Source organism: Fundidesulfovibrio sp. (genome assembly GCF_058402725.1).
In genome coordinates this window covers 1-55314 of the sequence record NZ_JBZVFJ010000002.1, presented here as the reverse complement: position 1 = coordinate 55314, position 55314 = coordinate 1, and the positions used below count along the sequence as shown (strand labels likewise).

Genomic DNA, 55314 nt, shown 5'->3' with positions numbered 1-55314 from the left:
TCCGCGCGCGTGGAAGGGGCCGCGCGGACCGGGCAGGCTGCACCCGGTCAGCCGGGCCGCGCTTCAGGCTCAGACCACGGGGTAGCGCACAATGGTGCGCTGGCGCTCCGGCGGGGTGCGCAGGGGGTCGCTCAGGTAGATTTCGTGACGGCGGCCCGAGGGGGCGAAGCCCTCGCGCGCGATGAAGGCCGCCAGGGCCTCCTGAACGGCCCGCGTCTCGTGGCGCGGCCCCACGTGGAGGGCCTGGGCGCAGCGCCCTTCCCCGAAGCCGATGAGCTTCACCCGGCGCGTCAGGGGCGGTTTGCCCTTGGCCAGGAGCGCCTCCTTGAGGGGCCAGAGGATGTTGTCGCCCACGAAGTCCGGGGCGCGCAGGCAGAGGGTCCACTGCCAGGCCTGGGAGGGTGCGGCGTCGAAGTCGCCGTAGCCGGGCTCCAGGCTGTAGAGCCCCTCCAGACGGGGCAGGACGAAGGGCCGCCCCTCCGCCTTGGCCTGGGCGCGCAGGGCCCTGGCCACGGTGTACAGGGCCGCCAGGCCCTCCCGGAAGCGGGGCTCGCCCGGCCTGCCGATGCCGTCAACGGAAAGGAACCATGCGTCCTCCACCGTGACGAAGCGGGGTTCGGGTCCGGCGGCGAATTCCGCCCGGCAGCGGGCGAAGAGGTCGAGGGGGGCGGCGGTCATGGGCTGCTCCTTGGTGTTGGTGGGGGTCTTTCTTACCCATGGGCGGGCGTTCTGAAAAGAGGGAGGGGACCGGTGAATATGTCAATTGAGAAGTTTGTCACAATAGCTTGACAAAATGGTGCAGCGAACGGAAGAGGAGGCGTTCAGCATACGTAGGGGAAGGGGGCATCCTCATGGTTCGGTGGGTGTGGTTGCTGTTCGGGGTGCTGACGGTAGGTTTTTCTGGCGTGGTCCTGGCGGCGGGGGAGCCTGCCTATGTGGGGTCCAAGGCCTGCGCCCAGTGCCATGAGAAGGAATTCACAAATTTCAAGCAGTATTCCAAGAAGGCCCACTCCTGGGACTCCGTGGCCATCATGCGCCCCAAGCTCAAGGAGCGCGAACTGCGCCAGTGCTACGAATGCCACACCACCGGCTACGGCCGAGCGGGCGGCTTCACCAGCCTGGAGGCCACGCCGGACCTGGCCGAGGTGGGCTGCGAGACCTGCCACGGCCCCGGAGGCGCGCACGCCGCCTCGGGCGAACGCAAGGACATCACGCGACGCCCCGACACCCAGAGCTGCACCGCCTGCCACAACAAGGAGCGCGTGGAAGACTTCCGCTTCAAGCCCCTGATCTACTCGGGCGCGCACTAGGAGGGCCGGCATGCACCTGATCGCACGCTCCATCAACGCCAAGCTCTCCCTGGTGATCGCGGCCATCTCCCTCGCGGCCGTGGCCGTGATCATGGCCTTCGAGGCCGCCGGAACACGCGACCTGGTCACCGACCAGATCCGACACGCCGCCGAGACCGAGGCCGACCTGGCCTACATGGGCATCGAGAAGCCCATGATCGTGGGCGACAACAAGGGCACCATCGCGGAGTTCCAGGCCATCCGCAGCAAGTTCAAGGACCTTTCGGCCCACATGACCTCCTACACGGGCAACGTCACCTACAGCACCGACGGAGCCGCCGTGCGCAAGGATTTCGCCCAGGTGTTCTCCAGCCCCGAGCTGGAAGGCCTGCACCGGCGCGGCCTCAAGGAGGCGGTGCGCGAGTCGGTGTTCGTGGACAAGGGCGACAAGAAGTTCCTGGCCCGGGTGATCTCCGTGCCCAACCAGCGCAAGTGCCACCACTGCCACGGCGATTCCGAGCCCATCCTGGGCCAGATGGTGCTCTTCTCCGACGTGACGGCCCCCATGGACGCCATGCGCGCCCAGATCGTGCGTTCGGCGGGGGTGGGCCTGGCCGGGCTGGTCTGCCTGATCGGCGTGACCGTGTGGGCCGTGGGCGTGCTCTTCATCCGGCGCATCAAGTCCCTGGCCGGACAGACCGAGCAGGTGGCCCAGGGCGACTACTCCCCACGCTTCGAGGACCCGCGCAGCGACGAACTGGCCGTACTGGCCGGGGACATCCGCTCCATGGTGGGCCAGCTCAAGGACAAGCTGGGCTTCTCCGAGGGCGTGCTGGCGGGCATTCCCACGCCCTGCGTCATCGTGGGGCCGGACAGGGGCATCGTCTGGGTGAACCGCCAGATGTGCGAGCTGCTCGAAAAGCCCTTCGACCTCAAGCTCTACCAGGGCATGCGCACGGGCGTCTTCTTCTGGAACGACGTGAACCGAAAGACCGTCTCCGAGCTGGCCATCGAGACCCAGACGGCCCAGCACGGCGAGCGCCAGGTGCAGACGGCCTCGGGCAAGGGCCTCTCGATCACCGTGTCCTCCACGCCGTTTTTCGACATGGACGGCAGGCTCATGGGCTCCATCACCTTCTGGAACGACATCACGCCCATCCGCGAGCAGCAGCGGCGCATCGAGGCCCAGAACCAGGTGATCGCCCAGGCCGGTCAGCGCGCGGAGGCCGTGGCCCAGCACCTGGCCGGGACCTCCGGGCATCTGCTCGACCGCATCGACGAGGCCAGCAAGGGCACCGAGCACCAGCGCCATCGCATCCAGGAGGCCGCCACGGCCGTGGAGCAGATGAACGCCTCGGTGCTCGAAGTGGCGCGCAACGCCTCCAATGCGGCCCGGAGCGCCGAGCAGGCCCGCGAAAACGCCCAGCGCGGCAGCGCCGTGGCCGAGGAATCCATCCGGGCCATCATGGACGTGCGCGACCAGACCCGGGCCATGGCCGAAAGCCTCCATCTGCTGGGCGGCAAGGCCCAGGACGTGGGGGCCATCATGAACCTCATCACCGACATCGCCGACCAGACCAACCTCCTGGCCCTCAACGCCGCCATCGAGGCCGCCCGCGCGGGCGAGGCCGGAAGGGGCTTCGCGGTGGTGGCCGACGAGGTGCGCAAGCTCGCCGAAAAGACCATGGCCGCCACCAAGGACGTGCACGCCGCCGTGAGCGGCATCCAGGAGGGCGCGCGGCGCAACATCGACCTCATGGACGAGGCCGGGGCGCGCGTGGAGAAGGGCGCGGACCTGGTGAAGGGCGCCGGCGAGTCGCTCATGGGCATCGTCCAGGTGGCTGCGGGCACCGCCGACATGGTGCGCGCCATCGCCACCGCCGCCGAGCAACAGTCCGCCGCCTCGGAGGAGATCAACCAGACCGTGGTGGATGTGAACGCCATCGCGGGCCAGACCGCCGCCACCATGAGCGAGCTGGCGGGCATGTCGCGCGAGGTGGCCCAGGTGGCTTCCGAATTGCGCGAGGTGATCGGCTCCATGAGCCTGGAGGGCGGCGACGCGCCCAAGGCCCTGGGCTGAGCCGCTTCGGGGACTCCAGCAGGAATCGACGGCCGGGCGCGCTGCCCGGCCGTTCGTTTTGCGGCTACTCCCCGCCCTTGCCCCTTGCCCAGGCCTCGGCGCTGCGGGCGATCTTCTTGCGGATGCCCGCCCAGGTGTCCGTGGTCAGGTAGGAGTCGCGCCAGCGCTCCACGAATTGGTCGAAGAGGGCCTTGGGCACGGTGACGGTCAGTTCGTCGGTGGCCAGGAATTTGCGCTCCGAGGGGTCCAGCCCGCCCAGCACGGCCTTGAGCCTCCCCTGCGCGAGATAGTGCAGGGGCCAGGTGGTCATGCAGGCGCAGCCCGCGCCGAAGGGGCTCATGAGGGCCTCGAAGTCGCCGGTGACGAAGCTCGACAGGAAGCCCAGGCCGCAGAGCTGCTCCGGACGCACGAAGAAGGTGATGGTCTCCGGGGTTTCGCCGGGCTCGAAGGCGCTGAGGGGCTTGAACACGCAGAAGCGGGCCGGGGCCTTGCGCGGCGGGATCTCCTCGAAGAGGCGGCGCGCCGTGGCGGGGTCCGGCAGGTAGCGCTCGCCGTGCACGGGCGTCCCCGGAACGCCCGTGCTCACGTAGCAGGTGATGAAATCCAGCTGCGGGGCGTGGAAGCCCAAGTAGAAGGAACCCCCGGGACAGCCGTACCGGGCGGCCTCGAAATACGCCGGGAGGTTCTTGCGCCGGGCCAGCCAGAGGTTGCCCAGCACGCAGGAGAAGTTGCCCCACACGGCCTGCCAGTCGATGGCTCCGGCCTGCTCCAGCTCCCGCGAGACGGGCGGTCCGGCCTTGGGCGCGTGGCCCGAGGCGGGTTCCGCGTCGGTGTAATGCATGCCGTAGGGCTCGCCGCCCAGGTCCAGGACCTCCAGGAACGCCTTGGTCTCGTCGGTCATGAAGCGCCTCCTCGCGGTTGGCGGGCTGTTGGTTGCGGAGGCGGGCCGCCCCTCAGGAGAGCACGTCGCCCACGCGCACCTGGGCCTCCACCACCAGCCCGAGCTTGTCCATCTTGGCCAGCAGGGTGGGGCGCGAGAGTCCCAAAAGCCTTGCGGCGTGGGTGCGGTTGCCCCCCGAGACGCGCAGAGCCTCGGCCACCACCAGGGCCGAGACGCGGTCCACCGCGCGGTTGTGGAGGTCCGGCCCTCCGGCGGCCACCACGGCGCGCACCCAGGCGTCCATCGAGCCCTCCGCGTCGGCGGCGAGGCCGTGGGATTCCGCAGGCGTGCGCCCGGCGATGGCCGCGCGCACGTCGTCGGCGGAGATGGCCAGGCCCCGGCTGAAGATGAGGGTCTTGTTGAGCACGTTGGAGAGTTCGCGCACGTTGCCGGGCCAGGCGTGGTCTTCCAGGGCTGCCAGCCCGCCGGGGGTGATGCCGGGGTCGCGGGCGTTCATGGCCCGGGCGTGAAGCCCCAGGAAGTGGGCGGCCAGCTGGGCGAGGTCTTCCTTGCGTTCGCGCAGGGGCGGCAGGACGATGCGCACCACCTGGAGGCGGTAGTAGAGGTCTTCCCGGAAGCGGCCTTCGGCCATGGCGGCCTCGAGGTCGCGGTTGGTGGCGGCGATGATGCGCACGTCCACGGGCACGGGACCCTTGCCGCCCAGGCGCTCGATCTGCTTCTCCTGGAGCAGGCGCAGGAGCTTGGCCTGCACGGGCAGGGGCATGTCTCCGATCTCGTCCAGGAACACGGTGCCGCCCTGGGCCTGCTCGATCTTGCCCGCGCGGCGCTGGGAGGCCCCGGTGAACGCGCCCTTCTCGTGGCCGAAGAGTTCGCTTTCCAGCAGCGATTCCGGGATGGCCACGCAGTTCACCACCACGAACGGCCGGTTCTTGCGGGGCGAGTAGCTCCACACGGCCCGGGCGGCCAGCTCCTTGCCCGTGCCGGACTCGCCCTGGATGAGCACCGTGGCCTCGGTGGCGGCCACGCGGCCCAGCTGCTTGTAGACCTCGCGCATGGCGCGGCTCTGGCCCACGAGGCTCACGCTGGGGGCCTCCCCGGCGTCCTTGGCTTTGGAGCCCCGGGCCTGGCTGGAGGCGTCCAGGGCCTGCTGGATGAGCCCAAGCATCTCGGGGATGTCGAAGGGCTTGAGGATGTAGTCGAACGCGCCCTTGTTCACGGCCTCGATGGCCGTGCCGGTGTCGCCGTAGGCGGTCATGATGATCACGGGGGTGCCCGGGTCTGCGGCCTTCATGCGCGCCAGGGCCTCCAGGCCGGAGATGCCGGGCATGCGCACGTCCATGACCACCAGGTCGGGCTTCTTGTCGGCAAGCGAGGCGACGCCTTCCTCGCCGGAAGCGGCGGTGAGGGCCTGGTGGCCCTCCTGCTCGATGAGCCGGGCGAAGCTCTGGCGCAGGCCGGGTTCGTCGTCCACCACGAGGATCACGCTCACGGGCGTGCCTCCCCGCGGCCCTCGGCGCGCGCTAGTTCCATCTGGCCCTCCCCTGGGATTCGGAGTCGAAGGGCAGGGTGATGGTGAACTTGGCCCCGCCGCCCTTGGCCTGGGTGAGCGAGAGGCTGCCGCCGTGCTCGGTGACGATGCGCCGGGCGATGGGCAGGCCCAGTCCCGTGCCTTCCTCCTTGGTGGTGTGGAAGGGCTCGAAGACGCGTTCGCGCTCCTCCTCGGGCACGCCGGGGCCGGAATCGGAGACGCTCAGCACGGCCACGCGGCCCATGGGCTCCATGAAGCCTTCGGACTCGTCCACGGTGATGGTCCCGGGTCCCTGCATGGCGTCCATGGCGTTGGCGAAGAGGTTCACGAGCACCTCCTTGAGCTGCTCGGGGTCGATGAGGATGGGGCGGATGGGCTCCTCGCGCTCCACGTGCACGGTGATGCGCTGGGCGTCCAGGCGCGGGCGGAGGAGCTGCACGGCGGCGGCCGTCACGTCGGAGGGCGAGGAGCGCGCCAGCGTGAGCTTGGGGGGGCGGGCGTATTCCAGGAAGTTCTGGATGATCAGGTCCAGGTGCTTGATCTCCTGGGAGATCACTTCGAAGTCCTCGCGCTGGTTCTCGCTGAGGTCCAGGGAACGCTGGAGCGAGAAGAGGCGCATCTTCACGGAGGTGAGCGGGTTGCGGATGGAGTGGGCCACGCCTGCGGCCATCTTGCCCACGGTGGCCATGCGCTCGGCGGCCTTGAGGGTGGCCTGGCTCTTTTCGAGCTTGGAGCGGGCCTGCACGGCGCGCTCCAGCAGGCCGTGCATGCGCGTCTCCAGGGCGGCCACCTCGTCGGGGCCTGCGGGCTGGTCCTCGCCCACGGCGAGGCGGCGGATGGGCTCCAGGATCTGGCGCGAGAGCACCAGGGCCAGCACGAGGCCCAGAAGGAGCGTGAAGGGCACGAAGGCCGTGGCCAGGTTGTTGGCCAGTTCCATGCGGCCGATGCCCTCGGCGCGGTCGCGGCTTAAGCCCGAGCGCAGGGAATCGAGGAAGAGCTCGCACTGGGTGATCAGCGCATCGAAGCGCTTGCGGGCCGCTGCGTGGATGAGGCTCGCGCCCTGGCGGTTGCCCGCGTCGAGCAGCTCCACCACCCGCTCGCGCTCCAGGGTGAGGCGCAGAAAGCCGGACTCGATGTCGTTGATGATGCGTCGGGCGTCCTCGTCGTTGACGAAGGAGCGCACCTTGGAGAGTTCGCGCTCGAAGGCGGCCTGCTGCTCGTTCAGGCGGTCCAGCCAGGATCTGTCGAAGTCCAGAGAGTAGTAGGTGATGAAGCCGCGCTGGGCGGCCAGGGAGCTTTCCAGGCGCATGGCCGCGTCGAGGGCGTGGACCTGGCGGTCGAAGACGCCGGAGAGGAACGTCTGGATGCGGGTGCCGTACCAGAGCATGAAGGCCCCGCCGCCCACGGTGACGGTGAGCAGAAGGCCCAGGACCAGGTAGATGCGCAGGCGCAGGGACACGTGGAGACGCATGGGGGGATATTGCGGGCGCGGGCCGGGAAGTCAAGGCCGGGAAATCGGGGCAGGGAGCTTCTGGCCGGAAGGGGGGCGGCGATCGTGTTGCGTCCCTCGCTGGATGGGAGTAACGGGGCAGGAATGGAAAACCTTGCGCGTCCCAGGCGCGCCCTCAAGGAGAACAACCCCATGCACCATCGCGCGAAGGCCGTGTCCGGCGTCCTGGCTGTCCTCGCCCTGTCGCTCTGCGTCTGCCTGCCCGTCCAGGCCAAGGAGAAGAAGAAACCTCAGGCCCCCGACGTGGACGCCAGGGCCGTCTCGCTCCTGGAAAAGAGCTGCCAGGCCCTCGCCGCGCTCGGGGAGTACTCCTTCGAAGCGGACATCACCCTGGACAAGGTCTACGGCGACGGCTCCAAAGTGCAGACCGGCAGGCGCATGGAGGTGCGTGTGCGGCGGCCCGGGGCCTTCCGCATCGTCACCGACGGCGACGACATCCAGGTGCTTTCCGTGTTCGACGGCAAGGCCTTCAGCCTCCTCCTGCCCGACCGCAAGGCCTACGCCCAGCTCCCGGCGGCCATGGACGCCGACGCCCTCATGGACATGTTGTCCGCCACCTACGGCATCGAGTCCACCCTGGGCGACCTGATCTCCAACAAGCCCTGCGAGAGGCTCAAGCCCGAGTCCAGCTACTACGTGGGCAAGGCGAAGGTGGGGGGGGCGGTCTGCGACCAGCTCTTCTTCCTGGGCAAGGACGTGGACTGGCAGATATGGGTAGAAGACTCCGCCACGCCCTATCCCCGCAAGATCGTCATCACCGAGAAGCGCCAGGCGGGCGCGCCCCAGTTCTCGGCCGTGCTCTCGAACTGGAAGGGCGGCCCGCAGCCCGCCGGCTCCTTCGAGTTCGAGCCTCCGGCCGGTGCCGTGCGCGACGACGCCATCATCACCGGCAAGCAGCCGGGCAAACAGTAGGAGGACGCCATGAACATCCCCGACGGATGGAACGTGCGCGTCGAGGCGTCCACCGGAGTCGCACCCGGCCCCGCTTCGGGCCCGGCCTGCGGAGCCGTGTCCGGGCCTGCGCCAGGAGCCGCCCCCGGCGCGGTGTGGTGCGCGGCGCTCTTCACCGTGCTCTTCGTTGCGGCCCAGTGGCTGGTCGTGGCGGACTTCGCCATGGCCCAGCGCCGGGGTGGCGGCCCCAGGGGCGGCTACACGGCAGCGCGCGGCAGCGTGGCCACAGGGCCGCGAGGCGGGGTGGCGGTGCAGGGCCCCAGGGGCGGGGTGGCCGCCAGGGGGCCCCACGGCGGAGAGGCCGTGCGTGGGCCCCGGGGCAACGCGGCGGCGCGTGGCCCGGGCGGCGCGGCGGCGGCGCGCGGCCCTTACGGGGCGGCCGCGCGCGGTCCCAACGGCAACGTGGTGGCCGCCCCGCGCGGCTGGGTGGCCCCTCCGGCGGCCGTTCCCGTGCCCGTTCCCGTGGCCCCGGGCTACTACGGCGGATACGGCTATGCGCCGGGCTCCGGCGTGGCGGCCGGTATGGCCCTGGGGGCCATGCTCACGGCGCTTCCGGCCACGGCCGTGGCCATCTCCAACTCGTCCAGGGAGAAGGTCTACGTAGTGGAGAACAGGTGCTACCGCGAGGTGGTCCGCAACGGCCGGAAGGTCTACGAACAGATCTCCTGCCCGTAAGGCGCGCAGAGGATGCCGGGAAGGCCGTCCCTGGAGGGGGAGGCCGGGTTCAGCCCACGCGGTCGAGCAGTTCGTCCAGGCGCTTGGCCACCTCGTCGGGGGTGAGCCTCCGGGGCGGCAGGGGGAGGTGGGCGTTGCGCAGCGCCAGGGGCACGCCCACGTGGCGCGCGGCGCGGGCCAGGGCCTCCTCCACGGCGTGGAGGCGCTCGTGCAGGTTGCCCAGCTCCCGGGCCGTGGCCAGGGCGGCGAAGCGGTCGGAGCCCGTGCGCCCCACCACCGCGCCGGGCAGGGCGTCGCGCAGGGCGTCGGCCGCGCTCAGGAGCAGGGCGTCGGCCTTGTCGTGCCCGAAGCGCGCGTTCACATCCCGCAGCCGCGCCAGGTTCCACACCGTCATTACCGCGGGCTGTTTCTCCCTGGCCCAGGCGTGCAGGCGCTCCTCGGCCAGGCCCAGGAAGCCGTGCCGGTTGTTGAGCCCGGTGAGCGGGTCCAGCCCGGCCATGGCCCGCTCGCGGTCCCAGAGGTTCAGGAGCTGCACGATGAGCAGCAGGAACGACAGGTACGACAGGCTGTGGGAGACGAAGCTGTAGGCGTGGAAGGCCCACTGGTCGTAGCGCCGTCCGGCCAGCCAGTCGGTGAACTCCACCGAAAGGGCGCAGGCGAAGGCCGTGGCCACGCCCACCCGCCAGCCCCCGGCCACCGTGAGCATGATCAGCGGCGTCACGTAGACCACCGTGAGGTTGATCTCGTAGCCCGTGGCGTAGTCCATCCAGGCGATGGCCAGCAGGTAGGCCACGCCCTGCAGGGCCGTGCGCAGCTTGTCGCGGCGCATGGCCTTGATGCGGTCGGACCACCAGGAGTGCAGGGGGGGCATGGGCATGGGGGCTCCTGTGTGCAGGCGTTGGGCGCTCCCGGCAGGATAGCGCGCGCAGGGGGGCGGAATCCAGGGGAAAGTGGGGACGGCGGAAAACGCGGGCGAGTGTTGCCAATCCGGCGGATTCGGGGCATCACGGGGCAAACGCCAACCAAAGGCCGCGCCATGCCGCTCACGCCCGAACTGCCGGACAAGATCTACAAACGCTCGCTCATCTCCTGGGTGTTCACCAGCAACATGAAGCTCCAGGGCATCCTGCTGGCGGTCATCGTGGTCACGGTGGCCATCCGCGTGCTGCCGCTGGAGATGCAGAAGAAGATCATCAACGAGGCCATCGGGCAGCAGAAGGTGCATCTGCTCATCATGTACTGCGGCTACTACCTCGCCGCCGTGGTGAGCGCCTCGGCCCTGAAGTTCGCCATCAACGCCCTGCAGACCTACATCGGCCAGGAAGCCCTGGCCGACATGCGCAAGAAGCTCTACGCCCACATCCTCACGCTGCCCATCGGCTTCTTCCGCAAGGCCAGCCCGGGCATGATCGTCTCCTCGCTGGTCACCGAGGTGGCCAACGCGGGCGACTTCATCGGCCAGGCCATCGCCGTGCCCGTCACCAACATCCTCACGCTTCTGGCATTCGCCGGGTATCTTTTCTACCTCAATCCCCTGCTGGCCGGGCTTTCCATGGTGCTCTACCCCCTGGCGCTCATCTTCGTGCCCATGATGCAGAAGCGCTCCAACGCCGCCAACCGTGAACGCGTGGACACCGGGCGCAAGATGTCCACCATGATCGGCGAAACGGTCCAGGGCATCCACGAAATCCACGGCAACGCCTCCTTCCGCCACGAGAACGCCCGCTTCGGGGCCATCACCGACAAGCAGTTCAAGGTGCGCCTGCGCTGGAACCTCTGGAAGTTCGGCATCAAGAACTCCAACAACTTCTTCCAGTCCCTGGGCCCCTTCGTGCTCTTCCTTGTGGGCGGCTGGCTGGCCATCAACGGCCGCTTCGACCTGGGCGCGCTGGTGGCCTTCCTCTCGGCCAACGACAAGCTCTACGACCCCTGGAAGGAGCTCATGGACTTCTACCAGACCTACCAGGACGCCACCGTCAGCTACAACCGCGTGATGGAATACTTCGCGGAAGACTGCGAGTTCGCCCTGGAGCCCGCCGAGGAGCGCGCGCCCCTGGCGCTGCCCGGCAAGGTGGAGGTGAAGGACCTGGTCATGGAAGCCCCGGGCGGCATCCGCCTGCTCAAGGGCGTGAGCGTGGACGTGGAGCCCGGACAGCATCTGGCCCTGGTGGGCTTCTCGGGCTCGGGCAAATCCACCCTGGCGTTGTGCATCGCCCAGATCTACAAGTATTCCTCCGGATCCTGCCAGGTGGGCGGCCAGGAGGTGGCCGCCATGGCCAAGTCCGACCTGGCCGAGAACATGGGCTTCGTGCCCCAGCACCCCTTCATCTTCGAGGGCTCCATCAAGGAGAACCTGCTCTATTCCGTGAACGCGCGCTTCGTCTCCAAGGGGCTCGACCCCGTCGGCAACGAACCCAGCCTGGACCGGCTCATCGAGGTCACCCAGCAGGTGGGCCTGTTCCTGGACGTGCTGCGCTTCGGCCTGAACACCGTGTTCAAGAAGGGCCGCAAGGAACACCTGGTGGCCAAGATCATCGCCATCCGCGAGGCCTACTACGCCGACCAGGGCGAGGAGCTGCGCGGCCTGGTGGAGTTCTTCGACGAGGGCCGCTACCTGCACCACTCCTCGGTGGCCGCCAACATCCTCTTCGGCAACCCCAACGAGGAGGCCTGGCTCCCCGAGAATCTGGCCGGCAATCCCGACTTCCTGCGCTTCCTGGACGAGGCCAACCTGACGCTGCTCCTGCTGGAACTGGGGCGCGACCTTGCCGTCCAGACCGTGGACATCCTCAAGAACGTCCCGGACGCCGACGCCACCTTCTTCGAGCAGACCCCCGTGCTCCCCGAGGAGTTCGAGGCCTACGCCCAGCTGGCCGAGCGCCTGGAGCGCGCCAAGGTGATGGACCAGGACGAACAGGGCAAGGCCATGCTCCTGCGCCTGGCCCTGCGCTTCGCACCGGGCCGCCACGGCATCGTGCGCCTGCCCGACATGGCCGAGCGCATGCTCCTGGGCGGGCGCGCCCTCTTCATGGAGCGCATCGCCGCGGATGACCCGGAGTGCGTCAGCTTCTACCGCCGCGACAACTACATCCACACCCAGACCATCCTGGACAACATCCTCTTCGGCAAGCTCAAGAGCGAAAGCTCCAAGGTGGTGGACCGGGTGAACAAGTCCATCATCAGCCTGCTCATCCAGGAGGACATGCTGGAGCGCATCGTGGAACTGGGCCTGGACTTCCAGGTGGGCACCGCAGGCGACCGCCTCTCGGGCGGGCAGCGCCAGAAGGTGGCCCTGGCCAGGGCCTTCCTCAAGGAACCGCCGCTCCTGCTCCTGGACGAGGCCACCTCCGCCCTGGACAACGCCGCTCAGGCGCGCATCCAGAACCTGCTCGACTCCAAATGGAAGGGCCGCTCCACGGTGATCGCCGTGGTGCACCGTCTGGACACCATCAAGGGATACGACAAGATCGCGGTGATGAAGGCCGGGCAGCTCGTGGAAACGGGCTCCTACCTGGAACTCATGGCCAAGAAGGGGATGCTCTATGAGCTCGTCAACGGAAACAAAGCCGGACACTAGCTCCTGCGCCTACGCTGACTACCTGGAAGTCCTGCGGGAGCTGCCCCTCTTCGGCGGCGTGCCCCTGGACGTGTGCAAGGTGCTGGCCTACCTCAGCGCCGCTGAGACCCATCAGCCGGGCGACTACCTGATCCGGCAGGGTGAAACCGCCGACGCCTTCCACTACCTGAGTTGCGGCCGCGTGGAGGTGCTGCGCCAGACGGAGGGCGAGAGCGTCGTCCTGAAAACCCTGGGACAGGGAGACAGCCTGGGCGGGCTGGCCCTGATCCTGGGCGGGCGGGCCAACTTTTCCGTGCGCGCCCTGGAAGAAACCGTGACCATGGCCCTCACGCGCGACAAGTTTCTCAAGACCGTCAGGCGCTTCCCGGAACTGGAGCCCGCGCTGCTCCAGGCCCTGGCCGCCCATGTGCTGGACTGGGAGGAGCGCTTCATGACGCGCCGCCCCGACGCCGTGCAGGCCATGGGGGGAGACCTGGGGCTCACCCTGTTCTAGAGGCCCAGGCACCGCGGAACCCCTGGAGTTCCTTGTTTGACATGCCCCTGCAAGACGGATAGAGCGCGCAAAACGTCCCGGGAGCCCTCGATGAAAGACCCCCACGTCCTCTTTGCCGACTACGCGGCCCAGGAAGGGCTTAAAATGACGCCCCAGCGCCGTCACATCCTGGACGTGTTCCTGCTCCAGGAGGGTCACGTCACCTCCGAGGAACTCTACGAGAAGGTCAAGAAGTCCTACAAGACCATCGGACAGGCCACGGTCTACCGCACGCTCAAGCTGCTCTCGGGCTCGGGCGTGGCCAAGGAGGTGGACTTCGGCGACGGCGTGACCCGCTACGAGCGCCACCTGGACGAGGGCCACCACGACCACCTGATCTGCGAGCGCTGCGGCGCCAACGTGGAAGTGCTCGACGAGACCATCGAGAAACTCCAGGAAGAGGTGGCCGCCCGCCACGGCTTCACCCTGACCCGCCACAAAATGTATCTCTACGGCGTCTGCCCCGCCTGTCGGGGCGGCCGCTGACGCGAGCCCGCCCATGTTCGAAGACGCCCCCGCCCGGCCCTCCCAGTTCGACCAGGTGGCCAGCACCTGGGACGACAACCCCGCCCGCGTGGAACTGGCCCGCGTGGTGGGCGCGGCCATGGCCGAATCCCTCGGCCTGGACGGCACGCGCACCGTGCTGGATTACGGCGCGGGAACGGGCCTGGTCTCCCTGTGGCTGGCCCCGCGCGCGGCCCGCGTGGTGGCCGCCGACACCTCCGAGGCCATGCTGGAGGTGCTGCGGGAAAAGGCCCGGGCGGCCGGGCTGGACACCCTGGTCCCTCTGCTCTGGAGTTTCGAGCAGGCCTGGCCCCGGGAGCTGTCCCGGCCCGAGGCCCTGACCGCCTCCATGGTCCTGCACCACGTGCAGGACGTACGGGCGGCGGTGCGCGCCTTCCACGCCCTGCTGCCCGAGGGAGGCCGCGCGGCCGTGGCCGACCTGGCCCTGGAGGACGGCAGCTTCCACGGAAATGGCATGCACGCCTTCCACAAGGGCTTCGAGCCCGAGGCCCTTGCCTCGCTCTTCGTCGACGCCGGGTTCGGGCGCGTGCGCACCCGCGAGGTGCACCGCCTGGTGAAGCCCGGACCGGACGGCCAGTCCCGAAGCTATCCCGTCTTCCTGCTCAGCGCCCGGCGCTGAGGACCGTCCGGCTTGCGCGCCGCGCCGTCACCCTGGCCTGGCGCGAGAGGCGCAATCAGAGCGCTGCCGGTCTGCAGGGGCCTGGCCGCCTGAGAGGGCGACGCAGCCGACGCGCCAGGCGGACCCCGGCTTTGCCGTGCGCTCTGTCGACCTGCAGGGCAATCCGTCGTGTCGGAAACAACCAACATCGCAAGAGGTGTTCATGTTCAGAGCAATGGATTCTGTCGTTATGCATGGCAAGGGCTGTTGCACAACGAATTGATTTCCCGGCAAGAGCTCTTGCTCGTTCCTGACGATGCTTGGGAGGAGCACGATGAGCTACAAGAAGGCGAGCGATGTCTTGCCGCGCTCCTTGTTGAGCGCGGTTCAACAGTACATAGACGGCGAGTGTCTTTATATCCCGCGCAAAGAGGACGGCAAGCTGCCGTGGGGTACCCATACGGAAACCAGGGAGACGCTCCGGGCGAGAAACAGGGAGATTCGGGCCAGACGCATGGCGGGCTGTTCCGCCGCCGAGTTGGCCAGGCAATATTTCCTGTCGACAAAGGCCATCTACAAAATCCTTAGCGCCGAAAAAAAAGGCTGACATCCGGGAGCGCCCTGATCTGGTTCAGGGCGCTTTCTTTTTTCGGAAACGTCTCGTGGGGTGCATTCGGGGCCTGTACGCGAGAAGAATGTCCTTGAACATTCACAGGCACAAAGGGGATGACCATGGACACGCCGTTTACCGACAAGTACGACAAGGCCTTTCTTATGGAAACCATGATGGGACCGAACGCCATGCGCATCATGGAAGAAATGGCGCACGATCTCCCTCTTTCTCCGGGAATGCGCATCCTCGACCTGGGGTGCGGAATGGGAATATCTTCCATCCTTCTTGCGGAAAAATTCGACGTGACGGTGTTTGCGGCCGACTTGTGGATCGCTCCAGGCGAAAATGCGGCGCGCTTCGCAAGCTTGGGGCTTGATTCGAAAATCTTCGCTTTCCTGGTTGACGCAACGCAAGAGATTCCGTTCGCTGAGGACTCCTTCGACATGATCGTCAGCGTGGATGCCTATCAGTACTTCGGCAGCAACGAGGCCATGCTCCCGAAGCTCCTGCCGTTGGTGAAGCCGGGCGGCCATGTGGCCGTCGCCGTGCCCGGATTCAACCAGGATTTTCCCGAAGGGGGCTTGCCGCCGGAAATCCAGCCCTACTGGACGCCGGAGTGGTTTTTTTATTCCCCCGGCTGGTGGCGGGCGCTCTGGGCGAAGGAACCCGGCCTGGAGATCGACGTGCTGCGCGAAATGGACTCGTGCCAGCAGGCCTGGGACGAATGGCTGCAATCCCCCAACCCCTATGCCCGGAGCGACAGGACGATGATGGACGCGGGTGCGGGACAATACTTCAACATCCTCCAGATGGTGGGGCGAAAGGTTTGAGAAAGGCCCGCGAAACGCGGAAGGCCCCGTGCGCGGACACGGGGCCTTCTGGTGCGGCCCTTGGGGATCAGGCCTCGGGAGGGGACGATCTATTGTCCCGGCGGCGGGCCTTTGGGCTCGCCGGGGGAGAGCCAGGGCGGCGGCCCGGCCGGTCCCGGCGGCGGGGGCGGGGGGCCTCGGCGTCCGTCCGGCGGCGGGGGCGGCCCGGGTGGGCCGGAGAGCATGCGCTTGCGGTGCTCGCGCAGACGCACCATGATTTCTTCGTGCTTGCGGGCCTGCTCGGGGGTGAGCAGGGCGCGGATGCGCGCCTGGTACTGCTCGAAGAGGGCTTCCTCGGCCTCCAGGAAGGGCTTGCGGGCCTCGGCGGTCCTGGCGAACATCTCCTCGATCAGGGGGGTGAGGGCCTTGCCCTGTTCCGCGCTGAGCCCCAGGTCCTGGGTCATGCGCTCCACCACAAAGGCCGCGGGCCCCAGGCGTTCCATGCGCCCGAAGTGGCCGAAGGGGCCGCCGAACCAGACGCGCCAGGCCTCCATGCCAAGCGCGCCCACGGCCATGCCGCAGACAAGCAGGGCCACAGCCAGGAGCCATCCTTGCGTGCGCGTCACGGGGCCTCCTAGAGCGCCAGCCAGCGGGTGATGGCGTCGCCGGAATAGGTGGCGGCCAGGGCCAGTTCTCCCGCGCGGCCCAGGCCCTTGAAGGCCAGAGCCCCCAGGAGCAGGGCGGCGGCGAAGCCCGAGGCCAACAGCGGCCGGGCCACTCCCGGCAGGATGTCCCAGAAGCTCAGGGATCGCCGGGCCTCGGCCAGGCGGGCCATGACGCGGGCCTCGAAGCCCGGCGTGGCGGAAGCCTCCGGGGGATTCCGGAAAGCCTGTTCCATCAGCAGATCGAGACGGCGGAAGTCCTTTTCCCCGTTCATGCGGTCCCTCCAGCCAGGCCAGCCCCCCGCAGGGCCTCGGCCATGGTCTTTCGCGCCCTGTGCAGGCGCACTTTCACCTTTTCCACGCTCCAGCCGAGCATGGAGGCGATTTCCGTCAGTTCGTGGTCGCCCGCGTAAAAGAGCCCCAGGGCGATCCTGTCGTCGGGTTTCACGCGTCCCAGGAGCCAGGTCACCACGGAGCTTGCCTCCTGGCGACGGACCATTTCCTCGTGGCGCTCCCGCGATCCGTCGGCAAGGAAGGCGTCCAGCCAGGTCTGGCCGTCCTCGCCCGCGAGGCTGAGCGACACCTCCCCGCGCGATCCCGTCTCGCGCCAGTACCGGATGGCCCGGCGGATGGCCAGAGAGGAGAGCCATGCCCGGAACGACTCGGGCTGCTTGAGCGGCCCCAGCTTCTCGAAGGCCTTGACGAAGGCGTCCTGGGCGGCCTCCGGCACCTCTGCAACGGGCATGTGCCGTCTGAGCAGGCCGAACAGGTAGTCCTGATGGCGTCTGACCAAGATGGCAAAGGCCTCGGTGCGGCCTTCGAGCACCATGCGCACGGCCTGGGCGTCGTCGACGCTGCTGCCGGAATCCGATTCGGGCACGTTCTTCATGGTCTCCTGACCGCGCGGGCGGGGACTCCCCTCCCACCGGCGGGCCGATCCGGTCCCGCTGAAGCGGTCACGGTCCGATTCCGGCATGCCTGCCGCCAGGGTGCTCCCTGGGCGGCGCCGGGTCAAGCCGGGGGCTTGGTGCGGTTGCGCATGCCGGTCATGGTACTAGAGGGGCGAGGAGGGGACGGGGTTACGCGGAGGAATGGCTTGTTGCGGATCCTGGGAGAGGCGTGTCTGCGCACATTCACGGAGCCCGAGTCCGGCGGAGGACTCCGCTTGGCAGGTCGTAAAGTTGCGAAGAAACAGTCGGTTGGGACGTGGCTGGGTTTGTCGGTGAAAGATGTTTACATTGCGCCGGGCATGTGTAAAATATCGAGTGTGTAGCATCGATCAACGTGTGGCGGCCCCAGGCTGTCGCAACATCAGGAGGCCGGATCATGAAGCGATCCACGAATTGACATGGTCTCACTCGAGTGAAGGCGCGCGGGCGACCGTCGCGCCTTTCGTCTGCCCGTCGCGCCGGCTGTAGGGCACGGTCGGCTGCACAGCGCGCGGATCGGAGCGTGACGGCATTGCCGCCTGAAAACGGCTAGGGCCCGTGCCTTCGGGTTTGCGACGGGGGGCGCAGGGTGCACGGCACCCTCTGTTGGCGGCAAATGGAGCTTGCGGCTTGGGCGGCAGCCCTGCGAAGACAGGACGGGAGCAGGGCGGTTCTGTCTTCCGGAGACGCCTCACGCGATTCTCATTCTCGGGTCTGTCATCACGCCGAGGGCGCGCCGGGTAACCGGCGCGCCCTTGGCTTTTGTGTGCCCTGTGGTCCCGGGGGCCTTGTCGTGCGGCCTGGACGCCGGACGGCGTGGTCCGTCCCGATGGGAGCGCGCTTTTCCGCCCGAGAGCCGAGGGAGGAACTGTTCCTAGGCTTTTTCCTGCCAGCGGATGTTGAAGACGATGCCCGGGAGCAGCCACCCTTTCGCTTCGATCTTCAGCCGATTTTCCCTGATGGACACCTTGCAGATGTCGTCGGGGCACTGTGCCGTGTTGATCCTCTCCTTGACCCCCTTGTACAGTTGCAGGAGTCCGCACTCCGGGGTGTCCTTGAAGACGTACCCGTCGGGCAGGTTCATGATCAGCGTATACCCGAAGGTGGGTTCGTTGATGGTGGCCGTGAAGACGTTGTCGTCGACGCAGCTGAGCGCGTGCTCCTCGGTGAGAACGGGAACAAAGGGCCTTCGCACCGGGATCTGCTGGTAGAAACTGTAGGTCGTCCATTCCGAGTCCGCGTAGATGAAGAAGCCCCCTTCGTTCTCCATGGGCCTGCGTTTGGTCGGGATGGCGGGGATGAGTTCTTCGTTGTCGACGAGGATGCTGATCTTGTGTTTGTCCTCGTAGGCGCTCATGATGGACGAGGACCAGAAGAGCGGAAAGATCCCGAACCCGTCCCCGTCCCGGTAGAGCGGATGATGGATCTTGAATTGCGTTTCCTCGTGCCAGGCGAAATGGCTCGCGATGCCGCTTTCGCGGATGTCGATCCGCTTTTCCATCATCGAACGGTGCGGCGTCTTGCAGAATGGCTGCAGGATGTTCTTCGCCACGTAGTGGTAGAGGCTCTGCTTCTCCATGAAGGAGTGAACGCCGTAGGCGTTCTCCGTGAACTGCTGCTCCAGGGCTTCGTAGGGCAGCTGTTTGCTCGTGTACCCGTTGATCGAGTCGGAGACGTTCTTGAGGTGTTGCGACACATCGGCGAACATCTTCTCGGTGGGCTCCATCAGGAAGTATTCCCACACCTCCTTGAAGACGCCTCGTGCGAAGAAGGAGACGAAGGGGAAACCCATCAGCAGGTACGCCAGGAGCTCCGCAGGATGCTTGACGGCGGCGATGATTCGGCCGGCCGTCGAGCGGGCGTACTCCTCGCCGTTGGCGTAGCCAGCCTTCAGGCCTCCCTCAACGATTTCCGGCGCCACCATGAGGACCAAACCCGCGAGGATGGCCATCGTGGCGTTCAGGAGTTGTTTTTTGTGATCAGGGCGCACGCCGTCACCTCCTTGAAATGGTTCGATGGAAGGATATCGCTTGCCATGTTCAAATAGGTCATTTGAATTTGTTTGTCAATGTTGATTCGGGCAAGGGATGGCCAAAACGAAGCCGCCCGGCCTTGGGGCCGGGCGGTCTTCTTGCAGGAGTGCAAACGCAGGGGACGGCGTTTGCCGGAGCCGCATACGGGCGGCAAAGCCGCCCTGCTCCAGGCTGCGCTTCGCGCAGTGTTTCGGGGAAATTCGCGGGGCCGAACTGCCCGAAACCGCCGGACCGCCCGGCCTTGCGGCCGGACGGTCCGGGGAGGGATCGGCGCGAGGGTGCGCCTTTAAGGGAACAGGAGCGTGCCGACCTGGAAGATGGCCACGGCCAGCACGAAGGCGAAGACGGTGTTGAAGGTCATGGAGAACACGGCCCACTTCCAGGAGCCCGTTTCCTTGCCGATGGCCACCACGGTGGGGAAGCAGGGCGAGTAGAGCAGGATGAACACCATGAGCGCGAGGCCGGCGGCCAGGGGGATGCCCGCCTGGGCGAGCTTCTCGGCCAGGGGGTCGGCCTCCTCGGCCTCCACGGCGCCCAGGGAATACGCCGTGCCCAGGGTGGACACGATGATCTCCTTGGCCGCAAACCCGCCCACCAGGGCGATGTTGGTGCGCCAGTCGAACCCGGCCCAGCGGCTCACGGGCTCCAGGGCCAGGCCCAGGCGTCCGGCCAGGGAGGACTCCAGTGTCGCGGCGGCCTGTTCCTTCTCGATGTCCTCCAGCTGAGCCTGTAGGGCTTCCAGCCCGCCTTCGGCCTTGGGGGCCTCTTCGCCCTCGGCCTTGGGGGCCTCGGCGCTCTGCATTCCGGCCTTGTCCGCTTCGCCGGGCTTGGCCTCGGCGGCCTCCTTGGCTTCGGGCTGGGCGGCCTCGGCGGCCTCCAGGGCGGCGACGCGCTCGGAGATCTCGGCCTTGCGGGCCTCGAAGGCGGCCTCCTTGTCCTCGGGCAGGCCGGGGAAGGTCATGGCGGCCCAGACCACCACGGAGACGGCCAGGATCACGGTGCCGGCCTTCTTGATGTACTGCCAGGTGCGCTCCCAGGTGTGGATTGCCAGGCCGCGCAGGGTGGGCAGGCGGTAGGGAGGCAGCTCCATGACGAAGGGGGTGGACTCGCCGCGCACCACCGTGGAGCGCAGCATCCAGGAGACGCACAGGGCCATGGCCCAGCCCAGCATGGTCATGCCGAACATGGCCTGGGCGGCGTGGTCGGGGAAGAACACGCCCGCCAGCAGGATGAACACCGGGAGCTTGGCTCCGCAGGTCATGAAGGGCGCGGTGAGGATGGTGGCGATGCGCTCCTTGGGGCTGCGCAGGGTGCGGCTGGCCATGACGCCCGGCAGGGCGCAGCCGCCCGCGATGCCGCCCGAGATGATGAAGGGCATCACCGAACAGCCGTGCAGGCCGAAGATGCGGAACACCCGGTCGAGCATGTAGGCGATGCGCGCCATGTAGCCCGAGTCCTCCAGGAAGGCGATGAGCAGGAAGATGATCATCACCAGGGGCACGAAGCCCATCACGCCGCCCACGCCCGCGATCACGCCGTCCACCAGGAGCGAGCGGAGCATGCCCTCGGGCAGGGCCGCGCTCACGGTTTCGCCCAGCAGGCCGAATCCGGCCTCCAGCCAGTCCATGGGGACCTGCCCCACCGTGAAGGTGAGCTGGTAGATCAGGTAGATCACCCCGAACATCAGGACAGGACCCAGCACCTTGTGCGTGAGCAGAAGGTCGATGCGGTCGGAAAGCTCCACGCGGTCACCCAGGTCGTCGCGCTTGAGCACGCCCTTGAGCACCGAGGCGATGTAGCCGTAGCGATAGTCGGCCACCACGGCCTCGGGATAGGTGCCCAGGGTGGCGCGCAGATGGGTGGCCACCTGCTGCACGCGGGCTTCGAGCCACGCGGCCAGTTCGGGGTCGGCGGCGCGGCCCAGATCCATGATCTGGGAGTCGTTCTCGATGTATTTCAGGGCGATCCAGCGCGCGGGATAGCGTTCCTTGAGGAAGGACTTGGCCAGGATGCGCGCGGTCATCTCGGTGATGGCGGGGTCCAGGTCCGGCCCGTAGGAGATTTCGAGCGGCTTCCATTGTCCCTTGGCCTCGCGGGCGGCCTTGGCGGCGGCAAGCGACAGCTCCTGCACGCCCTCGCCGGTGCGGGCCACCAGTTCCGTGACCGGGCAGCCCAGGATGGAGGAGAGGCGCTTCACGTCCACGTGCACGCCGTTGCGCCGGGCCTCGTCCATCATGTTCAGGCCCAGCACCAGGGGGATGCCCAGTTCCATGAACTGCACGGTGAGGTAGAGGTTGCGCTCCAGAGCGCCTGCGTTCACCACGTCCACCACGGCGGAGGGACGCTCTTCCACCAGGAAGTCGCGGGCCACCAGTTCCTCGGCGGAGTAGGCCGTGAGGGAGTAGGCCCCGGGCAGGTCCACCACTTCGAGCACGGTGTCGCCCGCGCGCACGCGGCCCACCTTCTTCTCCACGGTGATGCCGGGATAGTTGCCCACATGGGCGCGTGCGCCCGTGAGGGCGTTGAACAGCGTGGATTTGCCAGCGTTGGGGTTGCCGGCCAGGGCAACGGTGTGCAGGCGCAGGCCCTGATCGTGAAGGGGGGCGGCGCTCTCGGCGGCCGCGCGGTGCTGGGTCTGGCTCATGCCTGGTCTCCGTTCCTCTTGGCGACGAACAGGTAGTCCGCCTCGTTGTTGCGCAGCGAAAGGGTGAAGCCTTTCAGGCGCAGGGCCACGGGATCGTTCAGGGGCGCGCGTCCCACGATCTCCACCTCCGCCCCGGGCACGAGGCCCATGTCGCGGATGCGTCTGCCCAGTTCTCCCTCCGCGGAGATGCGCGCGATGCACGCCTTCTCGCCGACGGCCATTTGCCGGATGGAACGGTGCTCTTTCATAAGCTTAAAGACCTTGAGAGTCAGTCTCAATTGGAGGGTTTTAAAAAAAGGTCAGCTGCCGCGTGAACAACCGCAAGCGCCGCCGCAACCGCTCCCGCCTGACCCGGATCCACCCGGAGTCGCGCCGGACTTGGGCATGGGCCCCAGTTCCTGGCAGCAGCCCCCGCCCGAGGAGGAACCGGAGCAACCGCATCCCCCCCGCGTCCTGCCGCGCAGAAAACGGCGCGCCAGGTACGCCCCTGCCAGGGCCACCAGCGCTGCGACGATGATTTTTTCCAGCATGACGGCTCCTTTATGCCTCGCGAATGTGGGAAACCATGACCCGCCCGGCCATTTCGGCCCCGAGGCAGAACTCTCCGCCGCGCACGCGGATGCGGCAGCAATCGCCGTCGCCGCAGACGCGGGCCTCCACTCCCGGCGTGATGCCCAGGGCGCACAGGCGGCCTCTGCAGAGGGGGTCCCCGTGGAGGTCTTCGATACGGACGACGCTGCCTTCAGGACAATCCTTCAGGGAAACCATGGCAGTCCTTGCTTGGTTCGAGTGGAGGCGGTGGTGCATGGCCAAGTGATAGTGCAAATGAGAGTCGATGTCAATGGAGGGGGGCGAAAAGGCTTGCGCCGCCTGTCCGCGGCGTCCTGCGGGTTTGCCCGGGGAGCGCCCGGCGTTGAGCCGGAGGCGTGCGGTGTCGTATCAGGCCAGGCCCAGTTCGGCCATGCGCGCGCGCAGTTCGGCCATGCGCACCGGCTTGACCAAGTAGCCCGTGGCCAGCCCCTTGAAGAAGGCGTCGCAGACGTTGCGCTGGTCGTCGTGCGCGGTGATCACCAGGGCGGGAACTTCCCGGCCGGGGGGCACGCCCAGGTCCTTTTCCAGGGCGCGGATGGCCTTGAGGGCCTGCTGTCCGTCCATGACGGGCATCTCCAGGTCCAGGAGCACCAGATCGTAGGGTTCGCCTTCCTTCCGGGCAAGCTCGAAGGCAGCGACGGCCTCCTGGCCGTTGACGGCCACGTCGGTCTGGCAGAGGTCGCGCAGGGAGCGCTGCATGAGCAGGCGATGGGTGATTTCGTCTTCCACGAGCAGTACGCGCACGGCATTCCTCCGTCGGTCGGACAGGATAGATTCCTCTCTAAGATGCCGGGGCCTGCTTGTCAAAAGGGCGGAAGAGCGACTCCCCGGCGCCGAGAAGGAGTTCCAGGCGGGCGTCGGGAAGCCTGAGGCGCGCCTGGAGCGCGGCGATTTCCTCGCCCGGGTCGAAAAGGGGGTAGTCGGAGCCGAAGAGCACGCGTTCCGGCGGGTGGCGGTCCAGGATGGCCTTGAGGAGGGCGTCGTCGATGAAGGGCAGGGTGGAGGAGGTGTCCACGTAGACCTCGCTGCCCGCCAGGTGCTCCAGGGCCTCGGCCCAGTGCAGGTAGCCCCCCAGGTGGGCGGCGATGACGGTCAGGCCCGGGAAGTCGCGGTGGATGGCGGCGAGCTTGGCCGGGCAGGAGGGGTTCTTGTGGGGCGGCAGGCGGTCGCCCACGTGGAACATGGCCGTGAAGCGGCCGCGCATGGCCTCCAGGATGGGGCGCAGGGCCGGGTCGTCCAGGCGGAAGCCCTGGAAATCGGCGTGGATCTTGATGCCCTGGATGCCCGCGCGTTCCAGGCGGTCCAGCTCGTCCTCGTAGTCGGGGAAGCCCGGGTGCATGGTGCCGAAGGGGATCAGGCGGGGCATGGTCCGGGCCATTTCGATGGCCCAGTTGTTGGCCGGGATCACCTGGGCGGGGGCCGTGGCCGCCGCGTGCACGGCGGCGCGGTCCAGGCCGGCGCGGTCCAGGCGCTCCAGGAGGTCGCCCGCCTCGCCCGCGCCCACGGGGCGGATGCCGTAGTGGCTTTCGAGCTGGACGAGGACCTTCCCGGCGATCTTGGGATGGAAGGCGTGGGTGTGGATGTCGAGGGTCACCGGGCGCAGAGTTCCTTGAGCCAGGACGGCACGGCCACGGGCTTTCCCGCAGGGTCCGTGCAGGCGTGCTGGGTTTGCCCCAGGCAGAGGAGCCGGGACGTTTCGGGGGGGCCGTACACCTGGTAGGCGAAGGTGACGGAGGCGCGCCCCCAGACGCTGATGCCCGCGCGCACGGCCACCTCCTCGTCGTAGCGGGCCGGGGCCAGGTAGCGCACGGCCATCTCGCGCACGGGCAGCAGAAAGCCCCGGCGCTCCACCTCGGCGTAGGAGAGCCCGCGTTCGCGCAGGAAGAGGCCCCGGGCGCGCTCGAACCAGTGGGGATAGTTGCCGTAGTAGACCACGCCCATGGCGTCGGTCTCGCCGTAGCTCACATGGAGGCGGAAGACCGCCTCGGGCGAGGGGAAGGGCTCGCCGGGGCGGATCACGAGGCCTCCGACGCCCGGGCCAGGGCCCATGCGAGAAGTTCGTGGCCGGGATCGACGCAAAGCCCCCTGGCGGCGGCCTGGGCCTCGCTGAAGCGCTCCGCGCCGTTGGATTTCAACCCGGGGGCGTGCAGCAGGAAGGGCACGGGGTCGTCCACGTGGGTGCGTTTGGCCAGGGGGGTCAGGTGGTCGCAGGTGATGAGGCAAACGGCCTCGGGGAAGGCCCGGGTGAGGGGGGCCACCACGCGGGCGTCGAACCGGGCGATGGCTTCGGCCTTGCAGGCGGCGTCGCCGCCGTGGCCGCACTCGTCGGGGCCTTCCAGGTGCACGAAGACGAAGTCGCCGTGTTCCAGGAAGCGGGCGGCGGCGGCCACCTTGCCTTCGTAGTCGGTGTCGAGCAGGCCCGTGGCCCCGGGCACGTCGAGCACCTCCATGCCCGCCGCGCGGCCCAGGCCCCGGATGAGGTCCACGGCCGAGACCACAGCGCCCTTGAGCCCGAAGGCCGCCTCGAAGGAGGGCAGGGTGAGGGTGCGTCCCTGGCCCCAGGGCCAGACGGCGTTGGCCTTGGTGGCGTTGTCCGGGCCTTCCAGCAGGCGCGCGGCGCAGCGGGTGAGGCTCCAGAGAAGGGGCGAGGCGCCGATGGTCTCCAGGTCCTGGGCGATGGGCTGGCCGGTGATGTCATGGGGCGGGCGCACGGCGAGCCCGGCCTCGGGCGCGTGGGCCGCGCCGCGCTGCACGAGCAGGTGGCGGTACTGCACGCCCGGGTGCAGGGCGAAGGGGCTGTAGGCGTCGGAGCAGCGGGCGCACTCCCGGTCCAGGCTGCGCACCAGGGGCACGGCGTCGGCCGTGGCGATGTGCCCGGCGGAGTAGTCGAGCATGGTCCCGGAGGCGTCGAAGCGCGAGACGCTCACCAGGTTGAGCCGCCAGACAAGGTCGTCGGGGGCCAGCTCCAGGCCCTGGGCGGCGGCCTCGATTGGGCCGCGTCCGGTGTGGTGCCGGGCCGGGTCGAAGCCCAGCAGGGCCATGTTGGCCACGTCGGAGCCCGGGGGCATGCCGGGGGGGATGGTGCGGGCCGTTCCCGCGACGCCTGCGGCGGCCAGGGCGTCCATCACCGGGGTTTCGGCGGCCTCCAGGGCCGTGCCGCCGTCGATCTCGCCGGGCCAGCCGCCCATGCCGTCCGCCACCAGGAAAAGGACTTTGCGTTTCATTGCGGGTGCTCCCGGCGGCAGGAGTGGCCGTTTTCCCGGGAAATGTCAAAACCCTGGCCGCGCCGGGAGGGCGATCCCCCCGGCGCGGCGGTCTATTTGGAGATCCAGAGGGCGGCCCCTTCGAGCTTGCGCAGGAGCGTCAGGCTCGTGGAGCCGAAGATGTTGGAGAGGGTGTCGGGCTTGTCGGCGGAGCGGCCCACGGCCACGGCGGCGTACTCGCCGCGTTCGGCCTCCTTGAGGATAAGCCCGGCCGCGTCCTTGGAGGATTTGACCAGGTAGTCGATGCGCTCCTCGCTGATGCCGTTTTGCAGGAGCACCTCGCCGGTGCGGGCCATGATCTGCTCCACGCGTTCGCCCTCGGGCAGTCCCAGGGCGCGGTTGTGGAAGATGGTCACGGAGTGTTCGGGTTCGTCGCGCAGGATGAAGCCCACGTGGTCGGCCACGCGCAGGGCCTGCTCGGAGCCGTCGGCGCACAGGAGCACGTTGCGGCGGTGGCGCGCCGGGTTGCGGCAGACCCACAGGGGGAAGGTGATGGACTCCCAGAGCAGGCGGTGGGTGATGGAATCGTCGAAGATTTCGTCGAACCAGGAAAGGCCGCGTCGGCCCAGGACCACGGCGTCGTAGAGGCCGCGTTCTGCCTCGGCGGCGATGTCCTTGACCGTGCCCAGCTTGGCCGGGGCGCTCTTGAGCTCCACCCGGTCGGCGGGAAAGCCCATGTCCAGAAGCCAGTCCCTGGCGGCGGCCAGCGCCGGTGGCGGCTGGCGGCAGCTCTGCCCGAATCCCGGGTCCTGCCCGGGCTGGCAGTAGGGGGAGAGGCTCTCCTGGAATTCGCGTCCGGGGGCTGGCCTGGGCGAGACGTAGAAGAGGGTGAGCCGCGCCAGATCGGTGCGGGCGAAGAAGCTGAAGACGAAACGCAGCCCGAAGAGGGCGTTCACGTCTTCGGAAATGGTCACAAGCAGGTGTTTTTCGAGAGGCTGCATGGCGCTCCTTGCGGCGGCCGCGGGGGCGGCGCTAGTCCTGCCAGTGGATGCACTCGGCCGGGCAGGTGTCCATGGCCTCCTGGATGCATTCTTCCGCGCCGGTGGCGCTTTCGAGCTCCTGGGCCTTGCCGTCGTCGTTCATCTCGAAGGCGGCGGGGCAGATCTGCACGCAGGATTCGCAGGAGATGCATTCGTCCTGGTCGACATGGGGTCTGGGCATGGCGTTCCTCTCGTGTTGGAAGCGGATGGTTGGCGCAATGTTCCAGAACTAAAGCGGATGGGGGCGGGAAAGTCAAGCCGGGGAGGCGCGAGGCGTCAGGGAGCGGTCTTGAGCATGTTGTAGAGGATCTCGCGGCCGTCCACGCGGTAGCGTCCCATCTGCACGAGGCGCTTGATTTCGGCTACGCGCGCTGCCCGGTCCTCGGGGCTTTCCGAGGGGAGGTCCTGCCGCTGGCCGGCGTTTGTGGGGTCCTTGAGTTCCATGGCGTCACCTGTTGTTGAGCACGCAAACCCTATCGGCCCTCCGGCCGGGGGCTTTAGTGCCTCACGGGGGGGAACCGGAGGGGGGCGGCGCAACCCCTTGCCTTGGTATGGAAACTTTTTTCGGGCCTTCTCAGACCACGCTGGGGGGGGGCGGAGGAGGGGGGGCGATCGGCAGCTTGAGGACAAACGCGGCCCCCTGGCCCGGGGCGGAAGCCACTTCCAGGCTGCCGCCGTGGTTCTGTGCGATGATGAAATAGCTCACGGAGAGTCCCAGGCCCGTGCCCTCTCCCAGGGGCTTGGTGGTGAAGAAAGGCTCGAAGACTCTCCGACGCACGGATTCCTCCATGCCGGGGCCGTTGTCGCGGATGGTGACCACGGCCATGCCGTTCTCGCGGCAGGTGGCGATGTGCAGCGCGGGGACGGCGGGTGCGTCTGCCCGGTCGCACATGGCTTGGGCGGCGTTCTGGAGGATGTTGAGCACCACCTGCTCCACTTCCTGGGGGGAGCAGGGCACGGGGGGGAGTGCGGGGTCGTAGTCCCGCGTGATGCGGATGCGCCGGAAGTCGAAGTTCTTTTTCATGTTGTAGTCGTTCTGGGCCAGCTCCAGGGCCGAGTCCAGGATCTGCGCGAGGTGTTGGGGCTCGTGGCGCGGCTGGCCCCGGCGGGCGAACTTGAGCATGTTGCGCACGATGCGCGCGGCGCGTTCGCCCGAGGTGCGCAGGGCCTCCAGGAGCATGGGGGCCTGTCGCGCCTGGAGATAGCGCTCCAGGGCCTCCAGTGTGATGCCCGCCTCGCGCGCGGCGCGTTCGTTGGCGGCAAGACCGCTGCCGAGGCGGCGCTCCAGGGTCTGGGCGTTCTGGAGCATGCCCGCCAGGGGATTGTTGATCTCGTGGGCCATGCCCGCCGCCAGGCTGCCCAGGGAGGCCATCTTCTCGGACTGGACCAGGAACTCCTCCATGCGCGCCAGTTCCGTCACGTCGTCCAGGCGCAGCACCGCCCCGCGTCCGGCCTCGCCAAGGAGGGGGTAGACCGAGAGGTCCACGAAGAGGGGCTGGCCGTCCCTCTCCAGGCGCAGCCGCCTGCACGTGAGGGGCGCGCCCTGGACGACGGCCTCGCGCAGCTCCTGCTCAAGGCCGACGAGGCCCGGCAGCACCTCCGTCAGGGGGCGGGAGAAGGCCTGGGGCGGGTCCACCCCCGCGAAGGCGGCGGCCGTGGCGTTGCAGTGGGTGACGCCCAGATCCTGGGAGAGGCCCACGATCATGGAGGGCATGGAATCCAGGATGTTGCGCAGGGCGGCGCGGGTGGCGCGCAGTTGGGTCTCGGCTTCCTGGCGCAGGCGAACCTCCTGGCGCAGGTGCTCGTTGGCCTGTCTCAGTTCGGCCACCGAAGCGGAGAGCCCCGCGCGCATGGACTCCATGGCCCCGGCCAGGCGGTCCAGCTCGTCCGGGCCGGAGGGACCGGGCGGCGGCCGATCCAGGACCAGGGGCTTGTCCAGGCCGCTCAGGGTGAGCCCGGCTGCGTGTTCGGCCATGCGCCGGAGGTGCCGGGCCACGAGGGAGTAGAAAAGAAACAGAAGGGCGCCGGCCAGGAGCATGGTCCGGGTGGTCTCCAGGGCCGCCGCGCGCAGGGCGTCGGACTCGATGCGCTCTCGCCCGGCGTCGAGGCCCAGCACCAGGCGCAGCTGGCCCACGTCGCGGGCGACGCCCCGGAACTCGTAGCGCAGGGGGTAGACGCGCTCCAGGCGTTCGCGGCTTTCCTCGCGCCCGGCGGCGGCCAGCACCGCGCCTTCGCTTGTGACCTCGGCCAGTTCCACGTCGGGGAGGCGGCGCAGGCCGCCGAGCTGCATGCGCAGGGATTGCTGGTCCATGTGCCAGATGGCGTTGGAGAGGGTGTCCAGGTTCACCTGGCCCACCTGGACCAGAAGGGCCTCCTTTTCGGCCAGGAAGTCCTTCCCGCTGGACCACAGGCCCAGACCCGAGAGCACTGCGGCCACGGAGAGCGAAAAGAGGAACACCCACTTTGCCAGGCGCCAGGAGAGGCCCTGGAAGATCGAGGCGTGCCCGCCGGGCATCAGGAGTCGATGCGCCGCACGCCGTCTCCGGGGCGCACGGGCCCTCCCTGGAGCACGCGGGCGAAAAGCCCCTGGCGGGGCATGATGCAATCGCCCACGATGCGGCGGATCTCGCAGCCTTGATGGCACTCCTTGCCGATCTGGGTGATCTCCAGCACGGCGTCGGGCCCCACGCCGAGGCGGTCGCCCAGGGCCAGGCCCAGGGCGTTGAGCCCCTCCACGGCGAGGTTTTCGGCGAAGGAGCCGGGTCCGATGGTGGGCAGCAGCAGGCGCATGCCCTCCATGCTGCCGAAGTCCAGCAGGCTCACCTGACGGTGGCTCCCGGCGTGGGCGTCCCCGGCCACGCCGTGGTCCGCCACCAGTTCCACGGATTCAACGGGGGCCTTCTTGGCCCCCTTTCTGTCGCTCACGCTGACGGCCCTGACGACGGCCATGCGCGCCTCCGCTGGGTTCTGTGTTGGGTGCGCTAGTCCAGCTTTTCCATGGGATAGTGCTGGTCGCGGCCCGGCCAGATCATGAACACCTTGCCGTTCTTGGCGTAGAAGACCACGCCGTCGACGCCGGAGGTCATGCTGGAGCCGTCGATGGAGAAGCTGGCCCAGCCCTTGAAGGAGTTTTTCTTTTGGGAGTCGTAATAGTAGTAGACGGCGTACTTGTCGCCCTTCTTCACCAGATAGTACTGGAAGAGCCAGGGCCTCTCCAGGTTGCCAGGCTGGGGCCTGCGCCAGTGGCCCATGAGAGCGGGGTCTGGCGGGGCGGACACGGTGGCGTACTGGGAGGGAGTGCCGGCCACGTCCTCCGGGGCAATGGAGCGGATGCCCGTGCAGGACGTGACGAGGAACAGCGCGGTCAGGACGATCCAGAACAGTTTCAATCGCATGGGAGCCTCCGTGGTTTCGGGCGCTTGCGCCCGGTTGCCATCCCTCACCGGGAGAGGTTAGCCGGATTGTCCGGCCGTGTCATCCGAGGTTTTCCCGCCCGCCCCACCCCCGCCCGCACCGGGTCTTCGCGGATGCCGTCGCCGGAGCGGGCCGCGCCCCGTCAGTCCCCGGGGGTGCTGCTTGGGCGCGCGGAGGGCGGGTCAGGCTCCTGGAGCAGGGGCCCGGCGGCGGTGCGGCCGAAGCGTTTGGCCGCCACGGCGTCGAGTATGGACCCGCGCATACGCTCCAGCGCCTGTGCGCCCGCCTCGAGGATGGACGAAAAATCATCCCCGGCCTCCAGCCCCGCGCGCTTGCGCGGCCTGGCCATCACCACCACCAATTCCTCGCCGGAGCATTGCAGCGTCTGGAACGTCTGGGCGCGCAGCATGGACTTGCGGAACGAGCGGATCACGTTGAGGTAGGATTCGCCGAGACCGGCGGGCAGCGACGCGAAATCGTCCTGCGCGTAGACGGCCACCACCACGTCCATGCCCCGGCGCACGGCCTCCAGGGTGGGCAGGGGCTGGGTGTAGGAGCCGTCGGCCAGCCACTGTTCGCCGCGCACCAGGGGCGGCGTGAGGGGAAAGGGGTTGCCCGCGGCGTAGACGGCCTCGGCCAGGGAACCCTGGTCCAGGGCCACGGACTCGCCGGTGCGCACGTCGGTGGCGGTGAGCACGGTCCTTGTGGAGAGGTTCTCCAGGCGGAGGCCCCGGAAGACGCGGCCGTACACGCCGCGCAGGCGCGCGGAGTCGGCCAGGCCTGTCTCGGCGTTCACGCGGGGCGCCTGGCCCTGATTGAGGAAGAGGGCCGCCGCCGGATCGAGCTCGGTGAAGAGGCGCTTGTCGCCCATGGCCCGGAAGGCCTCCTCCACCTGGGCCAGGTCGAACCCGGCCCCGGCCAGGGCGGCGATGAAGGCTCCGCCGCCCGCGCCCACCAGCAGGTCCGGCCCCAGGCCCTGCTCGCGCAGGAACTGGAACACCGGGATGGCCGCGAAGGCGCGCAAGCCCTCGGAGCCCATCACCAGGCCCACGCGGGGGCGTCCGGCGTGCGCGGCCGGGGCGGGAGGCGGCCGGTCAGCCACGGCGGGCCGCCCGGAAGGCCGCCTGGGGGCTCTCCGCCACGGTGAACACCTGGAAGAGGCCCGAGATGTCGAAGAGGTCGCGCACAAGGCCTCCCAGGCCGCAGAAGACCAGGGACACGCCCTGGGCGCGGGCCTTCTGGCCCAGGGAGATCAGGGCGCGCAGCCCCTCGCTGGAGAGGTAGTCCAGCTGCGACAGGTCCAGGACGAGGCAGGAGGTCCCGGCCGCGTCGAGCAGGCCCGGGGAGCGGGCCTCGAAGGAGGCCACGCCGTCATGATCGAGCCTGCCGGAGAGCGAGGCCAGGAGCCCCTGGTCCAGGGTCTGGAGGGAGAAGTCCATGAGTCATGCTAGATTGCGGGGGCTCCCGGGTCAAGGACTCTCGTCGGCGAACGACCGTGCGGCGAGGCCCCGGTGCGGGGTCGCGCTGCATGCGCAATGCCCGCGTGCTGCCGCCCGGCGCGGCATCCGGAAGGGACGGCGGGCGGGGGCGTCGCGCGCACGGTCCGCGCGCCTCCGGGCTCACAAAACAACACCGCCCCCGAGGCCTCTGGCCTGGGGGCGGTGCTGTGGGTGATGGAAGCTGCCCGGTGGTGCGGGCTTATTTCGCCTTCTTGCGCTTTTCCCAGAGCTTCATGTCCTTCATCTTGGTGCGGCGCTCGCGCTGGAGGGACTTGCTCACCAGGGGCGTGCCCTTCTTGTAGCCGTACTTGGCCCTGTATTCGTCGGCGGTGACGCCGTGGGTGGCCAGGTGCTTCTTGGTGAGGATCTTGAAGGTCTTTCCGCACTCCAGGCAGGTGACGGACTTTTCCTTGATGGCCTTCTTCGGGTCGGTGGCGGGGCCGGAGCCCTCCTCCGCAACGGGAGCGCCTTCGCTGATGCCGCGGATGCCCTCCGCGACCTTCTTGACCATGGAGGTGATTTCCTCTTCGGTCATGTTGCGAACGCTTGCTTGAGCCTTGACGATTTCCAATGCTTCCTTGAGATAGTCGTCCATGTGGTTCTCCTGAAAAACGCGGGTGGTGTCCCGACGCGATACACGAACGCGCCGCGCCGTGTAAATATCGGCCACGTACTTTTTCTCCTTTAGGTTGAAAAAAGGGGACTGTTGCGCACTGTATCGAGCACGTCCATGAAGCTCTTTCCCGGCGATGCGGCAAACATCTTGACGCTGCGTTTCTAGAAACCGGGACCCGGTCGCGGACCGCGCCTGCCGCGCAGTCCCGGGCCGTGACGATGCCCGCGCGATGCGTTGCCGACGCTGCGCGATGCGTCGCGCCGTACGTTTTGACAAAGCGTCCCGGAGGGTGCACTAGAAGGCCATCGAGGATCGGGAGGACGCCATGTTCACGGGTCTGGTGCAGGGTACGGGAAAGATCACGGCGCTCACGCGCCGGGGCGCGCAGATGCGCCTCGGGGTGCGCGCGGACTTCGACCTGCCCCGGATCGTGCTGGGCGAATCCATCGCGGTCAACGGCGTGTGCCTCACCGTGGAGGAGGCCGCGCCCAACGCCTTCTTCGCCTACGCCTCGGCAGAGACCATGGAGAAGACCAACCTGGGCGAGCTGGCCATGGGCTCGCTGGTGAACCTGGAGCGCGCCCTGGCCCTGGGCGACCGCCTGGGCGGCCACCTGGTGAGCGGGCACGTGGACTGCCTGGCCCGTGTGGAGTCCTCCGCCCCCGCCGGGGAGAGCGTGCGCTACACGCTTTCGTTCCCCGAGCGCTTCGGCGTGTTCGTGGTGGAGAAAGGCTCGGTCTGCCTGGACGGCGTGAGCCTCACCGTGAACGCCTGCGGGCAGGACTGGCTCAGCGTGAACGTCATCCCCGCCACCCAGGCCGAGACCACCATCGACGGCTGGTGCGCCGGTCGCGCCGTGAACATGGAGTGCGACCTCATCGGCAAATACGTGGCCCGCATGCTCGAACCCTTCGCCGCCAGGTCCAAACCCTCCGCCATCACAGAGGAATTCCTGAGAAATCACGGATTCTGAACCGGCCGTTCCTCCTCCTTGCGGGCGCTTGCCCTTTTTCGGGTTCCGCACTACTGATTCGCGTTCAGGCGATCGCGCCCGCGACCGCTTCAGGAGGACCGTCCCATGCCCCTTTGCACCACCGAGGAAGCCATCGAGGAGATCCGCCAGGGCAAAATGATCATCCTGGTGGACGACGAAGACCGCGAGAACGAGGGCGACCTGACCATCGCCGCCGAGAAGGTCACCCCCGAAATCATCAATTTCATGGCCGTGCACGGACGCGGGCTCATCTGCCTGCCCATGTCGCCGGAGTGGACCGACAAGCTCAAGCTGCCGCTCATGACCGACCAGAACCAGTCCCAGTTCGGGACCGGGTTCACGGTGTCCATCGAGGCGCGCGTGGGCGTCACCACCGGCATCTCGGCCTACGACCGCGCCACCACCATCCTCACGGCCGTGGCCGACGGCGTGAAGGCCGAGGACGTGGTCTCCCCGGGCCACATCTTCCCCCTGCGCGCCCGCTCGGGCGGCGTGCTGGAGCGCGCCGGCCAGACCGAAGGCAGCGTGGACCTCTCGCGCCTGGCGGGCCTCAAGCCCTGCGCCGTGATCTGCGAGATCATGCGCGACGACGGCAACATGGCCCGCATGCCGGACCTGGTGGAGTTCGCCAAGAAGCACGGCCTCAAGATCGCCTCCATCGCCGACCTCATCCGCTACCGCATGCGCTTCGGCCACCTGGCCGTGAGCAAGGTCGCGGAGGCCGCCCTGCCCACCTGCTACGGCGAGGGCTTCCGCGTCATCGCCTTCGAGACCAGCGGGCCCACCCCCAAGACCCATCTGGCCATCGTCAAGGGCGAAATCGTCCCCGGCGAGCCCATCCTGGTGCGCGTGCACTCCGAGTGCCTCACCGGCGACGTGCTGGGCAGCCTGCGCTGCGACTGCGGCGGGCAGCTCCAGCAGGCCCTGCGCGCCATCGACCGCGAGGGCAAGGGCGTGGCCCTCTACATGCGCCAGGAAGGGCGCGGCATCGGCCTGGCCAACAAGATCAAGGCCTACGCCCTCCAGGACCAGGGCCTGGACACCGTGGAGGCCAACCGCAAGCTGGGCTTCAAGGCCGACCTGCGCGACTACGGCATCGGCGCGCAGATGCTGGTGGCCCTGGGCGTCACCAAGATGCGCCTGCTCACCAACAACCCCAAGAAGATCGTGGGGCTCGAAGGCTACGGCCTGGAAGTGGTGGAGCGCGTGCCCATCGAGATGAACGCCTGCGTGGAAAACTTCGACTACCTGCTCACCAAGAAAGAGAAGATGGGCCACATGCTCAACCTGGAGACCAAGTAAGGAACCCGCCATGACCCAGATCCGCACCATCGAAGGCCAGATGACGGCCAAGGGCCTCAAGTTCGCCATCCTGGCCTCGCGCTTCAACGACACCATCGTGGACCGCCTGGTGGGCGGCGCGGTGGACTACCTCGCCCGCCACGGGGCCGAACGCGAGGACATCACCCTCGTGCGCGTGCCCGGGGCCTTCGAGATGCCCCTGGCCGCCAAGAAGCTTTGCGCCTCGGGCAAGTACGCCGCCGTGGTCTGTCTGGGCGCGGTGATCAGGGGCCACACCCCCCACTTCGACTTCGTGGCCGGCGAGTGCACCAAGGGCCTGGCCATGGTCAGCCTGGAGACCGGCGTGCCCGTTGGCTTCGGCCTTTTGACCACCGACAACCTGGAGCAGGCCATCGAGCGCGCCGGAACCAAGGCCGGCAACAAGGGCGTGGAAGCCGCTTCCGCCGCCCTGGAGCTGGTGCGGGTCCTGGAGCAGCTCTAGTGTCGGGCCCCCGCACGCCCAGGCGCCGCGCCCGCCGCCGCGCCTTCCAGATCCTCTACGGCTTCGACTTCGAGCCCCCCGTCAGCGACAGGGGGCTCCTCAAGGCCGTGCAGAACGCCCCCGAGGACCCCGGGCTCCCCGAAGAGCCCGGCGACGGCTACGCCCAGGAACTGGTCAAGGGCGCGTGGAACGCCCGGGAGGAGCTGGACAAGCTCATCTCCAGGCACGCCCAGAACTGGAAGATCGCCCGCATCGCCAAGGTGGAGCTGACCATCCTGCGCCTGGGCGTCTACGAGATGCTCCACGTGGAGGACATCCCCCTGCGCGTGGCCCTCAACGAGGCCGTGGAGCTGGCCAAGGAGTTCGGCGACGAGAACTCGCCCGGTTTCGTCAACGGCGTGCTCGACGCCGTGGCCAAGGCCGTGGACCAGGGGAAGGCGGGAGCAGAGAAGAAACTGTAGGAGAGATCTTATGGCCAAGAAGTCAGTGTTCCTCTCGTATGACTTTGAATTCGGAGGAGATGTCGAATCGCTTTACGAATGGCTGGACGAGAAAGGCGCGAGGGAGTGCGTGAATGGCCTGGCTTTTTTTTCTTACGAATTCAGTGGCAACCTGCTTGACAGCCTCAGGAAAGATATCTCCAAGGCAGTGAAACTTTCCAAGAAAGATCGGCTGTATGTCGTGTTCAAAGAGTCGAGCTCGGGCAAGATGAAAGGTGATTTCCTGTTCGGGGCCAGAAAGAAGGCCCCGTGGGCGGGTTATGCAGTTGAGAGCAAAGAATATGAAGATGTTGATGCATGAAGAGGGCGTTGGTAGACTCATGCTTTTGGATAGGGCTGTGCGACTCGGGTGACGAGTGGCACAGCACTTCTCTGGATGTGTTCAGTGAGTTGGTGGAGGAGGGTTTCGAGATAATTGCCCCTTGGCCAACGCTGTACGAATTTCTGGGGACAAAGAATTTAAAGCCATATTACCTGGACAAACTGAAGAAATATATAGTCGATGGCAGGGTTGTGAAATTTGATGACTCCCCATTCAGGGAGAGAGCGCTCAGGGCATTGTTTGATGGTGGTGCAAGGAAAAGCCTGGTCGATTGGATAATATGCAGCATAATAGATGTGCACCACAGCGACTTCTCGTTTTTGGTGACTTACAATCCTAAAGATTTTCTGGACGTCTGTAAGAAGCGTTCTTTTGCCATAAAGCCAGAAAGGCCGGGTAATTTCTCTATGACAAAGTACGATCCTCTCGCCATCGAATCCAAGTGGCAGTCCCGCTGGACGCAGGGCCGCCACTTCCATGTGGAGGCCGATCCCTCCAAACCCCGCTACTACGTGCTGGAGATGTTCCCCTATCCCTCGGGGCGCATCCACATGGGGCATGTGCGCGTCTACACCATCGGCGACGTGGTGGCGCGCATCAAGCGCATGCAGGGGCTCAACGTGCTCCACCCCATGGGCTGGGACGCCTTCGGCCTGCCCGCCGAGAACGCGGCCATCAAGCGTAAGCTCCACCCCGCCAAGTGGACCTACGAGAACATCGACAACATGCGCGCCCAGCTCCAGAAGATGGGCTACTCCCTGGACTGGGAGCGCGAGCTGGCCACCTGCGACGCCGAATACTACCGCTGGGAGCAGCTGTTCTTCCTCAAGTTCTACGAAAAGGGCCTGGTCTACCGCAAGAACTCGCCCCAGAACTGGTGCCCGGACTGCCACACCGTGCTGGCCAACGAGCAGGTGGAGGACGGCAAGTGCTGGCGCTGCGACTCCGAGGTGGAACAGAAAGACCTCGAACAGTGGTTTCTGCGCATCACCGCCTACGCCGACGAGCTGCTGGCCGACCTGGAGACCCTCTCGGGCGGCTGGCCCGAGCGCGTGCTCACCATGCAGCGCAACTGGATCGGCAAGTCCGTGGGCTGCGAGATCGACTTTCCCCTGGAAGAGGGCGAGGGCGCGGTGCGCGTCTTCACCACCCGCCAGGACACCCTCTGGGGCGCGACCTTCATGTCCCTGGCCGCCGAGCACCCCCTGGCCGAACGCCTCATCCAGGGCAAGCCCCAGGAGGACGAAGCCCGCGCCTTCATCGAGAAGATCCGCAACATGGACCGCATCAAGCGCCAGGCCGACGACCTCGAAAAAGAGGGCGTGTTCACGGGCAGCTACTGCGTCAACCCCGTGACGGGTCTGAAAATGCCCATCTACCTGGCCAACTTCGTGCTCATGGGCTACGGCACCGGCGCGGTCATGGCCGTGCCCGCCCACGACCAGCGCGACTTCGAGTTCGCCCAGAAGTACGGCCTGCCCCTTAAGGTGGTCATCGAGCCCAGGGGAGAGACCCTGGACGCGGACGCCCTCACGGCGGCCTACACCGAGCCGGGCCTGCTGCGCGACTCCGGAGACTTCACCGGGAAGGACTCGGGCGACGCCAAGATCGCCATCGCGGACTGGCTGGAAGCCTCCGGCAAGGGAACGCGCGCGGTCAACTACCGCCTGCGGGACTGGAACGTCTCGCGCCAGCGCTACTGGGGCGCGCCCATCCCCATGGTTTACTGCGAGAAGTGCGGCGTGGTCCCGGTCAAGGAGTCCGACCTGCCCGTGCGCCTGCCCCTGGACATCCAGGTGCGCGACGACGGCCGCTCCCCCCTGCCCGACTGCCCCGAATTCGTGAACGCCGTCTGTCCCGCCTGCGGCGGCCCCGCGCGGCGCGAAACCGACACCCTGGACACCTTCTTCGAATCCAGCTGGTACTTCCTGCGCTACTGCTCGCCCAAGGACGACACCGCGCCCTTCGACCCCGAAGCCGTGCGCTACTGGTCCCCCGTGGACCAGTACGTGGGCGGCATCGAGCACGCCATCCTGCACCTGCTCTACTCGCGCTTCTTCGTCAAAGCCCTGCGCGACCTGGGCTACGTCAGCCACGCGGAGCCCTTCGCCAACCTGCTCACCCAGGGCATGGTCATCAAGGACGGGGCCAAGATGAGCAAGTCCAAGGGCAACGTGGTGGACCCCGACGAGATGGTGGCCCGCTACGGCGCGGACACCGTGCGCGTGTTCATGCTCTTCGCCGCCCCCCCGGAGAAGGACCTGGAATGGTCCGATTCGGGCATCGAGGGCGCTGCCCGCTTCCTCTCCAGGCTCTGGCGCCTGGTCACCGAGGAGCTGGCCGGTATCGTGAAGCCCACCGGCCCCTGCCTGGCCCAGGACCCCGAGGCCCTCTCGCCCCTGGCCAAGGAGCTGCGCCGCCGCGAGCACGCCACCGTGGCCAAGGTGGCCAAGGACATCGAGGGCCAGTTCCAGTTCAACACCGCCATCGCGGCCATCATGGAGCTGGTCAACTTCCTCTTCGCCAACGTGGAGGCCCTGCGCGCCGAAGACCCGCGCCCCGTCTCCTCGGCCGTGAACACCCTGCTGGCCGCCCTCTCGCCCATGGCCCCGCACGTGTGCGAGGAGCTCTGGGAGATGATCGGCCACAAGACCCTCCTGGCCGACCAGCCCTGGCCAGCTCACGACCCCGCCGCCCTGGCCACCGACACCGTCACCGTGGTGGTGCAGGTGCTGGGCAAGCTGCGCGGCAAGATCGAAGTGGCCGCCGACGCCGCCGAGGAGGCCGTGAAACAGGCCGCCCTGGCCGAGGAGAACGTGGCCCGCCACATCGCGGGCAAGACCGTGCGCAAGGTGATCTACGTGCCCGGCAAGCTGGTGAACGTGGTGATCGGCTAGCCGGCCGGACCGTTGCCTGAAGGATCAAAAGGCCCCCGCCCGGCATCGCCGGACGGGGGCCTTCGCTTTTCGCGGCGGTAGCGCCCGGGTGACGGTGATAGTCGTCGATGAGGCCTCCGGCGGCCAGGGCTCTGGCCTGCACACGCTACACGCTGCACCCCACCGATGTCCTGCGGGAGCGCGGGACGGGGCTTTGACGCGAGTGACGGCTCCGGCGTCCGGCGAACGAAGCTTGCGCGTCATGACGGGGAGATGGCAGGCTGCCCCGATCAGGTCGAAGCCGACGGGAAGGCGCGCGCAGGTGGTGTAGGGGGAGGTTCAGGCCGATTGATTCAACGCAGCGGGTAGCCGAAGGCTTCCAGGAATTGGTTGAAGTGTTCGTTGCTGAACGCTATCTCCTCATCGGTCATGTCTTTTCGCCATCGCCCGACTGAACTATGGGTGTCTTTTGATGTCTTGTGGTTCGAGAATGTTTCCGTGTTGGATGCGAGGTATTGAAGCGTGGCTTGGTGGTCGCTGTCGCCGTACTCTATGCTGAGGTGGGCATAAAGTTTGTTCAGGGTGCCATGCAAGTCGTTCACCAAATCTTCGTAGCGAACGAGTACGATGTTCGGCGATTGATTATTCTTGGCTTCCATCATCATGTTGACTGCATGAACTCTGCTTGCAAGAACGTCAATGTCTGATTTGCCGTTGAATCCAAAAGAAGACGTGCACCGTTTCTTGTTGAACGATCGTGCCGATACGAAACTGTCCCGCACGTCCCTGATGAGAATGATCTGTCGTGCATCTTCGTAGATATTGAGAACGAGGTTGTTGATTGAAGAAAAGTTTGTTTTCTCGGCAAACATTTTTTGAAATGGCTTGACCTTGTCTTGCGAAGCGGCATCGATGAACTGGTCGACAGCGTTCTTGGTAAAGTTGATGAGTTCGATGGGAAAGCATTCGTCCTGCCATGTGGGAACGAAGTGCATATTGTAAGCTTTGTCGTACGCTCTGTCGACATACGGATTGTAGCCGATGCTCTGCGTACGGTCGGAATCAAAGCCGTCTGGGTGCATAGAGTCGCTGTGGTTGGCCGGGCTGGTGATGACCTTGAGCGCATGCCACAGATAGGTCGCCTGCCGGTATTCAAAGGGGAATTTGCCCGGCACCAGGATGGAGCGGTGCGCATCAAAGATGGACATCAGGAGGCTGGTGCCGCTGCGGCCGATCCCTGAGACCAGGATGGGCGAGTGGCGGCTCCTGATGGTCATCGGCTCGATGTTGTTCAGTGTGCCGCAGATGCTGCACAGCCGTATCCGCTGAACCTCGCCGTCGGTCATGATGTCGACCCAGAGATCTATCCGGAACGACCGGGGAAGCGGGAGCGTGTTGATCCTGATGTGAAAAAAGGGATTGTAGCTGACATGCTCCAACTCGAATTTCGCAAGGATGTCGGGTCTGTGGTCCGTGAATCGCTTGGTGCCGACCGGGATCCCCTGGCAGGTGACGAAAACCCGGACGGGAAAGCCGGATTTCGGGGCGACGACACCCTGGATGGGCAGGGAGGATAGATAGTTGGCGTGGACATCCTTGTCCACGATGCAAAGATGAAGCTTGGTGAAAAGGCTTTCACAGTCTTTGTTAAGTTCGATTTTGAAGGGAGGATTATGTGAAGGTGCCATGGGACGTTCCCTCATAGTGCGTTGACGCGAAGGTAATCCGCTCAGGCGGCGTCATCGATGTTGGCTGTGCGGGGCGTGACGTGGGCTCCGGCAATGCGTGTGGTCAAGGTTTTGCCGGCCAGTTGTTCGCAACGTGCGGCGCAAGCCTGGAGCGCAAGATGTCCGCAATCCTGTCGGGGCTGAGGGTTTGGGCGATCGATTGGCGGGCGATTGCGCCAAGAACCCTGCGCTTGTCTGGAGCGAGCAGAGCCCGCATGGCCATGCCGGCGGATGTGGCGTCAGGGTCTCCCCATACCGTGCCTGCGGGATAGGGGCCGTAGGCTCTATCCGTCTCGATGATGTTCACGGGGACCAGGATGCTGTTGGTCGAGTCCATGAAGTCGAGGTTGCCCGAGTATCCCGTCGCAATGACGGGCAGTCCGAGAGCCATGGCCTCCGCGCACGTCAAGCCGAAACCTTCAGAGCGATGGAGCGAGACATACACGTCGAGGCTCTTGAGAAAGTCGAAAGTGTGTTCGCGGCTGAGAACGCATTCCGTGAAGAGGACGCGATCGTCGGCCATGGCGCGCAACGATTCGTATTCGTAATTGCCGCGAGCCGTTCCGTTCACCTTGAGGACGAGATGGCAGTTGTCGTCAGGGCGGAAACTGGAGCGAAAGGCTCGAATCACGGCGCGGATATTCTTGCGCTCCAGCACGCTGTTCGGGTCGAACATGAACCCAAACAGTGTGGAGTGTTCCGGCAACCCGAAGCGTGAACGGTCCGCCCGGGCACGGGCGATCTCCTCGAAGTTGAGCGAAATAGGCACGACCCCGGTTGCTTTCCCCGTGGAGTCCGCGATTGCTCTCGCCGAGTAGGAGCTTGCCGTCCAGATCTCGTCGTACGCGGCATGCTCTTTCGCCATGCGACGCGGGAGCGCGGCGGACTCCCACATCCAGTATCCGATGTTGCGTCTGGCCCGATAGACTTCGGGCAGGAACCTGGCGACTGAAGGGCATGCGTCGGCATTGGCCACGGTAAGTGATATGTCGGCGTAGCCTTGCGGCCATCCGTAGAGGAACGGATGCGCGGGAGGGGGCGCGGGCAGCGTGTGGTGGCTTGGGAGCGTCAATTCCCGCAGGCGGATGTGCGGTTGGCCCAGCGCCCGCGCGATGCTTCGGGAACATTCGCCCATTCCGGTCGGAGCGTTGAGGTAGCCAGCGAAATTGACCTTGATGATCCCGTCGGCTGGTCGTGCCGCGTCACGGCAGGAACGCCAGAAGGCGTTGTTGCGCTCCGGCGACATGTCCGGAACGTAACAAGCCCTGGGGTCATCGAGACTGTCAATGTCCTTCTTGAAGAAGGCGGCGTAATGGTCGATGGGCTCGATGCGTTCGTCGCGCATAAGCCACGCGCTGAGTTCATGTGTGTGCTTTTCGAGATGTAAATCCCTGCACCTTCTGCGCACGTCGTAAACGCTCGGCTGCGTCAGTTTTCCCGATGCGAAGCCTGTATGATTGTACAGGAACATGATCCGTCGTACGAGCGTGGTGTTGTCGCCGAGGTATTCGTTGAACAGGCTGATGTCTTCCTGGGTCAGGTGCAGGCGGTGGCTGTTGAGCCCTAGCCAGCGAATGAAGAGGGCCTGCCCGTCGGGCAAGGTGATGTCCGGATGCGTTGTCTGGACTTCACTGTTTGAAATGTAGATGTTCAGGATCTTGGTGATGTTTCGATACGCACTCTTGAGGCGCTCCGAGTGTTCCACGGTGAAATTCATTTCCGTTGAACCATAGGTGGAAAACCATTCGGCAAAGTCGTCGAAGACACGCTCGTCGGTCCAAAAACTCGCGAAGTGTCGGAACACATCGGTGCGCTGGGCATCGCGAAGACGATCGAAGGCATCCCTGATGTAGTCCCGTATGGAGTCATCCCGTTCAAACTCGGCAATGTCCGTAAGCTGTTCCTTCTCGGCGCAGTCACTTTTCAACCATTGACGGAAGGCCGGATCGTTGCTGTCGGTGAGCGCGCCCGGGAATGTCGCCGCCAGATCCCTGCGGCCCAGCAGGAGGAAGTGGTAGAGCAGGATAGCGTCCGGATTGTCGGGGACGAGGCCTCGCGACATCAGGAACCCGCAAAACCGGTCGGGCTCGCGGAGCGGGTCCGGCGTGTCGATCCTGTTGCGCGAGGCCCATTGCATGACGTCGCGCACTACGCGCATGGGGAGTCGCGTCCCGTTGGGAAGCATTTCAAAAGCATACGGGATGCTGCTGGAGAATCTGAACCCGTTGCCGATCAGCTGTTCCATGTAGGACCGGGAAAGGATTTCGATCTCCGGCAGGTCCTCCATGCTGAACCTGTTCTGATGCTTGGACACCTCCCATGGAACATGAGGGGAAAAGCCGGAGTAATGATAAAACACCAAGGGAGTGTTTCCAACGTACCACGTGCCATCTCTCTGGGAAATCCTGCGTTCGTGAAGGTTCCAGTATGCCGCGTTGTACCCCGGATCGAAGATGATCGCATGGTCCGGGCAGAAGCAGGGGGCGAGGTCGAACCATCGCTGGTCGACGAAGATGCCGTTGGATGTGTCGACGACACAGTCCGTGAAGAGCTTTTCCTTCCACCATTCCAGAAGTTTGTGGGCCGAGATGCTGTTGTTGATCCCCAGGAATCCGAGGTTGTAGACGCCGCTGAGCAATATGGACCTGTCGCTGGGCGCGTTGTAGTCTGAATAGGGGCGCGTAATGTGGGGAGTGAGTGCTATGGAGTGCGCGTCGAGCGCCGAGTAGGCCAACTCCAGGGGGCTGAATACTTCGATGTCAGGGTCAAGATAGATGATCTTTTCGTACTGCATCCACTCGAATAGTCTGCTCAGTACGAAAGGTTTGACTGCGGTGTTGAGCTCGATGATGGAGTACCGGTAGATCATCCGTGAGAAGTCAGGGATGGAGATCTGCGCGATTTTAATCAGCAGCGCGTCGCACGCGAACAGTTCGATGACGTCATCGGGCACATCGTCAACGAGGATGATGACGAAATCCGTTTCCTGATGGAACCGTTTGAACGATCGGCACAGGGTCGCAGCGTGGCTCAGGTAGTTGGCGGAGACAATGGTTACGGCTGCTTCTCTGCTGGGACGGCTGTTTCTTCCGGTAGTGAAGACTTCCAACTCGTGCACTCCTGGAAACATCTCGTTGGCGATTGCATCATCCCGACAAGGTCGCATTCAGCGTCTGCGGTGGCGATCATCAGCATTCGGGATCGCTACCCAGCCCCTAGCAGCCCGTTGACAAAGTCGATTCTTGCAGCCTGTTCAAAAAACTCGTTGGCAAGGCGCAGGAAAAAACCAAGCCCGAAGCGAATTTCTCATCCGTGAGGGTTTGGCTTTTGCCCTGCAACGCAGCCAGCGAGGATTGTTCAACAAGCTGCTGGGCCATTAATCCAAGCATGCCTTAGGTGACGGCGCAAAGCAAGGCGCGCGAGTCGATCAAAGGGTTCGGAGGCCGGACTGGGCAAGAGACAGGGACTGCAGAGAGGCAGGCCGATGGGGATGGGGTCAATGGAGGGGCGTGGATCCTGTCACGCCCCGGCCACCAGGGCCTGGAGACGGGCGAAGCTGCCTTCCAGGGTTTCGGCTTCGGAAACCTGCTGCTGGAGGTAGTCGCGGATGGGGCCGATCATGCGCAGGGCCTGGTCGATCTCCGGGTTGGCCCCGGCCTGGTAGGCCCCGATGTTCACCATGTCCTCCACGCGCCGGTAGGTGGCCAGCATGCGGATCATGGCCCGGCCCGCGTCCAGGGCCGCCTTGGGGGTCACGTCGGAGCGCAGGCGGCTGATGCTTTTGAGCACGTCGATGGCCGGAAAGTGCCCCTGGTCGGCCAGTTCGCGGGTGAGCACCATGTGCCCGTCCAGGATGGAGCGGGTGGAGTCCGCGATGGGCTCGTTGAAGTCGTCGCCGTCCACGAGCACGGTGTAGATGCCCGTGATGGAGCCCGAGGCGCTGCGCCCCGCGCGCTCCAGGAGCTTGGGCAGGTGCGCGAAGACCGACGGGGTGTAGCCCCGGGTGGTGGGCGGCTCCCCGGCGGCCAGGCCTACTTCTCGCCCGGCCATGGCGAAGCGCGTCACCGAGTCCATCATGAGGATCACGTCCGCGCCCTGGTCGCGGAAGAATTCGGCCATGGACGTGGCCGCGTAGGCCGCGCGCATGCGCACCAGGGGGCTCTGGTCCGAGGTGGCGACCACCAGGACGCTGCGCGCCAGGCCCTCCGGCCCCAGGTCCTTCTCGATGAATTCCAGCACCTCGCGGCCGCGCTCGCCGATGAGCCCGATGACGTTCACGTCGGCCTTGGTGTTGCGCGCGATCATGCCCATGAGCGTGGACTTGCCCACGCCCGAGCCCGCCATGATGCCCACGCGCTGGCCTTTTCCCAGGGTGAGCAGGCCGTTGATGGCGCGCACGCCCACGTCCAGGGGCTCGCTGATGCGCGGGCGCGAGAGCGGGGAGGGCGGGTCGGCGTGCAGGGGGTAGTAGCGGCGCGGGTCGATGGGGCCTTTCTCGTCGATGGGGATGCCGAAGGCGTCGATGGCCCGGCCCAGGAAGCGGCGTCCCACGGGGATCAGCGGCGGGGTGGCCGTGTTCTGGATCAGGCAGCCCTGGCTGATGCCGCGCAGTTCGCCGTAGGGCATGAGCAGGCAGGCGTCGTCGCGGAAGCCCACCACCTCGGCGGGCACGCCCTTGTCCCCGGGCTCTCCGCTCATGAGGCGGCACACCGCGCCCAGGGGGGCCTTGATGCCCTTGCCCTCGGCGATGAGCCCCACCACCTTGCTCACCTTGCCGTAGGTGCGCACGGGGTCGAAGCCATCGAGGAAGGAGATGCAGGCCGGGGCTTCCACGCTCAGGGCGCTCCCTCGCCGTCGGTGAATTCCACGCGATCCAGGAGTTCGGCGATCTGTTCGAAGCGGCTGTCCACGGTGTTGTCCACCATGCCCGCGTGGGACTCCAGGCGCACGCCGCCCGCCTCCAGGGAGGGGTCGGCCTTCACGCGCCAGGGCCCCAGGGCGTGGTTGGCTTCGCGCGCGGCCTTGAGCAGCGCCGCTGCGGCTTCCTCGTCGCCGGGGTGGACCATCACGGTGAAGCCCTGGCGGGTGTCCAGGAGGTCCACGGCCTGGTGGAGCAGGGCCTCCAGCACCTCCTGGCGGCGCTGGGAGATTTCCACGTGGAGGGTTTTGCGCACGGCCAGGCGCAACAGGGCGGCGAATTCCTGACGGTGCCTGGCCCAGAGGTTGACGCGGTCGGCCTCCAGCCCCTGGAGCAGCCCCGAGAGAGCCTGGCCCAGCTGGTCCATCTGGCTGGAGCAGGCGGCCCGGGAGTCGGAGAGCCCCTGCCGGAAGCCCTCCTGGCGGGCCTGCTCGCGCATTTCCTCGGCCTCGACCATGGCCTGGCCGATGATATCCTTGGCCTTGGCCTGGGCCTTGGCGCGCACGCGGGTCCAGAAGGCCAGCTCGGTGTTCTCGTCGAGGACGTTGGTCTTGGTGCCCTCGATCTCGTGCACGGTCATCTCGGCGGGGCCGTTGGCCCCCGTGCCCATGACCACCCGGGCGTTGCCGGGCAGGAAGCCTCCCTGGGCCTCGCTAGATGAAGACATCGCCGCCGCCCCTGCCGATGGCGATTTTGCCCTCGGCCTCCAGACGCCTCACGGTCTTCACCACGTTCTGCTGGGCGCCTTCCACGTCGGCCAGGCGCACGGGGCCCATGATCTCCAGGTCTTCGCGGATCATGGTGGCGGCGCGCTCGGAGAGGTTCTTGAAGAACTTCTCCTTGAGGTCGTCGGAAGCGCCCTTGAGGGCCTGGGTGAGCTCCTCGTTGGAGACCTCCTTGAGCAGTTCGCGGATGGAGCGGTCGTCCAGGGCCTTGATGTCCTCGAAGACGAACATGAGGTTGCGGATGTCTTCGGCCATCTGGGCGGACTCTTCCTCGATCTCGGAGAGCACCTCTTCCTCGGTGGCGCGGTCCACGGCGTTGAGGATTTCGGCCACGCTGGTGATGCCGCCCACCTTCTTGCCTTCCTTGCCGCCCATGGCGATGAGCTGGTTCTGGAGCACCTTGTCCACTTCCAGGAGCATCTCCTCCGCCACGGCCTCCAGGCGGGCCAGGCGCATGAGCACCTCGGCGCGCACGCCGGAGGGCAGGTTCTGGAGCAGCTCGGCGGCCTGGTCCGGGTGCAGGTGGCCCAGGATGAGGGCCAGGGTCTGCGGGTGTTCGTTGCGCAGGATCTGGGCCAGGATGCGCGGGGAGACGTTCTCCAGCTCCTGGAAGGGGGTCGGCCCCGTGTTGAGCTCCAGCGAATCCATGATGTACTTGGCCGTGTCGGAATCGAGCGCCTTGGAGAGCATGCGCTTCACGGCGTCGGTTCCGCCCACCAGCACTTCCTGTCCGAACTGCATGGCCTCGTTGAACTCCTTGAGCACCTCTTCGACGCCTTCCTTCTCCACGGTGTCGATCTCGAGCATGGCCTTGGAGATGCGTGCGATCTCACCCCGGTCCATGCGCTTGAACACCTCGGAGCAGAATTTGTCGCCGAGCGCAAGGCAGAGCACGGCGGTCTTGTGCGGTCCGGAAAGGGCCATGACTTACGCGGCCTCCTGCTGCTTGAGCCATCCGCGCAGGATCTGGATGGCCTGGTCGGTGTTGGTTTCGAAGAGCTGCTGCGCCAGCACCTTGGCGTTTTCCAGCCGCTTGGAGATTTCCACCAGTTCGGTCTCTTCCTCTTCGGCCTCCGCCAGGGCGATGCGCCGTTCGGCCTCGGGCAGGCGGCTCATCTGCTCGATCTCCTCGCGGGTGACCTTGGGGCGGATGAGGGCCATCACCACCGGGCGCACCACCAGGAGCAGGAAGAGGAACACCAGCAGACCGTTCAGGAAGGGCTTGCCCAGGCGCTGGGCGTATTCCAGCATGTTCTGGGTGAGGCTGGGCTCGCCGAGGAGCTCGCGCTCGCCGAAGGACATGCAGGACACCTCGATGGTGTCGCCGCGCTTGGCGTCCAGGCCCACGGCGCTGGAGACGGCCTGCTTGATGCGCTCCAGCTCCTCGGCGGGCCTGGGGATGAACTTGGGCTCCTTGCTGTTCGGGTCCTGAATGTAGTCCACGATAACCGCCACGCTCAAACGCTGCAACTCCCCGGTGGCGGGTTTCACGAACTGGGTCTCGGAATCGATCTCGTAGTTGGTGACGCGCTTCTCGCTGGCCTGGTCCACCTTGTTCTGGGTGCCGGTGAAGCCGTCGCCCCGGAAGTTGGTCTCGGGCACGGAGCCGTCCACGTTGGCCTTCTGGTTGGTGGAGGATTCCTCGCGGGTCTCGGAGCGCACCACGGTGCGGTTGGGGTCGAAGCTCTGGCGCTTGATCTCGCGCTGGGCGAAGTCCAGGGAGGCGCTCACCTTGGCGATGGACTTGCCGCCGCCCACGATGGGGGTGAGCAGTTCCTCGATGCGCCGCTCCATGTTGAGCTGGTAGCTGTTGCGGAAGTCGAACTGGGAGCTGGTAAGGCCGTCGATGCTCTGGTCGTCCTTGGCCTGGTAGACGATCTTGCCCGAGGTGTCGGTGATGGTCACGCGGCTGGGCTCCAGGCCTTCGACGCTCATGGCCACGAAATTGACGATGCCCTGCACCTGCTTGGGCTCGAGCTTGGCGCCGTTCTTGAGGGTGAGCACCACCGAGGCGCTGGGCTTGCGCTGCTCCTCGATGAAGAGGCTCTTCTGGGGCAGCACCAGGTGCACGCGGGCCTTCTCGATCTGCGGGAACTCCGAGATGGTGCGCGAAAGCTCGCCCTGCAGGGCGCGCTGGTAGTTGATGCGCTGCACGAAGTCGGTCTGGCCCACCTTGGTTTCGTCGAAGATCTCGTAGCCGAGGCCCGCGCCGCGCAGCTTGCCTTCGCCCGCGATGCGCAGCCTCGTCTCGCTCACCTGGTCCACGGGCACGAGCACGGTCTGGCCGGCGTCTTCCAGGCGGAAGGGGATCTTGTTGGCCTTCAGGGTCTCCACCACGCGGTTGGCGTCGTCCTGGCCGAGCTTGGAGAAGAGCACCTTGTAGTCGGGCTGGTTGAACCAGAAGATCATCAGGGCGAAGGCGGCCACCACCGAGACGGCCACGCCCGCGAAGAGGACGCGCTGGGCCATGGTGCGGGCGGACCAGAAACGGGTGGCCTGATCCCAGAGGGACTTGATCACGGTGGACATGGCGGACTCCTATTCTTCCTGGAGGCTAGAAGGGCATCTTGACCAGTTCGCGGTACATGTCGAGGACCTTGCCGCGCACGGCGCTGGTCATGGACATGGCCACTCCGGCCTTCTGGAGCTGGATCATCAGCTCGTGGACGTTCTGGTTCTCGCCGGTGGCGAAGGAGGCCACCATGCGGTCCTTCTTGAGCTGTTCGGCGTTCACTTCGGCCACGGAGTTCTTGAGGGTGTCCACGAAGCCGGTCTGGGGCGCGCCGGAACCGACGGCGCCCTCCACCTGCTTCTGGATGGACATGCCGCCCTGGGTCTGGCCCATGGCGGAGCGGTAGGCGTTGAGGGCGATGGGGCTGATGGCCATGGCGAACCTCCTAGCGTCCGATTTCCAGGGCCTTGTTGTACATGGCCTTGATGGTGTTCACGCTGGTGGTGTTGGCTTCGTAGCCGCGGGTGGCCTGGATCATGTTGGCCATCTCCTCCACCACGTTGATGTCGGGATACTGCACGTAGCCGTTCTGGTCGGCGTCGGGGTGCCCGGGCTCGTAGACCTGCTTGGGCGGGCGCTGGTCGGCCACGATGCCCGTGACGCGCACGCCCTGCAGCTCCTGGGTGAGCGCGGCGTTCATGGCCTTGCCGAAGGGCGTGGCCTGGGTGGACTGCAAGGCCACGGACTTGCGCTGGTAAGGCCCCTGGCCGTCCATGGTGCGCGTGGTCTTGGCGTTGGCCAGGTTCATGGAAATGACGTTCATGTAGGTGCGCTGGGCCGTGAGGGCCGAAGAGCCGATGTCGAGGGCTGTCATGAAGTCCATGTTACTTGCCTCCGTCCATGATGACCTTCTGGATGCCTTCGAAGCCTTTCTGCATCACGGTGGTCAGCGAGTTGTACATGAGCGAGTTCTTGGCCATGGCCGACATTTCCTTGTCCAGGTCCACGGAGTCGGACCCGTAGATGGTGCGGGGCTTGAACTCCTTCACCACGTCGGCCTGGTAGCCGTTCACGTTGTAGGGGCCAGGCACGTGGGAGGCGTTGGTGCGGGTGACGGCGGTCTTCATCTCCTGGGTGCCCACGGCGTCCTGGAGCGCGCCCTCGAAGTCGATGGAGCGGGCCTTGTAGCCCGGGATGTTCATGTTGGCCAGGTTGGACATGACGAGGTTTTGACGCTCGATGCGCAGGTCCAGCACCTTGGCGATCAGGTCGGTGTTGGTTCCGTAGATGTCCGGCATGGCGTATCTCCTTGCGGGGCGGCCGTTTTTGCCCGGTTGCCCGGAGGGGGGCCTGGCCGCCTCCCGCCATGGATTAGCAACTCCCGTTCCAAAACATCATCATCCTGGAATCGCTGTCTCTTTTTTTGCCGGGCCTGGGGTGGCACGCCGTCTGCTCCCTTCCCGAAGGCAGGCCTCGCACACGGCGGAAATTGCCTGATTCGGAGGTTGGCACGGCACTTGCTTGGAGGAATCCGCGGGCTTGCCCGTCCCCGGGAGGGACGATTTGCAGGGCAGGGCCGTCGGATAGGGGAGACGGGAAGCCAGGAGGGTCTTCCCGACGCGAAAGCGAACCATGGGCGCGATGCCGGGGGAGACAGCGCACGCGCCCGCCCACTGGAGGGGAACGTCATGAGCGGTCATCTGGATTATGAAATCAACAAGGAACTGGGCGAGTGCTACCTGTTCATGGGCGACCTGGACAAGGCGGAGGAATACTACCGCAAGGCCATGAACTCCAACGGCATCCACCCAGACCCCTACATGGGGCTGGCCACCATCGCCGTGCACCGCGGCGATCTTGACGCGGCCTTCGGCTTCTACCGCAAGGCAGCCAACGTGGAGGCCAGCGACAAGTCCCTCTCGGGCATGGCGCTCATCGAAATGGAGCGCGGCGAGCACGAGGCCGCCTTCGGCCACTTCGCCCAGGCCCTGGACCACAACCCCGAGAACATGGTGGCCCTCTACAGCCTCATCCGCCTGGGCCACGCCATGGACCGAGTGGACGAGGTGGTGCCCCATCTCGAGGACTGCCTGGCCGTGGACCCCCTGAAGCACGACATCCGCTACTCCCTGGCCGGCTGCCTCATCACCGCCGGACGCCCCGAAGAGGCCCGGGAGCACCTGGAGCGCATCCTCCAGCAGGAGCCCTCCTACGCGCGCGCCGTCGAGCTCAAGGAACACCTGGAGGCCCAGGCCGCCTAGGCCCGAAACTTTTCCGACCGAATCTCCCCTCCCCCATTGGTTCCCGGTCCGGTCCGCTCCCGGCGGCCGGACCGGGAATCAACTCCTCGAACGGGGGGCGGAGCAAGAAGAGAGGTTGCCAAGCGCCGGGTCTTTTGGCACTGCCAAGCCAAAAAGCGAGGCAGCCATGGAACTCTTGCCCATCCGCAGGGCCATCCTTTCCGTCACCGACAAGTCCGGCCTGGCCGAATTCGCGGCCTTCCTCCACCAGCACGGCGTGGAGCTCGTCTCCACCGGCGGCACCAAAAAGGCCATGGCCGACGCGGGCCTGCCCGTCACCGCCGTGGATTCCGTCACCGGCTTCCCCGAGATGCTCGGCGGACGCGTCAAAACCCTGCACCCCCACATCCACGCGGGCATCCTGGCCGACAAGGACGACCCCGAGCACCTGAAGACCCTCGAAGCCTTCAAGCTCCAGCCCTTCGACCTCATCTGCGTCAACCTCTACGACTTCGCCAAGGCCGCAGCCTCCGGGGCCAACCTCAAGCAGGCCGTGGAACAGATCGACATCGGCGGCCCCACCATGCTGCGCGCCTCCGCCAAAAACCTGCACTCCATCCTGGTGGTGCCCTCGGCCGATCACTACGCGCGCGTCACCTCCGAACTGACGGCCAACGCCGCAAACGGCACGCTCCACGCACCCCTGGCACTGCGCCGCGACCTGGCCGTGGACACTTTCCGCCGCACCTCCGCCTACGACGCCATGATCTCCGACTACCTCGGCCGCGCTCCCCAGTAGCCGCCGCGAACCCGGGAAAGCCGCAAGGCCCCGCGCGCCGGACACACGGCGCGCGGGGCCTGCCCGCGACGCCCGGGCCGGACAATCCGGAGAGGCGCTTCGTCAGGGCGGGGAGGGGTTCCCTGCCGAATGTTCGTCGGGGGGGGCCTCGATTCCGGCACGGCGCACGGGCGGGCGGCCCTCCGCCAGGCGCTCCTTCGATTGCCAACGCGCCCGAAAGCGTTTACCCCAGCCGCATGCCAGCATCCGCCAACGCCGGGCCCGCGCGCGGCGCGCGTACGCTCCCCTTGGACACCTCCGCCGGGCTCGCCGTCGGCGCGCTCCTGGCCCTGTCCTGGCCGGGCGCGCTCCCGGGCATGCCCTGGCTGGGCTGGCCCCTGGCCGCCCTGGCCCTGGCCTGGATCGCCCTGGCGCGCGCTCCCCTGGCCGGGCTTCGCGCCTTCACGCGCGCCGCCGCCATCGGGGGCCTGAGCGTCGCCCTCCTGGCCGCCCTGTGGAACCTCTCCCTGGATTTCGCCTGGACGCCCTGGACCTGGGTGGTCTCGCCCCTCATCAGCGGGCGCGAAGTGCTCAAGATCTGGCTGGCGGCCCACGGCCAGTCCATCTATCCGTTGCCGGGGACGTATCCCTTCCTCACCACGCTCTACACGCCGATCTTTTTCGTCCTGGGGGCCGGGCTCACGCGCCTGCTGGGCGATCCCGTCCTCTCGGGCATGCTCCTCACGGCGCTGCCCTACGCCGGGACCTTCGCCGCCGTCGCGCTCTGGGGGCGGCGCGAGACGGGGGCCTGGGCCGTGCCCCTGGCCTTCGCCGCGCTGGCCTTCGCCTCGGCCCAGATGACCCTGGCCGGGGTGATCCTCCGGCCGGACTGGCTGGCCTGGATGCTGGCGTACTTCGGGGCCATGCGCTTCACCGCCCGCGACGCGGGGGACAGGCCCTGGGCCGCCGCGCTGCTCCTGGGCGCGGCCATGCTCACCAAACAGCAGACCCTGCCCGTGTTCCTGGCCCTGGTCACGCTCTGCGTCTGGGACCGCTCCCTCTGGCGGCGCTGCCTCTTCACGGCCTGCGCCTCGGGGGCACTCCTGGGCGTGGCGGCCCTGGCCATGCAGTGGGAAACCGGCGGGGCCTTCCTGATCCACACGCTCAGGTATCCCGCCAGCCTTGCGGCCGACGCGGGCATCACCAACTGGGAGAGCGCCGTGCCGCGCCTGATCCAGTTCGGGAGCAACCACGCCGCGCCCCTGGCCGCCTGGGCCGCCTGCCTGCTCGCGGGCCTGGCCCGGCGGCGCTTCCACGTTCTCGACTGGCTGCTCCTGGTGCAGATCCCCTTCATCGTGCGCCTGATGATGACCTGGGGCGCTGCCGACAACTACTTCTGGGGCTTCCTGCCGCTGCTCTTCCTGCGCCTGGGCGTGGCCGCCGCCGCGATCGGCCGCGAGGGGCTGGCCCGGGGCGCGGCGGCCGCACTGCTGGCGGCGCTCTGCCTGCCCGCCTCCCGGGGCTTCGACGCCCCGGCCGCGCGCGCCACGCCCCCCCGGCCGGACCTCTCGGCCCTGGCCCGGGAGATCGCCCGGCCAGACGGCCCCCCGGTGCTCATCAACGCCGAGGCCGCGCCCCTGCTGCTCCCCCGGGAGTTCACCCCGAAGCTCGTCGCCTTCGACGCCATCGAGACACAGTTCTTCGAGCGCGTGGGCTACTGGCGCTTCGCGGGCTCCCCCCTGCACCGCGACATCGCCGGGCGTCGCTTCGGGGCCGTCATTCTGGGCGACACCTTCCGCGACGAGCAGGTGCACAGCGTCATCAACCTCCACTACGCGCTCGAAAGCGCTCCCGACCCGCTCTACGCGGTCTATCGCCCCCTGCCCGGGGCCGTGGTGGAGTACCCCGTGCCCACCGACCAGCCCGTGTCCGCCGAGGGCCTCACGCTCCAGGTGGCCTCCATCGACGGCCTCGACGTGACCCAGAGCTTCGGCGGCTTCTTCTCCATGACCAAGAACGAAAACGCCCCGTCCGGCTACGTGACTTTCTCCCTGCGCAAGCCGTCCGGACCCGCCGTGGTGCATGTGGGCTTCCACCCCAAGGTGGCCTCCTTCGGCCCGAAGAACCTCCTGGAGGTGGACGCCGGAGACCCGGGCCGGCCCCTGCGCCGCCTGGGCGAGTTCCCCGGCACGCCCCAGGACAACGACAAGGACCTCCACGCCCTCCCGGCCCAGGTCTCCTTCGAGACCGCCGGCGAGGAGGCCCTCGTGCGCTTCACCGTGCGCGGCGACGCCAGGCTGTGGTTCGCCCCCACCATGCCCCTCATCTTCAGGGTGGTGCCCCGATGAAAGACCCCATTGCCGTCCACACCATTTCCCTCGGCTGTCCCAAGAACCTCACGGACACCGAGCTGCTCCTGGGCGGACTGCCCGGACCCGCCAGGCCCGTGGACCGCCCCGAGGACGCCCGCCTCGTGCTCGTGAACACCTGCGGCTTCATCCGCCCCGCCGTGGAGGAGTCCGTGGCCGAGATCCTCGACGCGGCCCAGGCCCTGCGCGGGCTCGCCCCCAAGCCGCTGCTGGCCGTCGCCGGGTGCCTCGTCAGCCGCTACGGGCAGGAGCTCAGGGATTCGCTCCCCGAGGTGGACCTCTGGCTCTCCACCCACGAAATCCCCGACTGGCCCTCGCGCGTCGCCAACGCCCTGGACCGCGCCCCCGCCGCCGCGCCGAAGCGGCTGCTCACCAGCCCCCCAAGCTACGCCTACCTCAAGATCAGCGAGGGCTGCCGCCACGCCTGCCGCTTCTGCACCATCCCCTCCATCCGGGGGCCGCTCAAAAGCCGCCCGGTACGGGACCTGGAGGCCGAGGCCCGCGACCTGCTGGACTCGGGGCGCAGCGAGCTGATCCTCGTGGCCCAGGACCTCACGGCCTTTGGGCGCGACCTGGGTTACGAGCCCGGGCTGCGCGGACTGCTGGAGACCCTGCTGCCCCTCAAGGGCCTCGCCCGGCTGCGCCTGCTCTACCTCTATCCGGCCGGGCTCACGCCGGGGCTCCTGGATTTCCTCAAGGACGCCGGGCCGCCGCTGCTCCCCTATTTCGACATCCCGCTCCAGCACGCCCACCCGGACGTGCTCCAGTCCATGGGTCGGCCCTTCGCCAAGGACCCGCGCCGCGTGGTGGACCTCGTGCGCGACCGCTTCCCCGAGGCGGCCATCCGCACGAGCCTCATCGTGGGCTACCCGGGCGAGACGCGCACCCACTTCGAATACCTCCTGCGCTTCGTGCGCGAGACGCGCTTCACCCACCTGGGCGTGTTCGCCTTCCAGGCCGAGGAGGGCACACCCGCCGCGACAATGCCCCGACAGGTGGGCATGAAGACCCGCCAGGCCCGGCGCGAGGCCGTCATGGCCGCCCAGGCCGAAATCTCCGAGGAGTGGCTGGAAGGATTCCAGGGGCGGGAACTGGACGTGCTCGTGGACGCCCCGCACCCCGAATGGCCCGGACTGCACGTGGGACGCGCCTGGTTCCAGGCCCCGGAGGTCGACGGCGTCACCTACGTCTCCGGCCCCGGCGTGAAACCCGGGGCCATGGTGCGCGCCACCGTGGACGACACCAAAACCTACGACCTGGTGGCCCTGGCAGGCTGACGACCACACCCCGGGGCTCCGCCCCGGACTCCGGCAGGGCGCTGCCCTGCACCCGCCAGGGCTCTGCCCTGGACCCGCTGGGGGGATGATCCCCCCAGACCCCGCAAGTAGCTTCGCGTCGATCCCCGCCATGG

At 67.0% G+C, this 55314-nt stretch carries 56 protein-coding genes; 20 read left to right on the top strand and 36 right to left on the bottom strand.

Annotated features, from left to right (window positions below):
* Positions 1 to 69 precede the first annotated feature (69 nt).
* Positions 70 to 678, bottom strand: a complete 609-nt coding sequence (locus ACV4UX_RS00705) for a GyrI-like domain-containing protein (RefSeq protein WP_491591421.1) — start codon at positions 676 to 678, stop codon at positions 70 to 72.
* 173 nt (positions 679 to 851) lie between these two features.
* Here ACV4UX_RS00705 and ACV4UX_RS00700 point away from each other — a divergent pair, with 173 nt between their 5' ends.
* Together ACV4UX_RS00700 and ACV4UX_RS00695 are read left to right on the top strand one after the other, a co-directional pair.
* The gene (locus ACV4UX_RS00700; RefSeq protein ID WP_491591420.1) at positions 852 to 1310 is read left to right on the top strand and encodes a multiheme c-type cytochrome; all 459 of its coding nucleotides are present in this window, start codon (positions 852 to 854) and stop codon (positions 1308 to 1310) included.
* 10 nt (positions 1311 to 1320) lie between these two features.
* A complete protein-coding gene (locus ACV4UX_RS00695; protein WP_491591419.1) occupies positions 1321 to 3369 on the top strand; it encodes a methyl-accepting chemotaxis protein in 2049 nt (682 codons plus the stop codon).
* A 64-nt stretch (positions 3370 to 3433) separates the two neighbouring features.
* On the opposite strand, the gene ACV4UX_RS00690 is transcribed toward ACV4UX_RS00695, so the two are convergent.
* The 3 genes from ACV4UX_RS00690 to ACV4UX_RS00680 are packed head-to-tail and all read right to left on the bottom strand — an operon-like array spanning position 3434 to position 7269.
* Positions 3434 to 4270: a DUF169 domain-containing protein gene (locus ACV4UX_RS00690; protein WP_491591418.1), complete on the bottom strand. Its 837-nt coding sequence runs from the start codon at positions 4268 to 4270 to the stop codon at positions 3434 to 3436.
* Positions 4271 to 4322: 52 nt separating this feature from the next.
* Positions 4323 to 5759, bottom strand: coding sequence for a sigma-54-dependent transcriptional regulator (locus ACV4UX_RS00685; RefSeq protein WP_491591417.1), 1437 nt, complete (start codon positions 5757 to 5759; stop codon positions 4323 to 4325).
* 31 nt (positions 5760 to 5790) lie between these two features.
* Positions 5791 to 7269, bottom strand: a complete 1479-nt coding sequence (locus ACV4UX_RS00680; protein WP_491591416.1) for a sensor histidine kinase — start codon at positions 7267 to 7269, stop codon at positions 5791 to 5793.
* A 171-nt stretch (positions 7270 to 7440) separates the two neighbouring features.
* Between ACV4UX_RS00680 and ACV4UX_RS00675 the strand changes: the two genes are divergently transcribed.
* Complete coding sequence (locus tag ACV4UX_RS00675; RefSeq protein WP_491591415.1) at positions 7441 to 8220, top strand: DUF2092 domain-containing protein; 780 nt, start codon at positions 7441 to 7443, stop codon at positions 8218 to 8220.
* A gap of 9 nt (positions 8221 to 8229) precedes the next feature.
* Entirely contained in the window at positions 8230 to 8934 is a 705-nt protein-coding gene (locus tag ACV4UX_RS00670; RefSeq protein WP_491591414.1) for a hypothetical protein, read from the top strand.
* 49 nt (positions 8935 to 8983) lie between these two features.
* Here ACV4UX_RS00670 and ACV4UX_RS00665 read toward each other — a convergent pair whose 3' ends face one another.
* Complete coding sequence (locus ACV4UX_RS00665) at positions 8984 to 9811, bottom strand: GGDEF domain-containing protein (RefSeq protein ID WP_491591413.1); 828 nt, start codon at positions 9809 to 9811, stop codon at positions 8984 to 8986.
* A 159-nt stretch (positions 9812 to 9970) separates the two neighbouring features.
* On the opposite strand from ACV4UX_RS00665, the gene ACV4UX_RS00660 reads away from it, so the two are divergent.
* The 6 genes from ACV4UX_RS00660 to ACV4UX_RS00635 all read left to right on the top strand — a co-directional run bounded on the left by ACV4UX_RS00660 (position 9971) and on the right by ACV4UX_RS00635 (position 15609).
* Entirely contained in the window at positions 9971 to 12511 is a 2541-nt protein-coding gene (locus ACV4UX_RS00660) for an ABC transporter ATP-binding protein/permease (RefSeq protein ID WP_491591412.1), read from the top strand.
* A complete protein-coding gene (locus ACV4UX_RS00655; protein WP_491591411.1) occupies positions 12477 to 13004 on the top strand; it encodes a cyclic nucleotide-binding domain-containing protein in 528 nt (175 codons plus the stop codon). The genes ACV4UX_RS00660 and ACV4UX_RS00655 overlap by 35 nt, the downstream gene beginning before the upstream one ends.
* 90 nt (positions 13005 to 13094) lie before the next feature.
* Positions 13095 to 13529, top strand: coding sequence for a Fur family transcriptional regulator (locus ACV4UX_RS00650; RefSeq protein WP_491591410.1), 435 nt, complete (start codon positions 13095 to 13097; stop codon positions 13527 to 13529).
* A gap of 13 nt (positions 13530 to 13542) precedes the next feature.
* Positions 13543 to 14187: a class I SAM-dependent methyltransferase gene (locus ACV4UX_RS00645; RefSeq protein WP_491591409.1), complete on the top strand. Its 645-nt coding sequence runs from the start codon at positions 13543 to 13545 to the stop codon at positions 14185 to 14187.
* A gap of 313 nt (positions 14188 to 14500) precedes the next feature.
* Positions 14501 to 14773, top strand: coding sequence for a CD3324 family protein (locus ACV4UX_RS00640; protein WP_491591408.1), 273 nt, complete (start codon positions 14501 to 14503; stop codon positions 14771 to 14773).
* A 119-nt stretch (positions 14774 to 14892) separates the two neighbouring features.
* Positions 14893 to 15609 (top strand): SAM-dependent methyltransferase, encoded by a 717-nt coding sequence (locus ACV4UX_RS00635; protein WP_491591407.1) that lies wholly within the window; start codon positions 14893 to 14895, stop codon positions 15607 to 15609.
* A gap of 89 nt (positions 15610 to 15698) precedes the next feature.
* Here ACV4UX_RS00635 and ACV4UX_RS00630 read toward each other — a convergent pair whose 3' ends face one another.
* The 21 genes from ACV4UX_RS00630 to ACV4UX_RS00530 form a co-directional block, all read right to left on the bottom strand.
* The gene (locus tag ACV4UX_RS00630) at positions 15699 to 16214 is read right to left on the bottom strand and encodes a hypothetical protein (RefSeq protein WP_491591406.1); all 516 of its coding nucleotides are present in this window, start codon (positions 16212 to 16214) and stop codon (positions 15699 to 15701) included.
* An 8-nt stretch (positions 16215 to 16222) separates the two neighbouring features.
* The gene (locus ACV4UX_RS00625) at positions 16223 to 16525 is read right to left on the bottom strand and encodes a hypothetical protein (RefSeq protein ID WP_491591405.1); all 303 of its coding nucleotides are present in this window, start codon (positions 16523 to 16525) and stop codon (positions 16223 to 16225) included.
* On the bottom strand, positions 16522 to 17139 hold the full coding sequence (locus ACV4UX_RS00620) for an RNA polymerase sigma factor (RefSeq protein WP_491591404.1): 618 nt from the start codon (positions 17137 to 17139) through the stop codon (positions 16522 to 16524). Before ACV4UX_RS00620 ends, ACV4UX_RS00625 begins: the two co-directional genes overlap by 4 nt.
* A 914-nt stretch (positions 17140 to 18053) precedes the next feature.
* A complete protein-coding gene (locus tag ACV4UX_RS00615; RefSeq protein WP_491591403.1) occupies positions 18054 to 19169 on the bottom strand; it encodes a hypothetical protein in 1116 nt (371 codons plus the stop codon).
* A gap of 329 nt (positions 19170 to 19498) precedes the next feature.
* Complete coding sequence (gene feoB / locus ACV4UX_RS00610) at positions 19499 to 21856, bottom strand: ferrous iron transport protein B (protein ID WP_491591402.1); 2358 nt, start codon at positions 21854 to 21856, stop codon at positions 19499 to 19501.
* Complete coding sequence (locus tag ACV4UX_RS00605; protein ID WP_491591401.1) at positions 21853 to 22077, bottom strand: FeoA family protein; 225 nt, start codon at positions 22075 to 22077, stop codon at positions 21853 to 21855. The genes feoB and ACV4UX_RS00605 overlap by 4 nt, the downstream gene beginning before the upstream one ends.
* 78 nt (positions 22078 to 22155) lie before the next feature.
* Positions 22156 to 22386, bottom strand: a complete 231-nt coding sequence (locus tag ACV4UX_RS00600; protein ID WP_491591400.1) for a FeoB-associated Cys-rich membrane protein — start codon at positions 22384 to 22386, stop codon at positions 22156 to 22158.
* A gap of 10 nt (positions 22387 to 22396) precedes the next feature.
* A complete protein-coding gene (locus tag ACV4UX_RS00595; RefSeq protein ID WP_491591399.1) occupies positions 22397 to 22663 on the bottom strand; it encodes a FeoA family protein in 267 nt (88 codons plus the stop codon).
* A 132-nt stretch (positions 22664 to 22795) separates the two neighbouring features.
* Positions 22796 to 23191 carry a response regulator gene (locus ACV4UX_RS00590; protein WP_491591398.1) on the bottom strand — a complete coding sequence of 132 codons (396 nt, stop codon included), beginning with the start codon at positions 23189 to 23191 and terminating at the stop codon, positions 22796 to 22798.
* A 37-nt stretch (positions 23192 to 23228) separates the two neighbouring features.
* Positions 23229 to 24041 (bottom strand): amidohydrolase family protein, encoded by an 813-nt coding sequence (locus ACV4UX_RS00585; RefSeq protein WP_491591397.1) that lies wholly within the window; start codon positions 24039 to 24041, stop codon positions 23229 to 23231.
* Positions 24038 to 24496, bottom strand: coding sequence for an acyl-CoA thioesterase (locus tag ACV4UX_RS00580; protein ID WP_491591396.1), 459 nt, complete (start codon positions 24494 to 24496; stop codon positions 24038 to 24040). Before ACV4UX_RS00580 ends, ACV4UX_RS00585 begins: the two co-directional genes overlap by 4 nt.
* Positions 24463 to 25671 carry a 2,3-bisphosphoglycerate-independent phosphoglycerate mutase gene (gene apgM / locus ACV4UX_RS00575; protein ID WP_491591395.1) on the bottom strand — a complete coding sequence of 403 codons (1209 nt, stop codon included), beginning with the start codon at positions 25669 to 25671 and terminating at the stop codon, positions 24463 to 24465. The genes ACV4UX_RS00580 and apgM overlap by 34 nt, the downstream gene beginning before the upstream one ends.
* A 92-nt stretch (positions 25672 to 25763) precedes the next feature.
* Positions 25764 to 26651, bottom strand: a complete 888-nt coding sequence (locus ACV4UX_RS00570) for a universal stress protein (RefSeq protein WP_491591394.1) — start codon at positions 26649 to 26651, stop codon at positions 25764 to 25766.
* A gap of 31 nt (positions 26652 to 26682) precedes the next feature.
* A complete protein-coding gene (locus ACV4UX_RS00565; RefSeq protein ID WP_491591393.1) occupies positions 26683 to 26871 on the bottom strand; it encodes a ferredoxin in 189 nt (62 codons plus the stop codon).
* A 95-nt stretch (positions 26872 to 26966) separates the two neighbouring features.
* A complete protein-coding gene (locus ACV4UX_RS00560; RefSeq protein WP_491591392.1) occupies positions 26967 to 27134 on the bottom strand; it encodes a flagellar biosynthesis anti-sigma factor FlgM in 168 nt (55 codons plus the stop codon).
* 130 nt (positions 27135 to 27264) lie between these two features.
* Complete coding sequence (locus ACV4UX_RS00555; protein WP_491591391.1) at positions 27265 to 29205, bottom strand: ATP-binding protein; 1941 nt, start codon at positions 29203 to 29205, stop codon at positions 27265 to 27267.
* Positions 29205 to 29639, bottom strand: a complete 435-nt coding sequence (locus ACV4UX_RS00550) for an MOSC domain-containing protein (protein WP_491591390.1) — start codon at positions 29637 to 29639, stop codon at positions 29205 to 29207. The genes ACV4UX_RS00555 and ACV4UX_RS00550 overlap by 1 nt, the downstream gene beginning before the upstream one ends.
* A gap of 32 nt (positions 29640 to 29671) precedes the next feature.
* Positions 29672 to 30085 carry a hypothetical protein gene (locus tag ACV4UX_RS00545; RefSeq protein ID WP_491591389.1) on the bottom strand — a complete coding sequence of 138 codons (414 nt, stop codon included), beginning with the start codon at positions 30083 to 30085 and terminating at the stop codon, positions 29672 to 29674.
* 161 nt (positions 30086 to 30246) lie between these two features.
* Complete coding sequence (locus ACV4UX_RS00540) at positions 30247 to 31206, bottom strand: patatin-like phospholipase family protein (protein ID WP_491591388.1); 960 nt, start codon at positions 31204 to 31206, stop codon at positions 30247 to 30249.
* Positions 31199 to 31543, bottom strand: coding sequence for an STAS domain-containing protein (locus tag ACV4UX_RS00535; RefSeq protein WP_491591387.1), 345 nt, complete (start codon positions 31541 to 31543; stop codon positions 31199 to 31201). Before ACV4UX_RS00535 ends, ACV4UX_RS00540 begins: the two co-directional genes overlap by 8 nt.
* A gap of 259 nt (positions 31544 to 31802) precedes the next feature.
* Entirely contained in the window at positions 31803 to 32198 is a 396-nt protein-coding gene (locus ACV4UX_RS00530) for a Ros/MucR family transcriptional regulator (protein WP_491591386.1), read from the bottom strand.
* 346 nt (positions 32199 to 32544) lie between these two features.
* Between ACV4UX_RS00530 and ACV4UX_RS00525 the strand changes: the two genes are divergently transcribed.
* The 6 genes from ACV4UX_RS00525 to leuS all read left to right on the top strand — a co-directional run bounded on the left by ACV4UX_RS00525 (position 32545) and on the right by leuS (position 38715).
* On the top strand, positions 32545 to 33192 hold the full coding sequence (locus tag ACV4UX_RS00525; RefSeq protein WP_491591385.1) for a riboflavin synthase: 648 nt from the start codon (positions 32545 to 32547) through the stop codon (positions 33190 to 33192).
* Positions 33193 to 33297: 105 nt separating this feature from the next.
* Positions 33298 to 34515 (top strand): bifunctional 3,4-dihydroxy-2-butanone-4-phosphate synthase/GTP cyclohydrolase II, encoded by a 1218-nt coding sequence (locus ACV4UX_RS00520; RefSeq protein WP_491591384.1) that lies wholly within the window; start codon positions 33298 to 33300, stop codon positions 34513 to 34515.
* Positions 34516 to 34525: 10 nt separating this feature from the next.
* A complete protein-coding gene (gene ribH, locus ACV4UX_RS00515) occupies positions 34526 to 34996 on the top strand; it encodes a 6,7-dimethyl-8-ribityllumazine synthase (protein WP_491591383.1) in 471 nt (156 codons plus the stop codon).
* On the top strand, positions 34996 to 35457 hold the full coding sequence (gene nusB / locus ACV4UX_RS00510; protein ID WP_491591382.1) for a transcription antitermination factor NusB: 462 nt from the start codon (positions 34996 to 34998) through the stop codon (positions 35455 to 35457). Before ribH ends, nusB begins: the two co-directional genes overlap by 1 nt.
* A 10-nt stretch (positions 35458 to 35467) precedes the next feature.
* A complete protein-coding gene (locus ACV4UX_RS00505; RefSeq protein ID WP_491591381.1) occupies positions 35468 to 35797 on the top strand; it encodes a hypothetical protein in 330 nt (109 codons plus the stop codon).
* A gap of 428 nt (positions 35798 to 36225) precedes the next feature.
* Positions 36226 to 38715, top strand: coding sequence for a leucine--tRNA ligase (leuS, locus tag ACV4UX_RS00500; protein WP_491591380.1), 2490 nt, complete (start codon positions 36226 to 36228; stop codon positions 38713 to 38715).
* Between the two features lie 332 nt (positions 38716 to 39047).
* Here the strand turns inward: leuS and ACV4UX_RS00495 are convergent, their stop codons facing one another.
* The 10 genes from ACV4UX_RS00495 to flgB all read right to left on the bottom strand — a co-directional run bounded on the left by ACV4UX_RS00495 (position 39048) and on the right by flgB (position 49814).
* Positions 39048 to 40298 (bottom strand): sulfotransferase family protein, encoded by a 1251-nt coding sequence (locus ACV4UX_RS00495; RefSeq protein ID WP_491591379.1) that lies wholly within the window; start codon positions 40296 to 40298, stop codon positions 39048 to 39050.
* A gap of 187 nt (positions 40299 to 40485) precedes the next feature.
* Positions 40486 to 43530 carry a glycosyltransferase gene (locus tag ACV4UX_RS00490; protein WP_491591378.1) on the bottom strand — a complete coding sequence of 1015 codons (3045 nt, stop codon included), beginning with the start codon at positions 43528 to 43530 and terminating at the stop codon, positions 40486 to 40488.
* Between the two features lie 106 nt (positions 43531 to 43636).
* Complete coding sequence (locus tag ACV4UX_RS00485; RefSeq protein ID WP_491591377.1) at positions 43637 to 43798, bottom strand: hypothetical protein; 162 nt, start codon at positions 43796 to 43798, stop codon at positions 43637 to 43639.
* A 142-nt stretch (positions 43799 to 43940) separates the two neighbouring features.
* Entirely contained in the window at positions 43941 to 45260 is a 1320-nt protein-coding gene (locus ACV4UX_RS00480; protein WP_491591440.1) for a FliI/YscN family ATPase, read from the bottom strand.
* Positions 45257 to 46006, bottom strand: a complete 750-nt coding sequence (locus ACV4UX_RS00475; RefSeq protein ID WP_491591376.1) for a FliH/SctL family protein — start codon at positions 46004 to 46006, stop codon at positions 45257 to 45259. The genes ACV4UX_RS00480 and ACV4UX_RS00475 overlap by 4 nt, the downstream gene beginning before the upstream one ends.
* Entirely contained in the window at positions 45993 to 46988 is a 996-nt protein-coding gene (gene fliG / locus ACV4UX_RS00470; protein ID WP_173083100.1) for a flagellar motor switch protein FliG, read from the bottom strand. The genes ACV4UX_RS00475 and fliG overlap by 14 nt, the downstream gene beginning before the upstream one ends.
* Positions 46989 to 46991: 3 nt before the next feature.
* Positions 46992 to 48593, bottom strand: coding sequence for a flagellar basal-body MS-ring/collar protein FliF (gene fliF, locus ACV4UX_RS00465; protein WP_491591375.1), 1602 nt, complete (start codon positions 48591 to 48593; stop codon positions 46992 to 46994).
* Between the two features lie 25 nt (positions 48594 to 48618).
* Positions 48619 to 48951, bottom strand: coding sequence for a flagellar hook-basal body complex protein FliE (gene fliE, locus ACV4UX_RS00460; RefSeq protein WP_491591374.1), 333 nt, complete (start codon positions 48949 to 48951; stop codon positions 48619 to 48621).
* A gap of 10 nt (positions 48952 to 48961) precedes the next feature.
* Positions 48962 to 49399 (bottom strand): flagellar basal body rod protein FlgC, encoded by a 438-nt coding sequence (gene flgC / locus ACV4UX_RS00455; RefSeq protein WP_491591373.1) that lies wholly within the window; start codon positions 49397 to 49399, stop codon positions 48962 to 48964.
* A gap of 1 nt (position 49400) precedes the next feature.
* Positions 49401 to 49814 (bottom strand): flagellar basal body rod protein FlgB, encoded by a 414-nt coding sequence (gene flgB / locus ACV4UX_RS00450; protein WP_491591372.1) that lies wholly within the window; start codon positions 49812 to 49814, stop codon positions 49401 to 49403.
* Between the two features lie 390 nt (positions 49815 to 50204).
* Between flgB and ACV4UX_RS00445 the strand changes: the two genes are divergently transcribed.
* From ACV4UX_RS00445 to rimO, 4 genes are all read left to right on the top strand, one after another.
* Positions 50205 to 50777, top strand: coding sequence for a tetratricopeptide repeat protein (locus ACV4UX_RS00445; RefSeq protein WP_491591371.1), 573 nt, complete (start codon positions 50205 to 50207; stop codon positions 50775 to 50777).
* Positions 50778 to 50943: 166 nt separating this feature from the next.
* Complete coding sequence (locus ACV4UX_RS00440) at positions 50944 to 51555, top strand: IMP cyclohydrolase (RefSeq protein ID WP_491591370.1); 612 nt, start codon at positions 50944 to 50946, stop codon at positions 51553 to 51555.
* Positions 51556 to 51791: 236 nt separating this feature from the next.
* Positions 51792 to 53882, top strand: a complete 2091-nt coding sequence (locus tag ACV4UX_RS00435) for a hypothetical protein (RefSeq protein ID WP_491591369.1) — start codon at positions 51792 to 51794, stop codon at positions 53880 to 53882.
* Complete coding sequence (gene rimO, locus ACV4UX_RS00430; protein WP_491591368.1) at positions 53879 to 55180, top strand: 30S ribosomal protein S12 methylthiotransferase RimO; 1302 nt, start codon at positions 53879 to 53881, stop codon at positions 55178 to 55180. Before ACV4UX_RS00435 ends, rimO begins: the two co-directional genes overlap by 4 nt.
* Positions 55181 to 55314: the final 134 nt, after the last annotated feature.

Bases quoted from the DNA above. Each gene is read 5' to 3' on its own strand.
- ACV4UX_RS00705 (WP_491591421.1), bottom strand. From the start codon at position 678: ATGACCGCCGCCCCCCTCGACCTCTTCGCCCGCTGCCGGGCGGAATTC.
- ACV4UX_RS00700 (WP_491591420.1), top strand. From the start codon at position 852: ATGGTTCGGTGGGTGTGGTTGCTGTTCGGGGTGCTGACGGTAGGTTTT.
- ACV4UX_RS00695 (WP_491591419.1), top strand. From the start codon at position 1,321: ATGCACCTGATCGCACGCTCCATCAACGCCAAGCTCTCCCTGGTGATC.
- ACV4UX_RS00690 (WP_491591418.1), bottom strand. From the start codon at position 4,270: ATGACCGACGAGACCAAGGCGTTCCTGGAGGTCCTGGACCTGGGCGGC.
- ACV4UX_RS00680 (WP_491591416.1), bottom strand. From the start codon at position 7,269: ATGCGTCTCCACGTGTCCCTGCGCCTGCGCATCTACCTGGTCCTGGGC.
- ACV4UX_RS00675 (WP_491591415.1), top strand. From the start codon at position 7,441: ATGCACCATCGCGCGAAGGCCGTGTCCGGCGTCCTGGCTGTCCTCGCC.
- ACV4UX_RS00670 (WP_491591414.1), top strand. From the start codon at position 8,230: ATGAACATCCCCGACGGATGGAACGTGCGCGTCGAGGCGTCCACCGGA.
- ACV4UX_RS00665 (WP_491591413.1), bottom strand. From the start codon at position 9,811: ATGCCCATGCCCCCCCTGCACTCCTGGTGGTCCGACCGCATCAAGGCC.
- ACV4UX_RS00660 (WP_491591412.1), top strand. From the start codon at position 9,971: ATGCCGCTCACGCCCGAACTGCCGGACAAGATCTACAAACGCTCGCTC.
- ACV4UX_RS00655 (WP_491591411.1), top strand. From the start codon at position 12,477: ATGAGCTCGTCAACGGAAACAAAGCCGGACACTAGCTCCTGCGCCTAC.
- ACV4UX_RS00650 (WP_491591410.1), top strand. From the start codon at position 13,095: ATGAAAGACCCCCACGTCCTCTTTGCCGACTACGCGGCCCAGGAAGGG.
- ACV4UX_RS00645 (WP_491591409.1), top strand. From the start codon at position 13,543: ATGTTCGAAGACGCCCCCGCCCGGCCCTCCCAGTTCGACCAGGTGGCC.
- ACV4UX_RS00640 (WP_491591408.1), top strand. From the start codon at position 14,501: ATGAGCTACAAGAAGGCGAGCGATGTCTTGCCGCGCTCCTTGTTGAGC.
- ACV4UX_RS00635 (WP_491591407.1), top strand. From the start codon at position 14,893: ATGACCATGGACACGCCGTTTACCGACAAGTACGACAAGGCCTTTCTT.
- ACV4UX_RS00625 (WP_491591405.1), bottom strand. From the start codon at position 16,525: ATGAACGGGGAAAAGGACTTCCGCCGTCTCGATCTGCTGATGGAACAG.
- ACV4UX_RS00620 (WP_491591404.1), bottom strand. From the start codon at position 17,139: ATGAAGAACGTGCCCGAATCGGATTCCGGCAGCAGCGTCGACGACGCC.
- feoB (WP_491591402.1), bottom strand. From the start codon at position 21,856: ATGAGCCAGACCCAGCACCGCGCGGCCGCCGAGAGCGCCGCCCCCCTT.
- ACV4UX_RS00605 (WP_491591401.1), bottom strand. From the start codon at position 22,077: ATGGCCGTCGGCGAGAAGGCGTGCATCGCGCGCATCTCCGCGGAGGGA.
- ACV4UX_RS00600 (WP_491591400.1), bottom strand. From the start codon at position 22,386: ATGCTGGAAAAAATCATCGTCGCAGCGCTGGTGGCCCTGGCAGGGGCG.
- ACV4UX_RS00595 (WP_491591399.1), bottom strand. From the start codon at position 22,663: ATGCACCACCGCCTCCACTCGAACCAAGCAAGGACTGCCATGGTTTCC.
- ACV4UX_RS00580 (WP_491591396.1), bottom strand. From the start codon at position 24,496: ATGGGCCCTGGCCCGGGCGTCGGAGGCCTCGTGATCCGCCCCGGCGAG.
- apgM (WP_491591395.1), bottom strand. From the start codon at position 25,671: ATGAAACGCAAAGTCCTTTTCCTGGTGGCGGACGGCATGGGCGGCTGG.
- ACV4UX_RS00570 (WP_491591394.1), bottom strand. From the start codon at position 26,651: ATGCAGCCTCTCGAAAAACACCTGCTTGTGACCATTTCCGAAGACGTG.
- ACV4UX_RS00565 (WP_491591393.1), bottom strand. From the start codon at position 26,871: ATGCCCAGACCCCATGTCGACCAGGACGAATGCATCTCCTGCGAATCC.
- ACV4UX_RS00560 (WP_491591392.1), bottom strand. From the start codon at position 27,134: ATGGAACTCAAGGACCCCACAAACGCCGGCCAGCGGCAGGACCTCCCC.
- ACV4UX_RS00555 (WP_491591391.1), bottom strand. From the start codon at position 29,205: ATGCCCGGCGGGCACGCCTCGATCTTCCAGGGCCTCTCCTGGCGCCTG.
- ACV4UX_RS00550 (WP_491591390.1), bottom strand. From the start codon at position 29,639: ATGGCCGTCGTCAGGGCCGTCAGCGTGAGCGACAGAAAGGGGGCCAAG.
- ACV4UX_RS00545 (WP_491591389.1), bottom strand. From the start codon at position 30,085: ATGCGATTGAAACTGTTCTGGATCGTCCTGACCGCGCTGTTCCTCGTC.
- ACV4UX_RS00535 (WP_491591387.1), bottom strand. From the start codon at position 31,543: ATGGACTTCTCCCTCCAGACCCTGGACCAGGGGCTCCTGGCCTCGCTC.
- ACV4UX_RS00530 (WP_491591386.1), bottom strand. From the start codon at position 32,198: ATGGACGACTATCTCAAGGAAGCATTGGAAATCGTCAAGGCTCAAGCA.
- ACV4UX_RS00525 (WP_491591385.1), top strand. From the start codon at position 32,545: ATGTTCACGGGTCTGGTGCAGGGTACGGGAAAGATCACGGCGCTCACG.
- ACV4UX_RS00520 (WP_491591384.1), top strand. From the start codon at position 33,298: ATGCCCCTTTGCACCACCGAGGAAGCCATCGAGGAGATCCGCCAGGGC.
- ribH (WP_491591383.1), top strand. From the start codon at position 34,526: ATGACCCAGATCCGCACCATCGAAGGCCAGATGACGGCCAAGGGCCTC.
- ACV4UX_RS00505 (WP_491591381.1), top strand. From the start codon at position 35,468: ATGGCCAAGAAGTCAGTGTTCCTCTCGTATGACTTTGAATTCGGAGGA.
- leuS (WP_491591380.1), top strand. From the start codon at position 36,226: ATGACAAAGTACGATCCTCTCGCCATCGAATCCAAGTGGCAGTCCCGC.
- ACV4UX_RS00485 (WP_491591377.1), bottom strand. From the start codon at position 43,798: ATGGCCCAGCAGCTTGTTGAACAATCCTCGCTGGCTGCGTTGCAGGGC.
- ACV4UX_RS00475 (WP_491591376.1), bottom strand. From the start codon at position 46,006: ATGTCTTCATCTAGCGAGGCCCAGGGAGGCTTCCTGCCCGGCAACGCC.
- fliG (WP_173083100.1), bottom strand. From the start codon at position 46,988: ATGGCCCTTTCCGGACCGCACAAGACCGCCGTGCTCTGCCTTGCGCTC.
- fliF (WP_491591375.1), bottom strand. From the start codon at position 48,593: ATGTCCACCGTGATCAAGTCCCTCTGGGATCAGGCCACCCGTTTCTGG.
- fliE (WP_491591374.1), bottom strand. From the start codon at position 48,951: ATGGCCATCAGCCCCATCGCCCTCAACGCCTACCGCTCCGCCATGGGC.
- flgC (WP_491591373.1), bottom strand. From the start codon at position 49,399: ATGGACTTCATGACAGCCCTCGACATCGGCTCTTCGGCCCTCACGGCC.
- flgB (WP_491591372.1), bottom strand. From the start codon at position 49,814: ATGCCGGACATCTACGGAACCAACACCGACCTGATCGCCAAGGTGCTG.
- ACV4UX_RS00445 (WP_491591371.1), top strand. From the start codon at position 50,205: ATGAGCGGTCATCTGGATTATGAAATCAACAAGGAACTGGGCGAGTGC.
- ACV4UX_RS00440 (WP_491591370.1), top strand. From the start codon at position 50,944: ATGGAACTCTTGCCCATCCGCAGGGCCATCCTTTCCGTCACCGACAAG.
- ACV4UX_RS00435 (WP_491591369.1), top strand. From the start codon at position 51,792: ATGCCAGCATCCGCCAACGCCGGGCCCGCGCGCGGCGCGCGTACGCTC.
- rimO (WP_491591368.1), top strand. From the start codon at position 53,879: ATGAAAGACCCCATTGCCGTCCACACCATTTCCCTCGGCTGTCCCAAG.